Genomic DNA, 57471 nt, shown 5'->3' with positions numbered 1-57471 from the left:
GATGAACCGGTGTGTGGACGGACAGACGACGCGGCCTACATCGCCCCCACCACCCTCCCTGCCCTGCTCGCGGCCCGCGCCGCCCGGCCGCAGGCCCAGTTGGTCGCCGGCTGCACCGACGTCGGTCTGTGGGTGACCAAGCAGCACCGCCGGTTCGCCCAGGTGATCGACACCACCCGCGCGGCCGAACTGCGCCGCATCGCGCGCGCGGCCGACGGGGCCCTGCGCATCGGCGCCGCCGCCACGCTGCAGGCGGCCTACGCCGCCCTGTCGGCCGACCGCCCGGCGATCGCGCCCTTCGCCGCCCGCTTCGCCAGCCTGCCGGTGCGCAACGCCGGTACCCTGGGCGGCAACGTCGCCAACGGCTCGCCGATCGGCGACTCGATGCCGCTGCTGATCGCCCTGGGCGCGCAGGTGGTGCTGGCGAGCGTCCGCGGCCAGCGCAGCCTGGCGGTGGAAGACCTCTACACCGGCTACCGGCAGAACGTGATGGCGCCCGACGAGATCGTGGCGTACATCGACGTGCCCGCGCCGGACAAGGAGCATTCAGCCGGCGCAGCGCGCAGCGCAGCCGCCGCCCCTCAGGGCCCCGAGGATCCGGCTCCGCCGGTCCTCCAGGGCCGCCCCCCGAGGGGCTTGGCGGACCACGCGCAGCGGGGCAGCCTGGGGGGGCTGTATGTCTTCAAGATCAGCAAGCGGCAGGACGACGACATCTCCGCCGTCTGCCTGGCGATCCGTTTGGTGCTCGATGCCGACGGCACCGTCCGCCACGCCTCCATCGGCGCGGGCGGCGTAGCGGCAGTGCCGTCCCGCGCCCGCCAGGCCGAGGCCGCCCTGGTCGGCCGCCCCTGGAAGGCGCAGGCCGCCCGGGCCGCCGGTGTCGCGCTGCAGGCCGAGTTCCAGCCGATCTCCGACATGCGGGCCTCAGGCGGCTACCGCAGGGTGCTGCTCGCCAACCTGATGCAGCGCTGCTGGCGCGAGAGCCAGGGCCAGGCGGACGTGCGGCTCGAATCTCTGGCGCTGGAGGTGATCCGATGAACGCTCGCGACACCCCCGGCGCCCCGCCGATCCCCGTCAGCCGCGATGCCGGCGACGACCCGCGCGTTGCCGCGGCCGACGCGCACGCCGACACGGTCGATGCCGCCCAGCCGCACGACCCGGGCGCACTGCCCCGCACCGCCGCGCCGCCCACCCGCGCCCAGGGCCGCTCGCAGCCCCACGAGAGCGCCCGCGCCCAAGTGGCCGGCGGCGCCACCTACGTCGACGACATCCCGGAGGTGCGCGGTACCCTGCAGGCCGCGCCGATCCTCTCGACCGTGGCCCACGGCCGGCTGCGCGGCATCGACACCACGGCGGCGCTGGCCATGCCCGGCGTGCGCGAGGTGCTGCTGGCCGACGACATCCCCGGCGACAAGCTGCTGGCCGCCTTCGGCCACGACGAGCCGGTCTTCGCCTTCGGCACGGTGCAGCACATCGGCCAGGTGGTCGGCCTGGTGGTGGCCGACACGGTGATGCAGGCCCGCCGCGCGGCCCGCGCGGTGGTGCTCGACATCGAGCCGCTGCCCGCGGTGCTGGACCCGCGCACCGCCCACGCCGCGCAGCGCTACGTGCTGCCGCCGGTCACGGTGCATCGCGGCGACGCCCACGGCGCGATGCCGCGGGCCGCCCACCGGCTGCAGGGCACGCTGGAGGTCGGCGGCCAGGAGCACTTCTACCTGGAGGGCCAGGTGGCCTATGCCCTGCCGCTGGAGCAGAACCAGTGGTGGATCCACTCCAGCACCCAGCACCCGGGCGAGGTGCAGCACTGGGTGGCGCATGCGCTGGGCGTCGACAACCATGCGGTGCGGGTCGAATGCCGGCGCCTGGGCGGCGGCTTCGGCGGCAAGGAAACGCAGGCCGGGCACCTGGCCGTCTGGGCCGCGCTGGCGGCGAAGAAGACCGGCCATCCGGTCAAGCTGCGCCTGGACCGCGACGACGACTTCATGGTCACCGGCAAGCGTCACCCCTTCGCCTACGACTGGGAGGTGGGCTTCGACGCCACCGGCCGCATCACCGCGCTGGACCTGACGATGTTGGTCAACTGCGGCTTCTCGGCAGACCTGTCGGGCCCGGTGGCCGACCGCGCCGTCTTCCATGCCGACAACGGCTACTACCTGTCGGACGTCACCATCCGCAGCTACCGCTGCAAGACCAATACCCAGAGCCACACCGCCTTCCGCGGCTTCGGCGGCCCGCAGGGCGTGATCGTGATCGAGGCGATCCTGGGCGACATCGCCCGGCACCTGGGCCTCGACGCGCTCGATGTGCGCTACCGCAACCTCTACGGCACCGCCGAGCGCAACGTCACCCACTACCAGATGCAGGTGGAGGACAACATCCTCCAGCCCCTGCTATCGAAACTAGAGCAGGATGCCGGCTACCGGCGCCGGCAAGAGGCCATTTCCATCTGGAATGCAGCGCAGCCTGTGCTGAAGCGGGGGCTGGCCGTCACGCCGGTGAAGTTCGGCATCTCGTTCACCGCCACCCTGTTCAACCAGGCCGGCGCGCTGGTGCATGTGTATACCGACGGCAGCGTGCAGGTGAACCACGGCGGCACCGAGATGGGCCAGGGCCTCAACACCAAGGTGGCGCAGATCGTGGCCGACGAGCTGGGCGTGCCCTTCGCCCGGGTGCTGGTGACCGCCGCCGACACCGGCAAGGTGCCCCATGCCAGCGCCACCGCCGCCAGCAGCGGCACCGACCTGAACGGCCGGGCCGCCCAGTACGCCGCCCGCAACGTGCGCGACAACATCGCCAGCTTCGTCTGCGGCCTCGACGGCTGCGGCGCAGGCGAGATCTCGTTCGCCGACGGCGAGGTGGTCTCGCCCACCACCACCCGCCGCTTCGACGACGTGGTCGCCATGGCCTACGCCAACCGCATCCAGCTGTGGAGCGACGGCTTCTACCGCACGCCCAAGATCCACTACGACAAGACCACCCTCACCGGCCGGCCGTTCTACTACTTCGCCTACGGCGCGGCCGCGACCGAGGTGGCGATCGACACCCTGACCGGCGAGAGCCGGGTGCTGCGGGTCGACATCCTCCACGACGTGGGCCGCAGCATCAACCCGGCCCTCGACATCGGCCAGATCGAAGGCGGCTTCGTCCAGGGCATGGGCTGGCTCACCACCGAGCAGCTGGTTTGGAACGACAAGGGCCTGCTCACCACCCACGCCCCCAGCACCTACAAGATCCCGGCGACCGGCGACATCCCGGCGCACTTCAAGGTCGAGCTGTGGCACGAGCCCAATCGCGAGGACAACGTCTTCGGCAGCAAGGCCGTCGGCGAGCCGCCCTTCATGCTGGCGATCAGCGTGTACGAGGCGCTGCGCGACGCGGTGGCCGCGGCGCGGCCCGGCGGCGGCCCGGTGCGGCTGGAGGCGCCGGCCACGCCGGAGAACGTGCTGCGGGCGCTGGGCGGGTTGTAGCCGCGCTGATATTCCGCCGTGCGGCACCGTCTACGGCCCGTCGAGCCGGACCACCGCCACCATGCGCGCCAGCGGCCTGGCCACGGTGCTTTGCACTTTCTGACGCACTGGCCGGCGGTGACGAAAGGTCTTACTCGACCCGCGTCACCGCATGGGGCTTGAAGCCCAGGTCGGCCGCCTTGCCCTTGCGGCCCCGCAACGCGCGGGCGTTGTTGAGGCTGCGGAGTTCCAGCGTCTCGTCGCGCTCCTTGGCGCCGCGGCCGATGCCCTCGATCCGCACGCTGCGGGTGTAGGCGGCGGCACCGGCCAGGGTGTCCTTCGGCTCCAGGTCGATCAGCATCAGGCCGCGGCCGCCCTTCTCCATGAGCTTCAGTTCGCCGATCTCGAAGGTCAGGATGCGGCCGCCGGTCGAGGCGCAGCAGACATGCGTGGCCGGCAACACCGGCCTGGCGGCGCCCGCCTGGGCGGCGGTGGGCAGCATCGCCAGGCTGGGGCGGCAGAGCGTCTCGCCCTCGCCGAGGGCCACGAAGGTCTTGCCGCCGCGCTGGCGCGACACCAGGTTCTCGACGTTGGCGATGAAGCCGTAGCCGCCCGAACCGGCCAGCAGCAGCGCGGCGCCCGGCGGGCCGGCGAAGTAGTGGGCCAGCTGGGTGCCCGTTTCCAGCTCGATCAGCGTGGTGACCGGCTGGCCGTCGCCCCGCGCATTCGGCAGCACGGCCACCGGCAGCGTGTAGACCCGGCCGTTGCCGCCGAAGACCAGCAGCACGTCCACCGTGCGGCATTCGAAGGTGCCGTAGAGCCCGTCGCCCGCCTTGAAGGCGAAGCCGCCCGCATCGTGGCCGTGGCCGCCGCGCGCCCGCACCCAGCCCTTCTGCGAGACGACGACCGTGACCGGCTCGTCCACCACCCGCACCTCGGCCACGGCGCGCTTCTCGGCCTGGATCAGGGTGCGCCGCGGGTCGGCGAACTGCCTGGCGTCGGCCTCGATCTCCTTGACCATGAGCCGGCGCAGGGCCGCCGGGCTGCCCAGGATTTCTTCGAGCCTGGTCTGCTCGGTGCGCAGGCCCGCCAGTTCCTGCTCGATCTTGATCGCCTCCAGCCGGGCCAGTTGGCGCAGCCGGATTTCGAGGATGTCCTCGGCCTGCCGGTCGCTGAGCGAAAAGCGCGCGATCAGCGCGGCCTTCGGGTCGTCGGCCTGCCGGATGATCGCGATCACCTCGTCGATGTTGAGCAGCACGGTCTGCCGGCCTTCGAGGATGTGGATCCGGTCCAGCACCTTGTCGAGCCGGTGCTGCGAACGGCGCTGCACCGTCTGCTGGCGAAACTCGATCCACTCCAGCAGCATCTGCCGCAGCGATTTCTGCACCGGCCGGCCGTCCAGGCCCACCATGGTCATGTTGACCGGCGCCGAGGTCTCCAGCGAGGTCTGCGCCAGCAGCGTGCCGACCAGTTCGGCCTGCGGCGTCTTGCCGGTCTTGGGCTCGAAGACCAGGCGCACCGGCGCGTCCTTGCTGGATTCGTCGCGCACCCCGTCCAGCACGCCCAGCAGCACCGCCTTCAGCTGCACCTGGTCCTGGCTGAGCGCCTTCTTGCCGGCCTTGACCTTGGGGTTGGTCAGCTCCTCGATCTCTTCGAGCACCCTTTGCGAGCTGACGCCGGGCGGCAGCTCGTGGACCACCAATTGCCACTGGCCCCGGGCCAGTTCCTCGATCTTCCAGCGGGCCCGCACCTTCAGGCTGCCGCGGCCGCTGCGGTAGGCGTCGGCGATGTCGCCGGCGGCGCTGATGATCTGGCCGCCGCCGGGATAGTCGGGGCCGGGCACGAGGGCGAACAGTTCCTCGTCGGGCATCTCCGGCGTCTTGATCAAGGCGACGCAGGCGTCCGCGATCTCGCGCAGGTTGTGGCTGGGGATCTCGGTCGCCAGGCCCACCGCGATGCCCGAGGCGCCGTTGAGCAGGGTGAACGGCAGGCGGGCCGGCAGCTGGCGCGGCTCCTGGGTGCTGCCGTCGTAGTTGGGGATGAAGTCGACCGTGCCCTCGTCGATCTCCTCCAGCAGCAGCCGGGTGATCCTGGAGAGCCGCGCCTCGGTGTAGCGCATCGCCGCGGCGCCGTCGCCGTCGCGGCTGCCGAAGTTGCCCTGCCCGTCGATGAGCGGATAGCGCTGGCTGAAATCCTGCGCCATGCGCACCAGCGCGTCGTAGGCCGCCTGGTCACCGTGCGGATGGAAGCGACCCAGCACGTCGCCCACCACCCGGGCGCTCTTGACCGGCTTGGCGCCGTTGGCGGCGTTGGCACCGGAGAAGCCCAGGCCCATCCGCTCCATCGAATAGAGGATGCGGCGCTGCACCGGCTTCTGGCCGTCGCAAACGTCGGGCAGCGCCCGGCCCTTGACGACCGAGAGGGCGTATTCCAGGTAGGCGCGCTGGGCGTAGGTGCCCAGGTCGGGTTGCGAATCGCCGGCCGGGGGGGGCGCCGGACGGGCGGCCAAATCGAGGGGAAGGTTGTCGCTCATCAGGAAAAGAAAAGGCTCATTCGCCGGGGGCGGTCAGGGAATAGGAAGCGTTGCCGGCGAAAGCGTCCGCCGCGGCAAGGTACCGTCGGCGTCCGCCGGGAGCGCCCGTCGCACCGGATACGGCCGCCACGTCGAAACCGGCTGCCGCTCGGGGCTCGGCGCTGACCGGCATGCGTTCGGCCGGCGGCGGCGCCAGCTCCATCCGCACCCGGTGCGGGCCGCCGCCGTCGGCCGGCGCGCCGCCGCGGCCGGGCAGTTCGCCAACGGCGCGCGTGGACGATGCCTCGGCCGTGGGCCGCAGCAGGCGGTAGATCTGCATTACCGTCTTCACGTAGTTTTGCGTCTCGGGAAAGTCGGGCACCTTGCCGCCGGCGCGCTGCACCGCGCCTTCGCCGGCGTTGTAGGCGGCGATCGCCAGCTCCAGCCGGCCGGGGAACAGGTCGAGCAGGTAGCGCAGGTGCCGCGTGCCGGCGCCGATGTTGACCAGCGGATCGACCAGCTGCCGCACCACCGACTGGTGGGGCAGGGCGGCGATGCCGTATTGCCGGGCGGTGGCCGGCATCACCTGCATCAGGCCGACAGCGCCGCGCGGCGACACGGCCCCGGCGTCGAAGCCCGATTCGGTGACGATCAGCGCCTGCAGCAGCGCGTAGTCGATCTTGCGCAGGTCGGCCGCGGCCCTCAAGTGGCGCCGCACCGCCTTGTAGCCCGGCGAGATGTCGAAGAAGGTGCGCATCTGCGCCAGGCCGGTGCCGGCGGGCGCGGCGGCGGCCGCCATGTCGCGGGTGTCGAAGCTCTGGCCGGCCTGGAAGAACAGGCTGTAGCGCTCGTCGACCTTCTCGGCAGCGAAGTGGGCGGTGCCCAGGTCGTCCATGTAGCCCCAGACGTCGGCCCAGGCCGCCTGCTGCGAAATCGATAGCAGAAGGCCGGCGCACAACGCCGGCCAGCGGCCTGAAAGACCCGCAATCCGCGCTGCGGCACGGCCCACGACGACGCCGACGCCGACGCCGACGCCGACGATAAGGCCGACGCGGCTAGACATCGATCTCCACCGCGTCGCCGTGCAGCTCCATCAGCTCGCGGCGGGCTGCGGCCTCGCCCTTGCCCATCAGCTTGGTGATGAGCTGCTCGGTCTGGCCGAAGTCCATCACGCCCAGCTGCACCGGCAGCAGCCGGCGGGTGTCGGGGTTGAGCGTGGTCTCCCACAGCTGCTCGGCGTTCATCTCCCCCAGGCCCTTGAAGCGGCTGATGCTCCAGCCGTTTTCCTTCACCCCGTCCTTGCGCAGCTTGTCGAGCGTGGCGGTCAGTTCGCCTTCGTCGAGCGCGTAGACCTTGGCGGCCGGCTTCTTGCCGCGGGCCGGCGCGTCGATCCGGTAGAGCGGCGGCCGGGCGACGAAGACATGGCCGGTCTCGATCAGCTTGGGGAAATGCCGGAAGAAGAGCGTCAGCAGCAGCACCTGGATGTGGGAGCCGTCCACGTCGGCATCGCTCAGGATGCAGACCTTGCCGTAGCGCAGGCCCGACAGGTCGGGCGTGTCGTTCGGGCCGTGCGGATCGACGCCGATCGCGACCGAGATGTCGTGGATCTCGGTGTTGGCGAAGAGCCGGTCGCGGTCGACCTCCCAGGTGTTGAGGACCTTGCCGCGCAGCGGCAGGATCGCCTGGCTCTCCTTGTCGCGGCCCATCTTGGCGCTGCCGCCGGCGGAGTCGCCCTCGACCAGGAAGACCTCGTTGTGGGCCAGGTCACGGCTCTCGCAGTCGGTCAGCTTGCCGGGCAGCACCGCCACGCCCGAGCCCTTGCGCTTCTCGACCTTCTGGCCGGCCTTCTGGCGCACCTGGGCGGCCTTGATGGCGAGTTCGGCCAGCTTCTTGCCGTAGTCGACATGCTGGTGCAGCCACAGCTCCAGCGCCGGCCGTACGAAGGACGACACCAGCCGCACCGCGTCGCGGGAATTGAGCCGCTCCTTGACCTGGCCCTGGAACTGCGGGTCCAGCACCTTGGCGCTCAGCACGTAGCTGGCGCGGGCGAAGACGTCTTCGGGCAGGAGCTTCACGCCCTTGGGCAGCAGCGCATGCAGCTCGATGAAGCTCCTGACCGCGGTGAACAGGCCGTCGCGCAGGCCGCTTTCGTGGGTGCCGCCGGCGCTGGTCGGAATCAGGTTGACGTAGCTTTCGCGCACCGGCGCGCCGTCCTCGGTGAAAGCCACCGCCCAGCTGGCGCCCTCGCCTTCGGCGAAGCTCTCGTGCGACCGGTCGGCGAAGCCCTCGCCTTCGAAGAGCGGGATCACCGGGTCGCCATGGAGGGTCTGCGCCAGGTAGTCGCGCAGGCCGCCCTTGTACTGCCAGGTCTGGGTTTCGCGGGTCTTCTCGTTGACCAGCGAGACCGACACGCCGGGCATCAGCACCGCCTTGCTGCGCAGCAGATGGGTCAGCTCGCCCATCGGCAGCAGCGGCGATTCGAAATAGCCGGCGTCGGGCCAGACGCGCACCGAGGTGCCCTGCTTGCGGTCGCCCTCGCCCGCCTGGCGGGTGGCCAACGCCTCGATCACGTCGCCGCCGCCGAAGACCAGGCGCGCCGCCTTGCCTTCGCGGTACGAGGTGGCCTCCAGCCGGGTCGAGAGCGCGTTGGTCACCGACACGCCCACGCCGTGCAGGCCGCCCGAGAAGCTGTAGGCGCCGCCCGAACCCTTGTCGAACTTGCCGCCGGCATGCAGCCGGGTGAACACCAGCTCGATCACCGGCGCGTTTTCTTCCGGGTGCATGCCGAAGGGAATGCCTCGGCCGTCGTCCTCGATGCCGATGGAGCCGTCGGCGAACAGCGTCACCTTGATCTTCTTGCCGTGGCCGGCCAGGGCCTCGTCGGCGGCGTTGTCGATCACCTCCTGCACGATGTGCAACGGGTTGTCGGTGCGGGTGTACATGCCCGGCCGCTGCTTGACCGGCTCCAGGCCTTTCAGCACCCGGATCGAGCTTTCGGAATACGCGGGAGAAGTCTTGGGGGGAGTCGCCATGGGGCCGGATTGTAGTGAGAAGGCCCACGCTACTGGATATCCGTACAGATACAGCCCTGTCGGCGACGTGCCGAATGCGTCCTGCGGGGCACACGCGGCCGCCGCTCTGGCGGACAATCGCGGCGCACGGCGCCACCACCTCTCGCGTCCCCACCTCCGGCACCGTGCCAGCCCCCCCAGCCCCATGCCCCCTGCCCCGCACGCCTCCCTGCCCCTGCGGCGAGTCCTCCTCTGCGGCGCGATCATCGTGACGCTCTCGATGGGCATCCGCCACGGCTTCGGCCTGTGGCTGCAGCCGATCACGCAGGAAATGGGCTGGACGCGGCAGACCTTCTCCTTCGCGATCGCGGTGCAGAACCTGTCGTGGGGCATCTTCGGCATCTTCGCGGGCATGGCGGCAGACCGGTTCGGCGCCTTTCGGTTGCTGCTGGGCGGCTCGCTGCTGTACGCGGCGGGGCTGGCCGGCATGGCCTCGTCGCCCACGCCGCTGCTGTTCAACCTGAGCGCCGGCATCCTGATCGGCGCGGCGCAGGCCGGCAGCACCTACGCGGTGATCTACGGCATCCTGGGGCGGCAGATCCCGGTCGAGCGGCGCTCCTGGGCGATGGGCGTCACCGCGGCGGCGGGCTCTTTCGGCCAGTTCCTGATGGTGCCGGTCGAGGGTCGGCTGATCGCCCAGCTGGGCTGGCACCAGGCGTTGATGGTGCTGGCCGCCGCGGCGCTGCTGGTGGTGCCGCTGGCCTTCGGGCTGCGGGAGCCGGGCTTCGGCACCGGCGCGGCCCGGCCGGTGCGGGAGCAGACGATCCTGCAGGCACTGACCGAGGCCTTGCGCTACTCCAGCTTCCAGCTGCTGACGGCCGGCTACTTCGTCTGCGGCTTCCAGGTGGTCTTCATCGGGGTGCACATGCCCAGCTACCTCAAGGACAAGGGCCTGTCGCCCGAGGTGGCCAGCTACGCGCTGGCGCTGATCGGCCTGTTCAACATCTTCGGCACCTACACCGCCGGCGTGCTGGGGCAGCGGATGGCCAAGCGCAAGATCCTGGCCTTCATCTACTTCTCCCGCGCGGTGGCGATCACCGTGTTCCTGCTGGTGCCGATCAGCCCGGCCAGCGTGTACGTCTTCTCGGCGGTGATGGGGGCGCTGTGGCTCTCCACCGTGCCGGTCACCCACTCGGCGATCGCGCAGATCTTCGGTATCCAGCACCTGTCGATGCTCAGCGGCTTCGTCTTCATGGGGCACCAGGCGGGATCGTTCCTGGGTGTCTGGCTGGGCGGGCTGCTCTACGACCGCACCGGCAGCTACGACGTGGTCTGGTGGCTGTCGATCGCGCTCGGCGTCTTCGCCGCGCTGATCAACCTTCCGGTGCGCGAGGCGCCGATCCGCCGGCGGCGCAGCGCGGTGACGGCATGAACGCCGGCGCACCGCCGGACCTGCGCCGCGGCACGGCGCCGCGCGGAGGCCGCGGCCTGGCCCGCATCGCGGTGCGGGTCACCGGCGCCATGCTGGCCGCGGTGCTGCTGGCCGGCGTGTTCATGCTCTACCTGCAGCCGGAATTCCTGCGCGCGCTGGCCGACCAGGTATGGGCATGCTTTTGAGCGGCGCCGACGCGCCCTCGGCCGGGGTTCTCGCCGGCATCCACGCCGCGCTGGATGCAGCGCATCGCCGCCGTTCGCCCGCCGACCGAGGGCATCGCCGCGCCGCCACCGCCGATGCGGCCGGGGAACCCGGCGCGCTCGTCTGACTCAGACCCCCTGCCCGGCCCGCGACAGGCTTTGCAGGCCGTTTGCGATCGTCCCACCCCCGACTGGCTAAAATTCGATGCTTTGACCGACCGGCCTCCTCCACCGACATGACCTCGCACAACGGTTCCCTCACAGGCAGCATCGTGGCCCTCGTCACTCCGATGCACGACGATGCCAGCGTGGACTATCCCACCCTGCGCAAGCTCATCGACTGGCACATCGCCGAGGGCACCGACTGCATCGGCGTCGTGGGGACCACCGGCGAATCGCCCACCGTCGACGTCGAGGAGCACTGCGAGATCATCCGCGTGTCGGTCGAGCAGGCGGCGGGCCGGGTGCCGATCATGGCCGGATGCGGCGCCAACTCCACCAAGGAGGCGATCGAGCTGGCCCGCTTCGCCAAGGGCGTGGGCGCCGATTCGCAGTTGCAGGTGGTGCCCTACTACAACAAGCCGACGCAGGAAGGCCAGTACCGGCATTTCAAGGCCATCGCCGAAGCCGTCGGCGACCTGCCCACCGTCCTCTACAACGTGCCCGGCCGCACCGTCGCCGATATGCTGCACGACACGGTTCTGCGCCTGGCCCAGGTGCCGGGCATCGTCGGCATCAAAGAAGCCACCGGCAACATCGAGCGGGCGCAGTGGCTGATCCGCGACGTGCCCAAGGGTTTCGCCGTGTACTCCGGCGACGACCCGACCGCGGCGGCCCTGATGCTCTGCGGCGGCCAGGGCAACATCAGCGTGACGGCCAACGTCGCGCCGCGTCTGATGCACGCGCTGTGCGTGGCCGCCATCGCCGGCGACGCCCGCCGCGCGATGCAGATCCAGCAGCAGCTGATGCCGGTGCACAAGCACCTCTTCGTCGAGGCCAACCCGATCCCGGTCAAATGGGCGCTGGCGCGCATGGGCCTGTGCGGCGGCACGATGCGCCTGCCGATGACGCCGCTGGCCGACTCCAACGGTCCGGTCGTCGAACAGGCGCTGCGCGCCGCCGGCCTGCTGTGAGCGGTCCGCCGCCGCCTGCCGCCCGTCTCTCTCACTTCAAACGCAAGGGATTTTCCGTGACCCGAATCGCACCTGTCGCCCGCCGTTTCGGCCTGCTGGGCCTGGCCTTGGCCCTGTCGGCGTGTTCGGTATTCGACTCCGACAAGATCGACTACAAGAGCGCCGGCCGCGCACCCACCCTGGAGGTGCCACCCGACCTGACCCAGCTATCGCGCGACTCCCGCTACGTGGTGACCGGCGGCGTGGCCTCGGCCGCCGGCTTCCAGGCGGCGCAATCCGCCGCCGCACCCGGCACCGCCGGTGCCGCGCCCGCGAGCCTGGGCGACGTGCGCATCGAGCGCGACGGCAACACCCGCTGGCTGGTGGTCAACCGCCCGGCCGACAAGCTGTGGGACCCGGTCCGCGACTTCTGGCTGGAGAACGGCTTCCTGCTGACGATCGACCAGAACAACCTCGGCATCATCGAGACCGACTGGGCCGAGAACCGTGCCAAGCTGCCGCAGGACATCATCCGCAGCACCCTGGGCAAGCTGATCGACTCGGCCTACTCCACCGGCGAGCGCGACAAGTTCCGCACCCGCCTGGAGCGCACCGCCGACGGCAGGACCGAGATCTACATCAGCCACCGCGGCATGCAGGAGGTCTATGTCGACAAGGCGCAGAAGGACCAGACCGTCTGGCAGCCCCGCCCGACCGACCCCGAACTGGAAGCCGAGCTGCTGCGCCGCCTGATGGTCAAGTTGGGCGGCGCCTCCGAGGCGCATTCCAAGCAGATGATCGCGTCGGGCCCCACGGTGCGCAACACCGCGCGCGTCGCCAGCGTGGACGGCCTGCCGGCGGTGCAGATCGACGAGAACTTCGACCGCGCATGGCGCCGGGTGGGCCTGACGCTCGACCGCACCGGCTTCACCGTCGAGGACCGCGACCGCAGCCAGGGTATTTACTTCGTCCGCTACGTGGCACCCAATGCCGACAAGAAGGACCAGGGCTTCCTCGGCAAGATCTTCAACCGCAACCCCGATGCCTCGCCGCCGGTCAAGTACCGGATCGTCGTCAAGGGCCAGGGCGAGCAGAGCACGGTGACGGTGCGCAACACCGCCGGCGCGCCCGAGCGCTCGGCCGACGCGGGCCGCATCGTCCAAGTGGTCGCCGACGACCTGAAGTGATCCGGCGGCCCGCCCGGGCCGCAGCGTTTTCAACAGCACCGGCCGTCCCACAGGACGGCCGGCGTGCATTGCGGCCTTCCTTTTCCGGTTCCGCGCTCCACTTCTCCTCCATTCTTCGATTTCGCAACCTGGCCAGCGGCAGTACCGGCAACGCCACCGTGGTCGAGGGCCGCAGCGGCACCCGCACCACTCGCCTGCTGGTCGACTGCGGCCTGAACATCCGGCAGCTGGAACAGCGGCTGAGGCTGGCGGGCCTGGCGGCGGCCGACATCGGCGCGGTGTTCATCACCCACGAGCATTCGGACCACATCGGCTGCGTGCATGCCTTCGCGGCGCGTAACCGCGTCCCGGTGTGGATGAGCCAGGGCACCCACGCGGCGCTGGGCGCGCCCGATTTCGACGGCCTGCTGCACGTGGCGTACGACATGGCCCCGATCGACCTGGGGGGCTTCGAGGCGCGGCCGTTCACCGTGCCGCACGACGCCCGCGAACCGCTGCAGTTGCGCTGCTCCGACGGCGCGGCGCACCTCGGCCTGTTGACCGACCTGGGCCACGCCACCGCCCATGTGCTGGCGCAGCTCCAAGGCTGCCATGCGCTGATGCTGGAGAGCAACCACGACCCCGAGCTGCTGGCGCTCTCGCGCTATCCGGACTTTTTGAAGCGCCGGGTCGGCGGCCGCTATGGCCATCTGGCCAACGCCGCGGCCGCCGAGGTGGCATCCGCCGTGCGGCACGCCGGCTTGCGTCGGGTGGTGGCCGCCCACCTGAGCGAGCGCAACAACCGGCCAGACCTGGCCCGCGCCACCCTCTCCGCCGCCCTGGCGGCCACGGCGGCGCAGATCGACATCGCCGACCCGCTGACCGGCACCGACTGGTTCGAGGTGTAGGCCGCCCCCGCGGCAGGGACATGCCGTCGCGTCTCAGGGACGCGGTCGGACCGAACCGCGCGGGCTCGATCGTGTCAGGGCGTCGACCGCCGGCTGCAGGTCCTTGTCGGTCGGCGCGTGGAGGAAGGCGATCACGTCGCCGATCTCGACGTCCTTCAGGCGCGGCGGCGCGCCCGCCGCGGCGAAGAGCGGGCCGGCCGATCGGGAGGGAGGGCGTGGGCGGTCATGGGCAACGGCGCAAAAAAAACGCGGCGCACGGGCCTGCGCCTGCGATGCGTCTATCCGGTGACGGCCGACCGTCATCCGCCTGTCACGGAGGCGCACCCAGAATTCCGGCTGGCCGAAAATCTTCATGACAGAAAGCGCCCATGGAATCCTCCCATCGCCTTCTTGCCCTCGTCACCGCCACCGCAGCGACCGTGCTGCCGGCCGCCCGCCACGGCAGCGACGCCACATCCTGCGACGCCCTGCTGCAGCGGGACATCCGGACCGCAGTGGTGATCCACGCGGACAACGGCGGCTTCCCGGACCACAAGGCCGTGCCGGCGGGCGACGCCTGGGACCCCGGAATCCGCATCCCCACACTGATCGTGCCGCCCCGGGCCCGCCACGGCGGGGGCGACCACACGCAGTACGACACCGCGTCCGTGCTGCGCTTCATCACCCGCCGCTGGGGCGTGGAGACAATGCCCGGCCCGGCCCGGCCCGACGCGACGCGGCGCTGGTCAAGAACGGCGGCAGGCCGATGGGCGACCTGACCGCCGCGCTCGACCTGACGCACGTCGTCCAGTAGATGCAGGCGACACACGGCGGGTGCCACCGCATGAAGCTCCGGTTCGACCTGCTCTGCCGCGACATGGAGGCCCAGATGCGCTTCTACCAAACGCTGCTGGGCTGGCAGGAGGCCGAGACGGGTCGCTCGCCGATCTACCGCGCGCTGGAATACGAAGGCGTGCGGTTCGGCTTCAACGCCCAGCCGGCCTACGCGCTGCCGGCATTGGAAGACCGCGCAGCGGTCCGCCCGCTCGCCGCACCGGTCACCGCCTACGCCACCATCATGCTGCCCACGCCCGCGGCGGTGAACGACGTGGCCGACCGCGTCGGCGCGCTGGGCGGCCGGGTGATCAAGATGCCGTACGCGACCTGCTACGGCCAGTGGCGGGCGGTGCTGACCGACCCGGAGCAGCATGTCTTTCGAATCAGCGCGCGGACGCTGCCGCAGGGCACGGCGCCCGCGCCGCCGCCGCCGGGCTGATCCCGGCGGGCGGCCTGCGCGTCAGTATTTCTTGAAGTTGGCCGCGATCCGCTGGTTCAGGTAGTCGCCGGCCGTGATCGGCGGGTATTCGCCGCTGGGCGATTCGATCACCGCGTCGCGGTTGGCCTGGCAGAAAAAGGCCAGGCTGTAGCGCGGACCCCTGTATTCGCCTGCGGCAGGGTCACGCACTCGGTGGAAGTTGCTCGGCAGCCGGTCGTCGCTCCAGCGCATCAGCATGTCGCCGATGTTGCAGGTGATCAGGTCTTCCTGCGGCGCGATCGAGGTCCACTCCTGCGCGTCCATCTCCTTGCCCGGGCAGACCTGCAGGCCGCCCTGACCCTGGCGCTGGTAGAGCAGCGTCAGGCAGTCGAAATCGGTGTGCGCGCCGGCCCGCCAGAGGCCCGGCGAGCGCTGCTCTTGCGGTGGGATCGCGTAGTAGTGCAGCATCCGCAGGGTGCTCTGGTAACTGGGCCGGGACGGGTCGTGCGCGCGGGCGAAGAACGCCTCGTCGAAACCCAGCTTCAGCGCGAAGCACGACAGCAGGCGCATGCCCACCGCCCAGCTCTTTTCCTCGAAGGCCAGCATCGTCGCCCGGAAGCCGGCCAGTTCGTCCTCGGTCGGCCAGAGGCCGTCCATATGCGGCCGGGTGATCTGGTAGGACTCCTTCTGATCGGGCGTGCCGGTGGAGGGCCGCACCTGGGCGCGGCTTTCCCAGCCCGAGTTGAGCGCCTTCTTCAACGGATACTGCGCCTTGACGCTGTCGGGCAGCGCGAAGAAGCGCTCGGTCATCGCGAAGGCGGCGCGCATCTCGGCCAGGTCGATGCCGTGGTCGGCCACCTGGAAGAAGCCGACGTCGACCGACGCGTCCCAGAGCTGGTCGGCGATCTCGGCCTTGCGGCGGTCGAAATCGGCCAGGCCGATGCGGCGGATCTCGCGGGCGGGTGTCTCCGAACCCATCGCGCCCATGCGCGTTTCTTTCTGGAGTTCGGCCATGTCGTAGGGGGTGCTGCTCATGCGTTCGTGCTTCTCGAAGGAGGGGGCCGCGGGGGCCGGATGCACCGACGGTGCCGCTGCGGGTGTTCCCGGCGGGCGGGCCGACCAGGTCGATGCCGCGCTGTCGTGCCGCGACGTATTCGCCGCGTCGCCCCAGCCGATCGAATGCATCGGACCGGCGCTGGTCGAGGCAGCCAGCGCCTCGCACGTTGGGGCCTGGAAGTCCGAGGCGGTGTACGGGCCTGCTGCTCTCGCGGCAGGGCCTCTCGACCCCTGAAACCTCGTTTCTGAACAAATAGTAGCCGCAGCCGGCGCGGATCGCCGACCTCTAGCTATAAATTTAATAGCAGTTCCGACGATAGACGGTGCCGTGCCTCTGGCGATCAGGCAGCGACCTTGACGCCCTTCCAGAAGGCGACGCGGCCGCGGATCTCTTCGGCGCCCGGCTTCGGATCGGGGTAATACCAGGCGGCGTCGGTATTCATCTCGCCGTCGACCAGCAGCGAGTAATAGCTGGCCTTGCCTTTCCAGTGGCAATCGGTGTGGTGGTTGCTGAAGGTGACGAAGTCGCGGTTGAGCGAATCGGCGGGGAAGTAGTGGTTGCCCTCGACGAGCACGGTGTCGTCGCTCTCGGCGATGGTCTTGCCGTTCCAGGTGGCTTTCATGCGGTCTTGTTCCTTTGGGAGTGGGGCCCGGCCCCCGGGGCCGGGGCCGGCAGGCAACCAGCATAGCCCCACGCGGGATCGGCCGCAAAACGGACGACCGGGAAGCCGGGCAGGCTGCGCAGGGCAGCCGGCTCCGCGCGGTCCGCGGCAAAGACCCCGCACGGTCGGCGGCCGGCCGGGGCGGTCGGCGCAGCGCCCTATATCCTCGGGTGTTCAACTTCTTTTTGCACCGTGTGGTGCGCACTGCATGAAACGACGACGCTTCCTCGGCGCCGCCTGCGCCGGCACCGCCCTGGGGACCGGCCTGCCCGCCCCCGCCGCCTGGGCCGCCGCCCTCCAGCCGCTCGGCACGGCACGGCCCTTCGATGCCGCCTGGCTGCAGGCCCGCGCCCGCGCCCTCGCCGTCCGGCCCTGGACGGCCCCGGTGGCCGAGATGCCCCCGGCCGTCGCCGGCCTGGGCTACGACGCCTACCAGGCGATCCGCTTCAAGGACGACCACGCCCTGTGGGCCGACCTGGGCCTGCCGTTCCAGATCAAGCTGTTCCACCTGGGCACGTTCTTCAAGCGCCGAGTGCACATCCACGAGGTGGTCGACGGCCGGGCGCAGGAGCTGGGCTACGACCCGGCGATGTTCGACTACGGCCGGAGCGCGCTCGACGGCGACGCGCTGCCGCCCGACCTGGGTTTCGCCGGCTTCCGCCTGGCCACGCAGGCCGCGCCGCGACAGGACGTAGTCGCCTTCCTGGGGGCGAGCTACTTCCGGGCGGTGGGCGGCACGCTGCAGTACGGCCTGTCGGCGCGCGGCCTGGCGGTCGATACCGCGCTGGCCCGCGACGAGGAGTTTCCCCACTTCACCGATTTCTACATCGAGCGGCCCGCGGCCGGCGCCGCCACGGTGGTGGTGCATGCGCTGCTCGATTCACCCAGCATCGCAGGCGCCTACCGCTTCGCGCTCACGCCGGGCGAGCCGACCGCGATGGAGGTGCAGGCCGCCCTCTACCCGCGCAAGCCGATCGAGCGGCTGGGCCTGGCGCCGCTCACCAGCATGTACCAGACCGGCGAGAACGACCGCCGCATGGCCAACGACTGGCGCCCCGAGATCCACGATTCCGACGGCCTGTGGATGCACACCGGCGCCGGCGAATGGATCTGGCGTCCGCTGCGCAACCCGACGGCGTTGCGCTTCAACGCCTTCGCCGACAACAACCCGGGCGGCTTCGGCCTGATGCAGCGCGACCGCAACTTCGAGAACTACCAGGACGACGGCGTCTTCTACGAGAAGCGTCCCTCGGTCTGGGTGCAGCCCACCTCCGACTGGGGCGCGGGCTCGGTCGACCTGGTCGAGATCCCGACCGCGGACGAGACCTTCGACAACATCGTCGCCTTCTGGAACCCGCAGCAAAAGCCCGAGCCCGGCCAGGAACTGCTGCTGGGCTACCGTCTCTTCTGGGGCGACGAGCCGCCGGTGCGGATGCCGCTGGCCCGCTGCGTCGCCAGCCGCACCGGCCTGGGCGGCATCGTGGGCCGGGAGCGCAAGTACTACTCGTGGCGCTTCGCGGTCGACTTCGCCGGCGGCAACCTGGCGGCGCTGCCGCCGGGCACCGCGGTGGAGCTGGTGGTGAGCGCGTCGCGCGGCACGCTGGAGCTGACCTCGGCCCGGCCGCTGGCCTCGGTCAGCGGCTGGCGCGCGATGTTCGACGTGGTGCCCGACGACACGGTCGAGCCGGTCGCACTGCGGCTGTTCCTGCGCGCCGGCGGGCAGGCCCTGACCGAAACCTGGGTCTACGAATGGGTGCCGCCGCCGGTGCGGGAGCGGCAGGTGTAGGCGGCCGGGGCGCGAACCGCCGGCGCCGCGACCGGGCGCCGAGGGCGATGCAGGATCAGCGGCCGGTCCGCGACCGTGCCACGGCCCGCGACACCGCGAACACCGCCAGCCCGCCCAGCGCCAACAAGGCACCGACCCAGCCGGTCGAGACCCAGCCCAGGCCGCCGGCAATGGCCAGACCGCCCAGCCAAGCGCCCAGCGCGTTGGCCATGTTGAAGGCCGAGTGGTTCAGCGCCGCGGCCAGCGTCTGGGCGTCGCCGGCGACGTCCATCAGGCGGATCTGCAACGCCGGAGCCAGCGCCACGGTGGTGCCGATGAAGAAGATCGTGACCGTCGCGGCCACCGCGTCGGAAGCGGTGAAGCAGAAGGCACCCAGCACCAGCGCGCCCCAGATCAGCACGCCGCCGATCGTGCGCATCAGATGCCGGTCGGCCAGCCGTGCGCCGACCAGGTTGCCCGCCACCATGCCCAGGCCGAACACCGCCAGCACCAGCGGCACCCGCTCGGGCGACAGGCCCGCCACCGCGATCAGCGTCGGTTTCACATAGCTGAACACCGCGAACAGCCCGCCGAAGCCCACCGCGCCGATACCGAGCGTCAACCAGACCTGCAGGCGGCCCAGCGCACCCAGCTCCCGCAGCGGGCTGGCACGGGCATCGGCAGGCGTGTCGGGCACATGGCGACGCACCATCCACGCCGCGCCCAGGCCGATCAGACCGACAAAGACGAAAGCCGCCCGCCAGCCCAGGGCCGCGCCCAGCCATGCGGACAGCGGCACGCCCACCACGGTGGCGACGGTCAGGCCCAGCATCACCGTGGCGATGGCGCTGGCACGAAGTCCCGGCGGCGCGAGGCCGGCCGCCACCAGGGCCGCGACACCGAAATACGTGCCGTGCGGCAATCCGGCCATGAAGCGCAGCAGGTTGAGCGAGAGATAGCCCGGCGCCGCCGCGCTCGCGAAATTGCCCAGTGCGAACACCAGCATCAGCGCCACCAGCAGGCTGCGCCGCCGCCAGCGCGCCCCCAGCACGGCCAGCACCGGTGCGCCCACCACCACGCCGAGCGCATAGGCACTGATGACATGGCCGGCGGCCGGGATCGAGACGTCCAGGTCGCGCGCCACCTCGGGCAGCAGGCCCATGATCGCGAACTCGCCGGTCCCGATGCCGAAGCCGCCGACCGCCAGAGCCCACAGCGCCGGCCCGTGTCCGGCGCGCGTACGGTCCGGCGGTGGGTGCAGCATGGCGGTGTCGGTTGGGGGGATGTGCATGGGCGGTCCAGGAATCGTGGCAACGGCGAAGGCGGGAAGCGGCCTAGGAAATACCCGCGATTGTGCAGCGCCGCACAGGGACGCGCCCGGCGCCCGCGTTTGTCCCCTGGGTCGTGGAGGGCGGGCTTGCGGCGGTGCCCGAAGCCGCACCCGCTTTGTAGGACAGGCCAAGCGGTTCGCCGGAACCGTCCTATCCGGATGTAGGTGATGGGAGCGCAGGCGGAGATTGCGTTCTCCTGCAGGGCGGCTGGACCGGCTGCATAGAATTTCGCCATCGAACTTCCGAAAGGACACCTTCCGATGAACGTATCCATCGTCTCTTTTCGCGCCGGCCTCCGTGTCGCGGCCCTGGGCGGCCTCCTGTCCGTGGGCTCCGGTGCCGCCCTGGCCCAGCCCGCCCTGCCGGCGCCGGGCATCGACAACAGCGGCAGCTTCCAGCACGAGCGCAGCGCCTGCATGAACGGGATGACGCCGCAGAGCCCGGCCACCTGTTTGGAAGAGGCCCGCAACGCAGCGGCCGACAAGCGCAGGGGCCGCCTGGAACAGGGCGGTGTCGACTATGCCGCCAATGCCGCCAAACGCTGCGAGGTGTTCCGCAACCGGGAGGACGCCGCGGCCTGCACGGCCCGCGTGACAGGCCGGGGCGAATGGGCCGGCACCGTGTCCGATGGCGGCATGATCCGCGCCGTCGAGACGATCAGGCTGCCCCGCGACAACGCGAACGTCTCGATCGAACCCCGCTCGGCCGATCCGGTGATCCTGCCCGCGGCACGCGGCACGACACGCTGAGCCTCGTCGCTCGCAACCGCGGCGCCTTCGGGCGCCGTTTGCGTTTCCGGCCCGCCGTACGGGACAGGCGAATGAATCCAAACCCGCCACGCAAGCGTAGTGTGTCTGTCGCCCGGCCGCACCCGCCGTCCTCCTTCCGCACCTCGTCTGCTCCGGCTAGCCTGCCCTGGCTCCCTAGACCGCCGCCGTGTCCGCAACCGTTTTCGCGCAGTCCATGACCCTGGCCCGGCTCTCCGTCGTTATCACCTCGCTGATCGCCGTCCTGGTCACGGCGCTCTTCACCCGCATCCTTCTGGACGAATGGCGACGCTACCGGTCGCTCGGTGACGGCCTCGTTTCGATGCAGGCGGCCAGCCACGCCCTGGTGGCGGCAGAAAAAATCGCTTTCGAGCGGGGCCCGATGAACGCTGTTCTGGGAGACGGCGACACCCCTGTTCCCGAGCACCTCGCGCAGTTGGCCACGGCGCGCGCGCACAGCGATGAGATGATGGACAGGCTTGTCGACTACATTCGACTCGCCGGACGCGATGCCGACCTCGATACGCTGCCGCAGCTGGCCGACACCGCGCGCGCCCTCGCCCGGGCCCGCGGCGAGGTCGACCGGCTGGCCGGCCTGCCCCGCGCCCGGCGCGACCCGGCCGCGGTGCGGCAGACGCAGCAAGACATGTTCGCGGTGGTTCCGCCCCTGATGGCCGCGCACACCACCCTGTCGCGCAACGCCACCGACGCCTACCAGCCGATGTCCGAAGGCATGACAGGCGCCCGCATGTGCGCCGAACTGCGCGAGTACGCGGGGCAGCTCGGCTCCCAGTTCACCGTGGCGCTCACCGGCCGCCAGCCGCTGACCTCCGCCGAACAGCAAAGCATCGGCTTCCTGCAAGGCCGGCTGGCGCAGTTGCAGACCCTGGTGCAGCGGCCGCTGATGCGGTTGCCGCCCGACGCACCGGCACGCGTGGCCCTGGACACAATGGACCGGCACTATTTCGGCTCGGGCCTGCAACTCGTAGCCCTGATGCAGGAGCGCAGCCGCCGGGGCGAGCCCTACGGCTACGATGCCGCAGGCTTCGCCCGGCGCTACGTGCCCGACATGCAGCCGATCGTGGGCTTGCGCGACGTGCTGGTGCGGGAAGCCTTCGCCGAGAAGCGCGAAGCCCGCAGCACCGCGCGGCGCCGGCTGGTCATCGCAGGCGGCCTCAGCGGCCTGATCCTGGCGGCGCTCGCGGTCAGCGTGTGGGCGCTGCAGCGCCGCGTCGTCCGCCCGCTGCTGGCGGCCGCCCAGACGCTGCGCGACATCGCCGACGGCCAGCTCGACAAGCCGGTGCCCGTCTCGGACCGTACCGACGAGGTCGGCGCGGTGCAAAAGGCGCTCCACCGGCTACGCACCGTCGCGGTCGAGAATCGGCGGCTGGAGCGCGAGCAGATTCACCTGATCGAGGACCTGGAGAGGTTGTCGCTCACCGATCCGCTGACCGGCATCCTCAACCGACGTGCCTTCACCGAAGCGCTGCGCACTTCCGCCACCCGCGCCGATGCGCGGCATCTGCCGATCGCGGTGATGCTGTTCGACATCGACCATTTCAAGCAGGTGAACGACCGCCACGGGCACGAGGCCGGCGACCGGGTGCTGATGCGGGTGGCCGCCGTCGCGCAAAACATGCTGCGCACCGGCGAGACGGTAGCGCGCTACGGCGGGGAGGAGTTCATCGTGCTGCTGGTACACCCCGCCCCATCGGGCGCGATGCGCGCGGCCGAGCGGCTGCGCAGCGGCATCGAGGCGGCCTGCATCGACCTGCAGAACGGCCAGACGGTGCGCGTCACCGCCAGCTTCGGCGTCGCCACCGCCCCCAACGCGCTCTGCAACCTGGAAGATCTGCTGCGGGCCGCCGACACCGCGCTCTACGCCGCCAAGGCCCAGGGCCGCAACCGGGTGGTGCTGGCGCCGGAGCCCGCGGCATCGCACGAAGGCCCCGTCGCCGTCCGCGCCGATCGAGAATCGCCCGCAGGGCACCCCATGCTACAGAATCGATAGCTTTCGATCGGCGTCTCGGATGCGGTGAAGCCCGGCCCGCCGCGCGGTCAGGCGGCCGTGGCGCTGCCGCCGAGCCAGACGATCACGCTCTCGCCCGCCGCCACGCCGCTGGCCATGCAGGCCGTCATCAGGTAGCCGCCGGTGGGCGCCTCCCAATCCACCATCTCGCCCGCGCAGAAGACGCCGGGCAGCGCCGCGACCATGCCGTTGGCGTCCATCGCCTCGAACGGTACGCCCCCGGCACTGCTGATCGCCTCGTCGAGGGGACGCGGCGCGGTCAGGGTCACCGGCAGCGCCTTGATCGCGGTGGCCAGCACCGCCGGCCGGTCCATCGCCTCCTTGCCGAGCAGTTCGTACAGGATGCCGGCCTTGATGCCGTCGATGCCCAGGCGGCTCTTCAGGTGGCTGGTAAGCGAGCGCGATCCGCGCGGATGCCGCACCTCGGCCAGCACCTGCTCGGGCGTACGGTCGGGCAGCAGGTCCAGGTGGAAGGTGGCGCTGCCGTGCGCCGCGATCTCGTCGCGCAGCAGGGCCGATGCGGCATAGACCAGGCTGCCTTCGACACCGGTGGCGGTGGCGACGAACTCGCCCCGCCGCGCGAAACGGCGGCCGTCCTGCGTCTCGACGCGGATCGCGACCGACTTGAACGGCTGGCCGGCGAAGCGCTCGGCGAAGACCGGCGTCCAGCCGGTGGCGGGCGCGTCGCCCCGGCCGACCAGCGCCTTCAGGAAGCCGCGCCGGCTCTCGACCTCGTCGTCGCCGCCCACGGGCCGACCGGCCACGTCGAAGCCGCAGTTGGCCGGCGCCAGCGGCACCACCGGTACACCGCGCGCCTCCAGCAGCGGCACCCAGGCCCCGTCGGAGCCGAGCCGCCTCCAGCTGCCGCCGCCGAGCGCCAGAACCACCGCGCCGGCTTCCACCGTGGTCTCGCCGGCGGGAGACGAGAAGCGCAGCGCGCCGTCTTCGGCCCAACCCAGCCAGCGGTGGCGCATGTGGAACTGCACCGGCACGCCGCTGGCCGGATGCCGCAGCCGGTGCAGCCAGGCGCGCAGCAGCGGCGCGGCCTTCATGTCGGTCGGAAACACCCGGTCGGAGCTGCCGACGAAGGTGCCGATGCCCAGGCCCTCGGACCAAGCGCGCACCGCATCGGCACCGAAGCGCTCCAGCCACGGCACCACCGCGGTCTGGCGCGCGCCGTAACGGGTGGCGAAGCGACCGGCCGGCTCGGCATGGGTCAGGTTGAGGCCGCCCTTGCCGGCCAGCATGAACTTGCGGCCCACCGACGCCATGGCGTCGTACACATGGACCTGCAGCCCCGCCGCCGACAGCCGCTCCGCCGCCATCAGGCCGGCCGGGCCGGCCCCGACGACGACGACGACCGGCGCGTGGGGTGCGAGGGAAACGGGGGCGAGGGATTCAGCGTCGGACATCGGGGCATTCAGGAAAAGAGGTCGCCCTGCGCCGAAGGCGGCGCGGGCGGCGGTGGCGTCGGCTCGCGCCGAGGAAGCGGCGGGGCGGGCTGCGTCGGTGTCGGTGTCGGTGTCGGTGTCGGTGTCGGTACAGCGTCCGGGCCTGCCGGCGCATCCAGCACCGCCACCGTACCCCGCCCCGTCAGGAAGGCGGCCAGTACCGGCTCGTCTGGAAACGCCGCCTGCACCGCCGCCCGGTAGGTCCGCAGCTGCGCGACCAGCTCGGGCTGTCGTTCGGGCATGCCGGCGGATTTGTAGTCGAGCACCCACCATTCGCCGCTGTCCTTGCGGCGCACCAGGCGGTCGATGCGCAGGGGCTCGCCCGCATGGCTGATCGGCACTTCGTCGCCCTGCCAGCCGAGCAGCGCATCGTCCCAGACCCAGCGGCCGTCGCCGTGGCGCACCGCCTGGGCCAGGGCGGCGGCGCGCGCGGCCTCGGTGTCGTCCAGGCCCCATTCGCGGGCCGCGGCGTCGCGCTGTATGCAGGTGATGGAGGTGTCGCCTGCCTGCGCCCATTCGAGCATGCGGTGCATCGCCTGGCCGATGGCGGCTTCGATCTTTCTCTGCTCCGGTGGGGCGATTGCTACTGAATCTATAGCAGGAAGTCGATATCCTTCAACGGCCGGCTGCAGATAAGGCATGGAAAATATTTCGGTGGCGGGCAGCGGGACCGGTGCGGGACGGGCGCGGCCCTCGCCCCCGCCCTCTCCCAGGGGGAGAGGGCGCCGGTCCGGCGGGTGCGGACGAAATTGAGCGGACTCGTGCCTATCACTTCCGCCAGCACGGGCAGTAGAAGAGGACGCGGCTGCGGAAGCCTGGAAAGAGACGACATCGTCGATGTCGATGTCGGCAGATGGGGACGTCGACGAGGCAGCGGCGGGCGCAGGCGCCGCCTCCACCGGCTCGGCCAGCGCCTCCATCCGGCGCCACCAGCTGCCCACCGGCGCGCGGTGCGGCTCGACGCAGGACAGCACCAGCCGGCCGCGCGCGCGCGTGGTGGCGACGTAGAGGCCGTTCAGTTCCTCCCGGCGCCGCTCGACCTGCTCGGCGGCGATGGCGGCGGCGGCGCCCGGCGGCGGCTTGCTTTCGCTGGCGAAGAAGAGCAGCGATTGCGGGACCGGCGCCTCGCCGGGCCAGTCGACCAGCACGCCCATCGTCTCGCCGCGCGCGGGGGCGGCGTCGGTGTCCAACAGCAGCACCAGCTCGGCTTCCAGACCCTTGGCGCCGTGCACCGTCAGCAGCCGCACCGCGTCTGCATCGGCGCGCACCGGCGCCTTGACGCCGCCGGCGCGCAGCTTGCGCACGAAGCCGTAGGGGGTGGAGAAGCGGCCCGCGTCGATCTGCAATGCCGCGCCGGGCACCGCGCGCAGCCGCGCGACGACGGTGCTGCGCAGCGCGGCCGGCGCGGCGGCGGCGAAGCGGGCCAGCAGGTCGCCGTCGTGGTAGATCGCGTCGATCGCGTCGTGCGGCGGCAGCCGGTCGAGCCAGCCGCGCCAGCGCAGCAGGGTGGCGCCCGTGGCCTGCAGCCGGGGCAGCAGATCGGCCGGCACCTGCGCGTCGGGCGCGTGCAGCAGCTGCCACCAGGTGACGCCGGTGTTGTCGGCATGGGGGGCTCTGCCCTTCCCGGCGCGAGATCCGGCGCGACCGTCGTTCGATACGGCACCACCGCCGCCTGATGCGTCGCCATCGCCATCGCGATTGCCAACATCGGCATCGGCACCACCACCCCCGAAATCGCGGGTGACACCAGCACCAGCACCAGCACCGGCATCCCCGACAGCAGCCGCGCGCAGCCGCTGGCGGGCCAGCGCGAGCTGCACCAGGTCGTCGTCGGAGAAACCGAAGATCGGCGACTTGAGCGCGCGGGCCAGCGACAGGTCGTGGCCGTCGGAGAGCAGTGCGTCCAGCAGCGCGACGACGTCCTGCACCTCGGGCGCGTCGCGCAGGTCGGTCTTCTCGGGCTGCTGGGCGGGGATGTGCAGAGCCCGCAGCGCCTCGTCCATCGCGGAGAGCGCGACGCGGCGGCGCGCCAGCACCATCACGTCGCGCGGATGCAGGCCGCGCGCCCGCATCTGGGCCACCAGCCAGTCGGCGGCCTGGCGGCATTCGCGGTGGCGCAGCGTGTCCTCGGGTAGCACCCGCGGGGTGGTGAGGCTGTCGCGCCAAGCGGGCGCGTCGTCTTCCGCCTCGGCGTTGTCCTCGCGCGGCACCACCGGCAGGCGCAGCACCGCGCCGGCGGCGTGCGACTCGGTGGTGTGCGGCCGGAAACCGTCGTACTCGCCCGCCTCCTGCGCGGCGCCCATCGCGGCATTGACCGCGTCGATCACCGCCGGGACATTGCGCCGGGTGTGGTCGCAGGCCAGCCGGTCGCCGCCCAGGCCCTCGACGACGAAGCGCTGCGCCGCGCGGAACACCTGCGGCTCGGCGCGGCGGAAGCGGTAGATGCTCTGCTTCGGGTCGCCCACCAAAAACACGCTGGGCGCATCGCCGGCACCGGCGCCGACATAACCTGAGAGCCACGCCTGCAGCGCCTGCCACTGCAACGGGTTGGTGTCCTGGAACTCGTCGACCAGCAGGTGCCGCACCCGTGCATCGAGCCGCTGCTGCACCCAACCGGCCAGCACCGGGTCGGAGAGCATCGCCTGCGCGGCGCGCTCGACGTCGTTCATGTCGACCCAGCCGCGCTCGCGCTTCAAGGCGGCGTATTCGGCCACCAGCACCCGCACAAGCCGCGCCATGCGGTGGTGGTGCAGCCAGGCGGCGTGCTGCGATTCGGCCTCGGCGCAGCGCTGCACCAGCTCCTGCGCGGCGCGGACCGCGTCGATCCCGTCGAGCTTGTCGTTGAACTTGCGCGGCTCGCCGGCCTGGGTGAGCAGCGCGGTGCGAACGCCGGCGGCGTCGCCGGCGGTGGCGGCCTGCTCCAGCGCGGCGCCGGCGGCGGAAAAAGTCTTGGCGCTGGCCCGGCCGAGCGCACGAGAGGCGGCGTAGAACGCGTCGCGTTGCGACAGCAGCCAGTCGACCGGGCGGGCGGACGAATCCCCGGAGTCTGCGTCGTCGTCCGTCGGCGACCCGGTCGCCATGTCGGGCCAGAGCGTTTCCCACCGCGCGATCGCCCCGTCCACCACGCCGGCGCGGTCGGCCAGGGTGAACTCGATCCGCCGCTGCAACGCCGCCGCCAGTGCCTTGTGGGTCTGCGAGCGGCCGTGCACCGCGACCAGCGCATCGAAGTCGGCATGCAGCGCCGCATCCTCCAGCACCACGGAATAGAAGCGGCGCCAGACGCGGGCGACGGCCTCGGCATCGTCCTGCAGCAGGTCGTAGCGGGTCGGCAGGCCGAGTTGCTCCAGCACCGCCAGCGGCGCGGTACGCAGCAGTGCGGCGAACCAGCCGTGGAAGGTGCGCACCTGCACCGACCGTCCGGCGGCGAACACGTCCTGCTGCAGTTTCGATAGCAACACGCCGAGGTCTACCGCCGGCTGCAGGCCTTTCGGATCCACGACCTGTGCTTCGGGCACGCCCCGGGCGCTCAGTTCGGCCACCCGCTCGTCGTACGGCATGGCGGCGAAGTCGGCCAGCCATTCCTGCAGTCGCTCCCGCATCTCCCCGGCCGCCTTCTTGGTGAAGGTGATCGCCAGGATTTCGTGCGGCGGGCAACCCTCCAGCAAGGCCCGGACGATGCGCGACACCAGCATCCACGTCTTGCCGGCGCCCGCGCACGCCTCCACCGCCACGCTGCGCCGCGGGTCGCACGCGATTGCATAGAAGCGCTCGCGCGACACCCGCCGGCCGTTGTGTTCGTAGGCCAGGTTTTGGTCTGTCATGCGGGGTGGGCCTTGCCTGGGCGCGACCGCGAAGGTCGGCACCCGGATTTGAATGGAAAGGGGCTGTAGCCGGCTTCGAGTGCCGGCTTATAGCTATTTAATTGATAGCAATCACAGTTTTGGAGGGTTGTCGGGATGGTCCGGGACCGCGCCGACGGCGTACTCTGCTCCGCGAATGTCCCCCGGCCTGCGGCCTCCTCCTTAATTTCGCTGCGCAGAGCACGCCGTCGACGCGATCCCTGCGGCAGCGCCTGATCGGAGATTGCGGAAAACAGCGGCCACGTCCCGCCACTGCGAGCCCATGTACCTCTCGACAGCGGAACACGGCGCCCCGCCATACGACCCGCGACGGCCGATCCGCCCCGCACGACGCGACGCGTCCTGGGCCGGGAGCGTCGGGTGCCCCCCGCAGCGAAATAAAGGAGGAGGCCGCAGGCCGGGGGACATTCGCGCAGGGGGGTACCCGGCGATCCAGGCCCCCGCACCCGCCCCTGCCCGAGCTTCCCGACCGGCCCAACCTGCAAGACCTGCACCACCTCCACGCCCGCCCCGACCCTCGCTTCCACAGCCCCCACGCCACCACCCGAAGCAACATCCACCCTCATACCCAGAAATCCTTCCGGCACAACCCGCGCGCCGCACAGTAGTCGCACACCGCCCCCTCCCCCAGCGCCGGCAGCGCCACCCCTTCGGCGATGCGCGACAGGTCGTCCAGGATCCCCTCGACCAGCATGTCCCGCGCCTGCACCACGTCCTCCTGCTCGACGAAGGTGGTCGGCCCCTTCTCGCCGATGTTGAGGTAGGCCGCATGCAGCGCGTCGTCTTCGAGCAGGGCGGCGTAGAAGGCGAGCTGCGTGTCCTCGCCCTGGCGCCGCAAGCGCTCGCGGGTGGTCTGCAGGCTCTCGGTCTTGTAGTCGATCACCAGGGGCAGCAACGCGCCGTCGGGGCCGCCCGGCAACCGGTCCATCCGGTCGATCTGGCCGACCAGCAGCACGTCGCCCAGCGGCTGCGCGCGCCAGCCCTCGGCCCAGCCGAACCGGGCGCCGGTGGCGTCGTGCCCGGCCAGCCACGCCAGATAGCCGTCGCGCGCCTGCGGCCAGGTCGCGGCGAAGGGCAGGAAGTCTTCGGCCGGCAGACGGCGGGCGCGGGTGGCCTGCGCGGCGGCCGCATCGAGCATCGCCAGGCGCGCAGCGGGATCGTCGGTCGGCGCCTGGGCCAGCGCTTCGTGAAAGCCGCGCAGCGTGTCGTGCAGCCACAGGCCGAAGTCGCGCTTGTCCACCTCGGCATCCAGCTCGTCGGCCTCCTGCAGGCCGAGCTGGCGCAGCGCGAAGAAGCGGTACGGGCACTTGCGCAGGTCTTCGTAGGCACTGGCGGACAGTCGCTCGACCGGCAGCGCATCGCCCGTCGGCCGCGGCCGCGGCGTGGGCAGCGCCGCGATGCTGCGCGAGGGGCGCGGATCGGCGGCCTCTGCCGCCGCGCCGGGAACCGACTGCAGCGCCTGCACCAGCGGGCTGGGCAGCAGCGGCTCGCCGCCTTCGTCGCCGCGGCGCCAGAGGATGTCGACCCGCGGTGCGCAGAGCGCGATCTCCCAGGCGGCGGCGGTCTCGGCCTGCAGGGCTTCGCGGGTGGTCAGGCCGAGCGCGATGCGTTCCGCAGCCGACCAGGCGCCGGCGGGCTCGGGCGCCGCGGGCAGGCGGATTTCGTCGCAGCCGGGCATCACCACCGCGCCGAACGGGCGGGCCAGCAGTTGCTGCATCGGCAGCACGACCACCTCGACATCGGCCGTCTGCCAGTCGGCCTCGGGCTGGAAGTTGGCGGCTTCCAGGGCTTGCCGCGCCCAGGTGCCGAAGGCCGACAGGCCCACGCGGCGAGTGGCCCAGGGAGAGTCCTCGAGCTGCTGCGCGAAGCGGGCCTGCGCCAGGGTGTCGAGCCGCAGCACCGCCACCACCTTCTCGCCGGCGGCATCGGCGCGCAGGCCGTCCCACAGGCCGCTGGCCTGCAGCAACCCGCGCAACGCGGCCAGCCACTGCGGCAGCGAGCGGGGACGCTGCATCGCCTCGCGCAGCGCGTCGATGTCGGTCGACAGGTCGCGCAGCAACGGGGCCGGCGCCTTCTCGCCCGGCGGCGGCTGCCAGCCGTTCCAGTCGCGCACGCCTTCGCGCCGCAGCGCGGCCTCCAGCGGGCGCAGCCGGGCGGTCTCGAAGGTGGGGGATTGCTTCAACCAGTCGAGCACCTCGTCGGCCGCGGCCTGGCGGGCGCAGGCGCGCAGCGCGGCCATGACCTGGGCGGCGGCGCGGGTGGTCGAGAGCTTCCAGCCGCTCTCGTCGCGCAATGTCAGGCCCCGGGCATGCAGCATCGCGCCGATGCGACGGGTCAGGGCCCGGTCGTTCGCGACCAGGGCGACCGGCGTGGCGCCTTCGCGCACCCGCGCCAGCACGCAGCCGGCGGCACGCTCGGCCTCGTCCTCGGCGTCGGGCGCGGCATGCAGGCGCACGCCGGCGCAGCGCGCGGCCGGCTGGCGCAGACCGATGCGCAGGGCGGGCAGGCCGTTCGCCTCCCACCGGCGGCAGACGGCGTCCGCCAGCGGCTCGGGCTGCAGGCCGTCCAGCACCACCAGGCAGCGGATGCCGCCGGCCGTCGCGCCGGGTCCGAGCAGCACGTCTGTGGCGCAGGCGGAGGTCAAGGCCCAGACCAGCGCTACCCGCGCCGTGGCGGCCTCCAACTGAAGCACCGCGGCCTCGGCGCCCTGCCCCATCGCTTCGGCGGCTGCCTCGCCCCAGGCGGGCCGGGCATCGGGCACGACCGCGGCGAGTGCGCGGTGCAGCTGGCAGGCCGATTCGACCAGCGGCTCGGCCAGGGTGTCGGCATGGCGCTTCAAGGTCGGCACCTGCTCCAGCAGGGCCAGGGCGCGCAGAAGATCGCGTGCGGCGTCGCCGGTCACGCCCCCGGTATCGGTCGCATCCGGCACGCCCAGGCTGCGGGCCCAGCTGGAGAGGGTCTCGAACCGCGGGGCGAAGCCCTGAGGCCGCGCCGCGGCCCAGTAGCGGCGCGCCACCGGCAGCAACTGGGCGTGAGGCAACACCACCACCGCGTGGGCCGGATGCACGCCGTGCGTGTCGAACGCTTCGGTCAGCCGCGCGACGACGCCCGTCGCCGGGTCTCGCCAGAGGGCATCGACCGGGTGGGCGAAAGAGACCGTCCCAGCATCGGCGCAAGGGGCTTTCGCTATGGCGTCGATAGCAGAAGGAGGCCCTTCCCTACACTTGGGTTCTGTCACAATGGCCGCCACTTCAGCGGCTCCATATCCCACACTAGGAAGACTCCATGGCCAGCGATCTCATCATACATATTTCGGATGCGTCCTTCGACGCCGACGTGCTGCAGGCCGACAAGCCGGTGCTGGTGGATTACTGGGCCGAATGGTGCGGCCCCTGCAAGATGATTGCACCGATCCTCGACGAAGTCTCGGCCATCTACAAGGACAAGCTGCAGATCGCCAAGATGAACGTCGACGAGAACCGCGACATTCCCGCCAAGTTCGGCATCCGTGGCATTCCGACGCTGATGCTGTTCAAGGGCGGGCAACTGGCCGCCACCCGGGTCGGCGCCCTGAGCAAGGCGCAACTGACCGAGTTCGTCGACCAGCTGCTGGCCTGATCGAACAGTGCCGGGGCGCCCGCCGTCCCGGTCGCCGCAGACCCCGTGCGCAGTGCGCAACGCGCGGGCCGCCTGCAGAGGCTGCTATCGTTTCCTGTCATAATTCGCGCATTCGCCGGCCCGCGCCATTCGCATGCGTCGCCGGTTCGAGTCCCCCCGGCTCGCGAGGTCTCCTCGCCCCGCCACCCTCCCCCTGAATTTCCTGAACTCCGCCAAGGAGTAGCTCCATGCACCTAAACGAACTCAAGGCACTGCACGTGTCCGAAGTCCTCAAGCAGGCGGAAGAACTCGAGATCGAGAACACCGGCCGCATGCGCAAGCAGGAACTGATGTTCGCGATCATCAAGAAGCGTGCGCGCGCCGGCGAGCAGGTCTTCGCCGACGGCGTGCTGGAAATCCTGCCCGACGGCTTCGGTTTCCTGCGCAGCCCCGACACCAGCTTCACCGCCAGCACCGACGACATCTACATCTCGCCGAGCCAGGTGCGACGCTTCAACCTGCACACCGGCGACATGGTCGAAGGCGAAGTGCGCACGCCGAAAGACGGCGAGCGCTACTTCGCGCTGACCAAGCTCGACGCGGTCAACGGCGGACCGCCCGAGCAGAACAAGCACAAGGTGATGTTCGAGAATCTGACGCCGCTGTTCCCCAAGGAACAGATGAAGCTCGAGCGCGAACTCAAGACCGAAGAGAACATCACCGGCCGCATCGTCGACATCATCGCGCCCATCGGACGCGGCCAACGCGCGCTGATCGTCGCCCCGCCCAAGAGCGGCAAGACGGTGATGATGCAGCACATCGCCCACGCGATCACCGCCAACAACCCCGACGTGCATCTGATGGTGCTGCTGGTGGACGAGCGGCCCGAGGAAGTGACCGAGATGCAGCGCACGGTCAAGGGCGAGATCATCGCCTCGACCTTCGACGAGCCGGCCGCCCGCCATGTGCACGTGGCCGAGATGGTGATCGAGCGCGCCAAGCGTCTGGTCGAACTGAAGAAGGACGTGGTGATCCTGCTGGACTCGATCACCCGCCTGGCCCGCGCCTACAACAACGTCGTGCCGTCCTCCGGCAAGGTGCTGTCGGGCGGCGTGGACGCCGCGGCACTGCAGCGGCCCAAGCGCTTCTTCGGCGCGGCACGCAAGGTCGAGGAAGGTGGCTCGCTCACCATCATCGCCACCGCGCTGGTCGACACCGGCAGCCGCATGGACGAAGTGATCTTCGAAGAGTTCAAGGGCACCGGCAACTGCGAAATCCACCTGAACCGCCGCCTCTACGAGAAGCGCGTGTTCCCGGCGATCGAGCTAAACAAGAGCGGCACCCGCCGCGAAGAGCTGCTGCTGGCCCCGGAAATCCTGCAGAAGACCCGCATCCTGCGCCAGTTCCTCTACAACATGGACGAGATCGAATCCATGGAGCTGATGATCAAGAACATGAAGGCGACCAAGACCAACGTCGACTTCTTCGACATGATGCGCCGGGGCGGGTAGCGGGAGCACACCCCCAGGCACAGGAAAAGAGAGCGGCGGAATGCGTCTGTGCGATAATCGTAAACTTTTCCGCGGAAAGTGCTGGGCAATGGGTGCGCAGTGGCTCTCGCAACAGAACATTGAGGAAACCAGGCCATGAAAGAAGGCATTCACCCCAACTACCGCGAAGTGCTCTTCGTGGACCTCTCCAACGGTTTCAAGTTCGTGACGCGCTCTTGCGCCAACACGAAGGAAACCGCCAAGGCCGACGACGGCCGTGAGTTGCCCCTGTACAAGCTGGACACGTCGAGCGAATCGCATCCGTTCTACACCGGCACGCAGAAGTCGGTCGACAACATGGGCGGCCGCGTCGAGAAATTCCGCAATCGCTTCGGCAAGCCGTCGGCTGCCAAGTAAGCGATCCAGACCGCGACGTAGCTGCTGTCTGGCAGGTGCGATTCCGCTGAGAAGGCAGCCCGGGTTTCCCGCGCTGCCTTTTTTATCGATCCGGCGTTCGATGCGCGCTCCAGTAACCTGGCCCTCCTCCCTCACCCGTGATCCAGCCCACTCCCGCCATCGTTGCCCAGCGCGCCGTGCGCCGATTGCCGCGCTGGGCGCTGCTGCTGTTATGCATCGCGTACGTGCTGCCTGGCTTCGTGGGTCGCGGGCCCTGGAAGAACGCCGACATCGCCGCCTTCGGCTACATGCAGGAGCTGGCCCAGGGCCACACCAGCTGGCTGCATCCGCTACTGGGAGGCATGGCGCCCGAGTCCGACGGCCTGCTCCCCTACTGGCTGGGTGCCTGGGCGATCCATCTCGCGCCCGCCGGCTTTTCCCTCGACCTGACCGCGCGCGTTCCGTTCGGCCTGTTGCTGGCGCTGACGCTGGCGGCGACCTGGTACGGTGTCTACTATCTGGCGCTCGACCGCCGGGCGCAACCGGTGGCCTTCGCCTTCGGAGGCGAGGCCCAGCCCAAGGACTATGCGCGGGCGGTGGCCGACGGCGGCCTGTTGGCGCTGATCGCCTGTCTGGGCCTGGCGCGGCTGTCGCACGAAGCCACGGCGCACCTCACCCAGCTGGCGTTCGGCTCCCTCGCTTTTTTCGCGATTGCTGCCTCGCCCTACCGGGTGCGGTGGGCGGCGGGCAGCCTGGCGGTCGGGCTGGTCGGACTGGTGCTGTCCGGAGCACCCGCGCTGGCCGTGTTCTTCGGGTTGGGCGCGGCACTGCTCGCCATGCTGGAGTTGCGGCAGGCCGAGTCGGATGCGCCGGCGCTGCGGGCCTGGGCCGGCATCGCGCTGGGCGTCGCCGGGCTCGCGGCCCTGGTCGGCTGGCTGCTGGACGTCTGGGGGTGGCGCATGGTGGCGCACTCGGCCGTCGACCGCAGCTGGCAGAGCCTCGGCCGGCTGCTGCTCTGGTTCACCTGGCCGACATGGCCTCTGGCGCTTTGGACCCTCTGGCGCTGGCGGCGGCAACTGGCATCGCCCGAGGTGCACCGGCACCTGGCGGTCCCGGCCTGGTTCGCAGTGGTCGCGATCGGCGCAACGCTCTGCACCCTGCCGTCCGACCGGGCGCTGCTGCTGGGCCTGCCGGCACTGGCCGCGCTGGCGGCGTTCGCACTGCCGACGCTCAGCCGCAGCCTCTCGGCGTTGGTGGACTGGTTCACCCTGCTTTTCTTCTCCGGCTCGGCCATCGTCATCTGGGTCATCTGGCTGGCGATGCAGACCGGCTTTCCGCGCCAGCCCGCGGCCAACGTGGCGAAGCTCGCACCCGGCTTCACCGCGAGTTTCTCGATCGGCGCACTGGTCCTGGCGCTGGCGGCGACGCTGGCATGGGCCTGGCTGGTGCGCTGGCGCATCGGCCGGCACCAGGCGGCGCTGTGGAAAAGCGTCGTGCTGCCGGCCGGCGGTGCGGCGCTGTGCTGGCTGCTGCTGATGACGCTGTGGCTGCCGCTGCTCGACTATGCCCGCAGCTACGCCCCGCAGGTCGACCAGTCGATCGCCGCGATGGGACGGCCGGCCTGCGTGAGCTTCCACGGCTTCAGCCGCGCCCAGGTGGCGGCCTTCCAGTACCACGGCCAGCTGCGGCTGGAGCCTGCGACCCGTGACGGGCGGTGCGGCTGGCTGGCGGTGGACACCGACGCGGTGTCGACCTTGGCCACCGTGACCGATCCAGCCCGGTGGCGCCTGGTGGCCACGGTGGCCCGCCCGGCCGACCGGAAGGACACGATTCAGATCTACCGCTACCAGGGGGGCTGAGCAAGTGGCGGCAGTCCTGCATTGGCGGTCCCGGGCCGCGGCGGTTTGGGGGGAATTCCCGGCGATCGCGCGGCATGCCGGCACGGTGCTGGCCGGCCAGTGGGCGGTCATGGCCTTCGGCGTGACAGACACCGTGGTCGCGGGCCGGCATTCGGATGCGGCGCTGGCCGCACTGGCGGTGGGCAGCGCGATTTTCGTGAGCGTCTACGTAGCGTTGATGGGCGTGGTGCAGGCGCTGCTGCCGGTCTGGGCGGAGCTGCGCGGCGCCCACCGCTATCCGGCGATCGGCCGATCGGTGCGCCAGGCGCTCTACATCTGCGGTGGCACCAGCGTCGCCGGCATGGCCCTGCTGCTGTCTCCGACGCCGCTGCTGCAGTGGGCAGACGTGCCGGTGGCCCTGCGGGGCGACGTGGTGCGCTATCTGGGTGTGCTGGCCCTCGGTCTTCCGGCCGCCTTGCTGTTCCGCCTCTACAGCACCCTCAACCAGAGTCTGGGCCGGCCTCTGCTGGTCACCTGGCTGCAAATGGGCTCGCTGGTACTGAAGGTGCCGCTGACGATCTGGCTGACGCTGGGCGGTGCCGGCATGCCGGCCCTGGGGGTCACCGGCTGTGCCTGGGCCACGATCGTCGTCCACCTCCTGCTGCTGGCGATCGGCCTGTGGCTGCTGCGGACCCGGCCGCTCTACCGGCCCTACATGTTCTGGAAACGCATGGAAGCGCCCGATCCCGTCCAGCTGAAGGCGTTCGCGCGCCTGGGCGTTCCGGCCGGCCTGGCGATCCTCGTGGAGATCACCTCGTTTACGCTGATGGCCCTCCTCATCGCCCGCCAGGGCACGGTGGCGGCGGCCGCGCACCAGGTCGCCAGTAACCTGGCCGCCGTGCTCTACATGGTGCCGCTGTCGATCGCGATCGCGACCAGCGCCCGGGTGGGCTACTGGCTGGGCGCCGGCCAGGCCCAGCGCGCGAGCGCGGCCGTCACCGCCGGGCTGGGCACGGCCAGCGTCTCGGCGATGTTGCTGGCCGGCATCCTGTGGAGCGCCCGCACCACCGTAGCCGGGCTCTACACCAGCGTGCCGGCCGTGGCCCAGCTGGCGGCGGTGCTGCTCGGCTGGGTCGCGCTCTACCACTGTGCCGACGCGCTGCAGAGCGTCAGCGTCTTCGTGCTGCGCTGCTACCGGATCACCGTCAAGCCACTGCTGGTGTACTGCGTACTGCTCTGGGGGGTGGGCACCGGCGGCGGTTATGTGCTGGCCTACCGCGGCTGGCACGGCCTGGAGCCATGGCCGTCGCCCGAAACGTTCTGGATCACCAGTGCCGCGGCCCTGGCCGTCACGGCGGCCTTGTTCTTGCTGATCGTGCGCCGCGCGGTGCGCATCGCCATCAGTCTTCCGGCAACGTAAGTGCCGGGCACAGCCGGTCGCCCGGAAGCACCAGCGCGAAGGTGGAACCCTGGCCAGGCTGGCTGTCGATCCGCAGCCTGCCGCCGTGGCGCTGCATCACATGCTTGACGATGGCCAAGCCCAGGCCGGTACCGCCGGTTTCGCGGGAGCGGCTGCGATCGACCCGGTAGAAGCGCTCGGTCAGCCGGGGAATATGTTCCGACGCGATGCCCGGCCCGGTATCGCGCACCGCGAACTCGGCGTCCCCCACCGGGCCCCGCGCCGAGTCCGCTTCCTGCAGCACCGTCCAGCTGACGGTGATCGTGCCGCCGGCCGGGGTGTAGCGCACCGCGTTGCCCAGCAGGTTGGACATCGCGCTCTGCAGCTCGGTCTGCGCGCCCAGGATGCCGCCCATGGCCGCCACCTCATGCGCCGACGGGAACACGATCGTGTGATCCCGGCCCAGCACGCTGCTGAGCGCCGTGGCCTCCTGCTGGCAATGCGCCAGCAGGGCCTGCACCGGCACCTGCCCGCCCCGCCCGGGCAGCGGGCTGCCTTCCAGCCGCGACAGCGTGAGCAGATCGCTCACCACCGACTGCATGCGGGCTGCCTGCTGCGCCATCAGACCGAGGTAATGGGTACGCTCCTGCTCGTCGAGCTGCAGAGTCTGCAGGGTTTCGACGAAGCCGATCAGCACGGTGAGCGGTGTGCGCACCTCGTGCGATACGTTGGCGACGAAATCGCGGCGCATCGCGTCGGCCTGCTCCACCGCGGTGATGTCGCGCGAGAGCAGGAGCAAGCGGCCCCTGCCGTAGAGATGCAGCTGCACCGACAGCCGGGCCGCCCGACCACTGCCACCCAACCGGGCATGCATGACGACTTCGGTGGCGTAATTGCCGGCAGCGACGTAGGCGGCGAAGGCCGGGTCGCGTACCAGGTTGCCGATCGACTGCAGCATGTCGCGCTTGACGTCGATGCCGAAATGGTCGGCGGCGGTCTGGTTGCACCACTCGATGTGCATCGCCTCGTCGAGCAGGATCACGCCGTTGGGCGAGGCCTGGAGCGCGGCCAGGATTTCATCCAGCCGGTCGCGGCTCTCGGCCAGCCGGCGTTCCGATTCGCGGATGCGGCGGCGCATCCTGTCGGCGGCCTCGCCCCACAGTCCGCGCAGCGACGGCGCAGCCGAGGCGGTGGTGTCTTCGTCGCGCAGCCAGACCAGCACCCGGCGGGCCCGGTAGGTGTCGACCGCCACCGCGCTCCAGGTAGCGATCGCGAAGCCCGACAGCACGCCGGCCAGCACCCAGCCTTCATGGGTGCCCAGGCCGAGGGCATGCGACAGGCCGACATGCAGACCCATCGCCAGCCAACCGCCCAAAGTCGCCCCAGCGCCCTGCCACACGAGCAGGGCCAGCAACCGCCTCACCAGAAATGCCACCTGCTGCGGTCCTGCGCCGATCAGGGCGAGTTGGCAGGCGCGCCCGCAGCCTCGGGCAGCGCCAGGGTGACCTGGGCGGTGGCCCGGTACCCGGCGCCGCGCACCGTCTCGATCATCACGCCTGCGGCGCCCAGCGATTCGCGCAGCCGCTTCACATGGACATCCACCGTGCGCTCCTCGATGAACACATGGTCCCCCCAGACCTTGTCGAGTAACTGTGCCCGGCTGTGGACCCGCTCGGCATGCCGCATCAGGTAGTGCAGCAGCTTGAATTCTGTCGGGCCGACCTTGAGCATCCGACCCTGCAGGCTGACCCGGTGGGTGGCCGCGTCGAGCCGCAGCAGGCCCAGTTCGACCGCCTCGCCGGCCTGCTCCGGCGCCCGGCGGCGCAGCACGGCGCGGATGCGGGCCAGCAGTTCCTGGGTGGAGAAAGGCTTGGTGATGTAGTCGTCGGCACCGGCATCAAGGCCGGCGACCTTGTCGGGCTCGTCGCCCCGAGCGGTCAGCATCAGGATGGGCACCGCCTTGGTACGCGCATCGGCACGCCATTTGCGCGCCAGGATCAGGCCGCTTTGACCCGGCAGCATCCAGTCGAGCAGGATCACGTCGGGCAGCACCGCATCCAGCTCGCGCTGCGCGGTGATGCCGTCCTCGGCCCAGACGGGCTGGAACCCGTTGTGCCGAAGGTTGACGGCGATCAGCTCGGCGATCGAGGCTTCGTCTTCGACGATCAAAACCTGTGGCAGTTTTTTCATGGAACCCTGTCTCCTGTCCGGCATGGATGAGACGCCAGGCAACGTCGTCACCGCAGAGCAGACTCAATCTGATCCATCGAGGTGTGGCGCACGTCGGTGCCCTTGACGATGTAGATGATGAACTCGGCGATGTTCTTGGCGTGGTCGCCGATCCGCTCGATCGCCTTCGCCAGGAACAGCAGGTCGAGACTGGCCGAGATGGTGCGCGGGTCTTCCATCATGTAGGTGATCAACTTGCGCACGAAGCCGTCGAACTCGCGATCGATCAGGTCGTCCTCCTTCAGGATCGCCAGGGCCGCGGCGGTGTCGAGCCGTGCGAAAGCATCCAGCGCGCGGCGCATCAGGGCCGATGCCAGCTCCGCCGCCACGCGCAGGTCGGACGAGGGCAGCGCGCGGGCCGAGCCGCTCTCGACGATCGACTTGACCATTCGGGCGATCTTGTTGGCCTCGTCGCCGACGCGCTCCAGGTTGGCGGTGGTCTTCGAGATGGCGATCAGCAGACGCAGGTCGCGCGCGGTCGGCTGGCGGCGGGCGATGATCGACGACAGGTCGCGGTCGATCTCGATCTCCATCGCATTGACCCGCGGCTCGGTCTCGATGACCTCGTCGGCCGCTTCGCCGCTGAACTGGGAAAGGGCGTAGACCGCCTGACGGATCTGCGATTCGACCAGGCCGCCGAGCTCCATCACGCGGGTGGAGACGGAATTCAGCTCGCTGTCGAACTGCGATGAAAGGTGCTTGTCGGGCATGTCGGCTCCTGGATCAGCCGAACCGGCCGGTGATGTAGTCTTCGGTTTCCTTGCGCTGCGGCTTGAAGAACATCTGCTCCGTCTTGCCGAACTCCATCAGGTCGCCCAGGTACATGTAGGCGGTGTAGTCGCTGCAGCGGGCGGCCTGCTGCATGTTGTGGGTCACGATGACCACCGTATAGTCGCTCTTCAGCTCGGCGATCAGCTCTTCGACCTTGGCGGTCGAGATCGGGTCGAGGGCGGAGCACGGCTCGTCGAGCAGCAGCACCTCGGGCTTGATCGCGATGCCGCGTGCGATGCACAGCCGCTGCTGCTGTCCGCCCGACAGGCCCGAGCCGCTCTGCTGCAGCTTGTCCTTCACCTCGCTCCAGAGCGCGGCCTTGCGCAGCGCCCACTCGACGCGCTCGTCCATGTCGGTGGCGTTGAGCCGCTCGAACAGCTTCACGCCGAACGCGATGTTGTCGTAGATCGACATCGGGAAGGGCGTAGGCTTCTGGAAGACCATGCCGATCTTGGCGCGGATCAGCGCCACGTCCTGCTTGGAGGCCAGCAGGTCCTCGTCGTCGAGCATGATGCGGCCTTCGGCGCGTTGCTCGGGATATAGCTCGAACATGCGGTTGAAGGTGCGCAGCAGTGTCGACTTGCCACAGCCCGAGGGGCCGATGAAGGCGGTGACCTTGTTCGACGGGATTTCCAGGTTGATGTTCTTCAGCGCGTGGAACTTGCCGTAGTAAAAGTTCAGGTCGTGCACGGCCAGCTTGGCGCGGCCGGAGGCAGGGGCCTGGATCGTCGTCATGGAGGCGGATCTTTCGGTTTCATTTCTGGCGGGTCAGGGCCCGCGCCAGGATGTTGAGGCCGAGCACGGCGGCCGTGATCAGGAACACGCCGGCCCAGGCCAGCTGTTGCCAGTTCTCGTACGGGCTCATCGCGAACTTGAAGATCGTGACCGGCAGGCTGGCCATCGGCTTGGAAAGGTCGGCGTTCCAGAACTGGTTGGAGAGCGCGGTGAAGAGCAGCGGCGCGGTTTCGCCTGCGATCCGCGCCACCGCCAGCAGCACGCCGGTGATGACGCCGGCCCGGGCTGCCTGCAGCGTGACCATGGTGATCACCTTCCACTTGGGCGTGCCCAGTGCGTAGGCGGCTTCCCGCAGGCCCGAGGGCACCAGCAGCAGCATGTTCTCGGTGGTGCGGATGACCACCGGAATCACGATCAGCGCCAAGGCCACGATGCCGGCATAGGCCGAGTAGCTGCGCAACCGTGCCACGACCACCGCGTAGACGAAGAGGCCGATCACGATCGACGGCGCCGACAGCAGGATGTCGTTGACGAAACGTGTGAGCGATGCCAGCCAGCCGCGGGTGTCGTACTCGGCCAGGTACACGCCGGCCATGATGCCGATCGGCGTACCGACGAAGGTCGCCAGTAACACCATGGTGGCCGAGCCGAAAATCGCATTGGCCAAGCCGCCGATCTCGTTGGGCGCCGGGGTGGATTCGGTGAAGAGCGCGATGCTGAGGCCCCCTAAGCCGAGGCGTACGGTTTCCCACAGGATCCAGACCAGCCAGAACACGCCGAAGGCCATGGCCGCCAGCGAGAGCGCCAGCGCGATGCCGTTGACCCGCTTGCGTGCGGCGTAGCGTAACCGGCGCGTTTGGGCGAGGGTAGCCGCGTCGACCAGGCGCTGGCTGGTGGAGCCGGACGCGGTCGTGCTCATGATTTCGTGCCCTCGCTCTTTTGCAGGCGTAGCAGCAGCAGCTTGGACAGGGTCAGCACGACGAAGGTGATGAAGAACAGCACCAGGCCCAGGTAGATCAGCGACGCCTGGTGCAGTCCCTCCCCGGCCTCGGCGAATTCGTTGGCGAGCGCCGAGGTGATGCTGTTGGCCGCCTCGAAGATCGAGAGCGAGTTGAGCTGGTTCATGTTGCCGATCACGAAGGTGACGGCCATCGTCTCGCCCAGCGCCCGGCCCAGGCCGAGCATGATGCCGCCGAGCACGCCGGTCTTGGTGTAGGGCAGCACGACGGTGGAAACGACCTCCCAGGTCGTGGCGCCCAGGCCGTAGGCCGATTCCTTGAGGAGCGGCGGCGTGACCTCGAACACGTCCCGCATCACCGAGGCGATGAACGGGACGATCATGATCGCGAGGATGATGCCGGCCGACAGGATACCGATGCCCACCGGTGGGCCGGAGACGAATGCGCCGAGGAACGGCACGCCGCTCAGCAGCTTCTGCAGCGGCCGTTGCACGTAGGTCGCAAGGATCGGGCCGAAGACCATCAGACCCCACATGCCGTAGACGATGGAGGGCACCGCCGCCAGCAACTCGATGGCCGTGCCCAGCGGGCGCTTGAGCCATGCCGGCGACAGCTCGGTCAGGAACAGCGCGATGCCGAAGCTCACCGGAACCGCGATCGCCAGGGCGATGACCGAGGTGGTCAGCGTGCCGTAGATCATCACCAACCCGCCGTAGTCGTTCTTCACCGGGTCCCACACGCTGCGGGTCAGGAAAGTCAGGCCGTACTTCTCGATCGAGAGCCAGGCCCCCGCGAACAGCGAGCCGAGAATGCCGACCAGCAGTGCCAGGGTCAGCAGCGCCGCGCCCTTGGCGAGCCAGCCGAACAGCCGGTCGGCCAGGGTGCAGGACAGCAGGGGCCGGCGGACGGGGGGTAGGGTCATGGGGGCGCCACGCGCGCCTGCATGTGGCGACGCATGGGTGACCGGCAGTGTAGAGGACACGGTGGCGGGGTCTCGGCGCGGTGGTGCCGTCGGTGGATCAGCGGAGGGCGACGGTCTTGCCCGACGTGTCCTTGATCGCATCCCACGACTTCAGGATCGTCGCCTTCACCGCGTCGGGCATCGGCACGTAGTCCAGGTCGGATGCGGTCTTGTCGCCACCCTTGTAGGCCCAGTCGAAGAACTTCAAGGCGGTGGCGGCCTGGACCGGCTTGTCCTGGCTCTTGTGCATCAGGATGAAGGTGGCGCCGGTGATCGGCCATGCATCCTTGCCGGGCTGGTTGGTGAGGATCTGGTAGAAGCTCTTGCTCCAGTCCGCGCCGGCGGCGGCGGCCTTGAAGGAACTGTCGTCGGGCGACACCGTGCCGCCGTCGGCGTTCTGCAGTTGGACGTAGTTCATCTTGTTCTGCTTGACGTAGGCGTACTCGACGTAACCGATCGAGTTGGGCAGGCGGCCCACGAAGGCGGCGACGCCTTCGTTGCCCTTGCCGCCGGCACCGGTCGGCCAGTTGACCGCGGTGCCTTCACCGACCTTGCTCTTCCACTCGGCGTTCACCTTGCTCAGGTAGTTGGTGAAGATGAAGCTGGTCCCCGAACCGTCGGCACGGCGCACAGGGGCGATGGCCGCATCGGGCAGCTTCACGCCGGGGTTCAGGGCCTTGATGGCGACGTCGGTCCAATTGGTGATCTTGCCGAGGTAGATGTCGCCCAGGATCTGGCCGTTGAGCTTGATCTCGCCCGGCTTGATGCCGGCGATGTTCACGACCGGCACCACGCCGCCGATCACGGTGGGGAACTGTACCAGCCCCTTGGACTGCAGTTCCTCGTCTTTCAGCGGCGCGTCGGATGCGCCGAAATCGACCGTCTTGGCCTCGATCTGCTTGATGCCGGCGCCTGAGCCGACCGACTGGTAGTTGATCTTGACGCCAGTCGCCTTGTGGTAGTCGGCGGCCCACTTTGCATAGAGCGGTGCGGGGAAGCTGGCACCGGCACCGGTGGCTTCGGACTGGGCCCAGGCAGCGGAGAAACCGGTGGCGGCTACGGTGACGGCGAGCATGCGGATCATCGAATTCTTCATGGATTTCCTCGTTGGAACGAACATTGACAGAGCACTGACGAGGCGGACTTTAGAAAGCGTATATGACATCCGCATGACAGAATCCCGACCAATCGGCGAACCCTCTTCCAGAGCCCGATCTCCTTCTGTCACGGTCCTGTCATACGGCTTGCATAGCCTGCCCCGGCCCATGGGCGCTGCTATGCTGCGCCGCACACTGTACCCCGTGGCCGCCACCCCCTCCCCCATCTCCTCATGCACGACGGAACCCTCCTTGCCGCCCTAGACCTGGGCTCCAACAGCTTTCGCCTGGAAATCGGCCGCCTGCACCACGGGCAGATCCAGCGCATCGAATACCTGAAGGAGACGGTGCGCCAGGGCAGCGGCCTGGACGAGAACGGCATGCTGTCGCCCGCGGCGATGCAGCGCGGCTGGGACTGCCTGGCCCGCTTCGGAGAGCGGCTGCGCGGCTTCGCGCCCCACCAGGTGCGGGCGGTGACCACCCAGACGCTGCGGGTCGCACGCAACCGGGAAGTGTTCCTCGCCAAGGGCCGGCAGGTGCTGGGCTTTCCGATCGACGTAGTGTCGGGCCCCGAGGAAGCCCGGCTGATCTACGCCGGCGTTGCGCGGATGCTGCCACCTTCGGACGAGCGCCGCCTGGTGGTGGACATCGGCGGCCGTTCGACCGAGCTGGTCCTGGGCCGTGGCCTGGGCTCCCAGGTCGTCGGCTCGTATCCGCTCGGCAGCGTCGCCTGGTCGATGGCCTATTTCCCCGAGGGCCATTTCACCGTGCAGGCCTTCGACGCAGCCCATGCCGCCATCGAAGACCTGCTGGCCGACACGCCCGGCCGTTATCCGCGGGAGAGCTGGGACGTGGCCTACGGATCGTCCGGCACGGTCGGTGCGATCGGCGACCTGCTGGCCGGTCTGGGCGAGCCGAAGGGGCTGATCACCCGCAAATCTTTGGTCGAACTGCGCGCCCGCCTGCTGCAGGCCCAGAGCGCCGACCGGCTGAAGCTCGACGGCCTGAAGGAAGACCGCCGACCGGTGATCGGCGGCGGAGTGGCGGTGCTGGGCGCGGTGTTCGACCTGCTGGGCATCGAGCAGATGCAGGTGGCGCAGGGCGCCCTGCGCCAGGGCGTGCTGTACGACCTGGTACAACGCGAGGCCCCGGCCACCGACATCCGCACCGCGACCGTCCAGGCGCTGTCGACCCGGTTCGGCACCGACGCGGCCCAGGCGGCCCGCGTCGGCCGCACTGCCCGCGCCCTCTTCGACCAGGTACTGCCCAGGGCCGAGCCCGAGGCCGCCCACCTGCTCGACCGCGCGGCCCGGCTCCACGAGATCGGCACCGGCATCGCCCACGCCGACCATCCGCGCCACGGCGCCTACATCCTTCACCACACCGACGCCCCCGGCTTCGGCATGCAGGAGCTGCGCTGCCTGGCCGAGCTGCTGCTGGGCCAGCGCGGCAAGCTGCGCAAGCTCTCGCTCGACCTGGAAGATACGCGCTTCGTGGTGCAGCTGCTGTGCCTGCGGCTGGCGATCCTGCTGTGCCACGCCCGGCGCGATCCGGTGCCGCCGCTGCCGCAGCTGGCGCTGGTGGGCAGCAGCTTCAGCCTGCGCATCGGCGCGGCGTGGGCAGCCGGCTTTCCGCAGTCGGCCCACCTGCTGCGCGGCGAGGCCGAGGCCTGGAAGAAGACGCCCTGGGACGTCAACGTCGTCCTGGGCTGAAATTCGGGGAAATAAGGGCTGTAGCCGGCGCTATACGCCGACCACCAGCTATCATTTTAATAGCGCATGGCCTACGACGGCGGCGCGGCCATCGCAGGCCCCGCTACAGCACCTCGGGCGACTGCACGGTGACGATCACCGTCTGCGCGTCTTCGCCCCGCTGGCGCTGGCGCAGCCACCACACCGCTCCCTTGCGGATCGCGCAATCGCCGGCCGACAGACCGATCAGCTGCGCGATCGTCTGGCCGAGCATCGGCTGGTGGCCCACCACCAGCACCGCGCCCTTGGCCCGCGGCCATTGCACCAGTTCCAACAGGTCGGCGGGCGAGCCCTCGGGCAGCAGCTCGGCCCGCAGTTTGTAGCGACGGCCCAGCGCGATCACCGTTTGCTCGGTGCGGCGGGCGGGGCTCGCGATGACGCGCAGGCCGTCGGGCAGCTGCCGGTCGAGCCAGCCGGCCATGCGGGCGGCCTGCTTCTCGCCGCGGGGCGTGAGCCGGCGGTCCCCGTCGGCCTGCTCTTCGCGGGCCTCTTCGGCTTCGGCATGGCGCCAGAGGATCAGGTCCATCACGCAATGCCCCTTCGGGAGGCGGGCGGCGCCGGATAGCGCTGCATCAAGGCAGCCTGCGCGCCGATGCAGTCGGCCTGCACCGGGGCACGCCGGTAGCGGCCGTCGGCGCCCAGCGTCCAGGCGTCGCAGTCGTCGTGCAGGTAGGCGACCAGGCATTCGTCGATCAGGTGCTGGCGCAGGTGCGGGTCGGTCACCGGCCAGGCCAGTTCCACCCGGCGCAGCATGTTACGACTCATCCAGTCGGCGCTCGACAGGTACAGCTCGTCGTCGTCGCCGGTGCGGAAGTAGAAGACGCGCGAATGCTCCAGGAAGCGGCCGATGATCGAGCGGACCCGGATGTTGTCGGTCACGCCCGGCAGGCCGGCCGGCAGCATGCAAGCGCCCCGCACGATCAGGTCGATCTGCACGCCGGCGCGGCCGGCGTCGATCAGGGCGTGGATCAGGCGCTCGTCGGTCAGCGCGTTCATCTTGGCGACGATGCGGGTACTCCGGCCCTCGCGCGCAGCGGCGGCGGTGGCGGCGATCCGCTCGGCCAGCCGGTCCTGCAGGTGGAACGGCGCGACCCACAGCCGCTTCAGGCGCGGCAGCTGGCTCTGGCTGGCCAGGTGGGCGAAGAGCGCGTCCATGTCGGCGGTCAGCGCCGGGTCGGAGGTGAGGTAGCTGATGTCGGTGTAGAGCCGGGCGGTGCGCGGGTTGTAGTTGCCGGTGGAGAGGTGCCCGTAGCGGCGCAGCCGGGCGCCTTCGCGCCGGGTGACCAGCAGCATCTTGGCGTGGGTCTTCAGGCCCACCACGCCGTAGACCACCTGGGCGCCGATCGATTCCAGCGCCTCGGCCCAGTTGATGTTGGCCTCTTCGTCGAAGCGCGCCTTCAGCTCCACCACCGCGGTGACCTCCTTGCCGCGGCGCACCGCCTCGCGCAGCAGGTCCATCAGTTCGGAATCGGCCCCGGTGCGATAGATCGTCTGCTTGATCGCCAGCACCTGCGGATCCTGAACCGCCTCGCGCAGGAAGGCCAGCACGCCGTCGAAGCTCTCGAACGGCTGGTGGATCACCACGTCGCGTCGACGCAGCTGCTGGAAGATCGGCAGGCTGCCGCGCAGGCCCACCGGACGCGCCGGCTTCCAAGGCGAGAACAGCAGCGACGGGTCGTCGACCAGATCGAGCAGCTGCACCAGCCGCACCAGATTGACCGGCCCGTGCACCCGGTAGAGCGCGTTGGTCGGCAGATCGAACTGCCGCTGCAGGAAATCGAGCAGGTGCTGCGAGCAGCCGGACGAGACCTCGAGCCGCACCGCCTTGCCGTAGTGGCGCATCTGCAGCCCCTGCCGCAGCGCGGTGCGCAGGTTGCTCACCTCTTCCTCGTCCACCGCCAGGTCGGAGTGCCGGGTGACCCGGAACTGCGAGAACTCGGTCACCTCGCGGCCCGGGAACAACTCCGACAGGTGCGCCCGCACCACGCTCGACAGCGCCACCACCGACACGCCCTCGGGCGCCACCGACGCCGGCAGCTTGATCAGACGCGGCAGCACCCGCGGCACCTTGACGATCGCGATCTCGTTGTCGCGGCCGAAGGCGTCCAGGCCCTTCAGCCGCACGATGAAGTTGAGCGACTTGTTGGCCACCTGCGGGAACGGATGCGACGGATCGAGCCCGACCGGCACCAGCAGGGGCGATACCTCGCGCCGGAAATACTCGCGCACCCAGCGGCGCTGCGGATGGTTGCGCTCGCCGTGCGAGAGCAGCCGGATGCCGCGCTCGGCGAAGGCCGGCATCAGCGCGTCGTTATAGAGCTTGTACTGGCGCGCCACCAGCTTGTGCGCCGACTCCGACAGCGTCTCGAACGACGCCACGGTGTAGGTGCCCTGCATGTCACCCGCCTGCGCCGCGGCCAGATGGGGCGCGACCCGCACCTCGAAGAATTCGTCGAGATTCGACGACACGATGCACAGATAGCGCAGTCTCTCCAGCAGGGGTGCGTCCTCGCGGCAGGCCCAATCGAAGACACGTTCGTTGAAGGCCAGGATGCTGTGGTCGCGGTCGAGCAGGGGCGGCATGCCCGCGCCCGAGGCGAGGGGCTGCGCCGCGGTGTCGTGGGCCACGTCGTCCAGCGGCGCGGTCGACAGGGTGACAGCCGCGACGACCGGGGCCGGCGGCCATGCGAGCGCCGCGTCGTGCGCCGCGGCGCGCTCAGGGGCCTCTACGCCGGGAGCGACCGCATCGCCCTCGTGGTGGGCCGAAACGGGCGGGGATGCGTGGTCGAAATGGGGTTTCACGAACGTAGGAAATCCTGTATGGCCGGCCAGCGGCATCGGGCCGAGTGTCCCTCCGACACATGACAGTCATGTGACGGCCCGCGCCGTCAGGCCCATAGCAGTCAACGGCACCGGCGTCCGGAAAACGATGCGGCATGGCTGTCATGTGTCGGCCATGTGTCAGGCCCGCCGTCCGCCCTCCGGCGCTTCAGCCGCCGGGCAGCAGGTGGCGGCGGTACCGCGCCGGCATGTCGTCCAGGCGCATCAGCATCGGCAAATCGGCGGTGTTGAAGTCCGGATCCCAGGCGGGCACGCCGAGTATTTTGGCACCCAGGCGCAGGTAGCCCTGGATCAGCGGCGGCGGCTCAGGCAGCGGATCGGCCGGCTCGCCGGCATGGAGCGCGTCGACCGGGAGAGCCAGCCGGGGCCACACCTGCAGCTCGACCGGGGCCAGGTGCGTCTCGCGCAGCCGATGCCAGATACCTGCCGCCGTGCGAGCGCTGGGCACCCCGTGGTGCAGCATCGGGATGCTGGCGCAGCCGAGCATGATGTCGAGCCGGTTGCGGGCCATGAACTGCGCCAGCGCGACCCACAGCGCGAGGATGACGCCGCCCTGGCGGTGGTCGGGATGCACGCAGCTGCGACCCAGCTCCACCATCCGGTCACGCAGGCCGCGCAGCCGGACCAGGTCGAACTCGGTATCGCTGTAGGTGCCGCCGATACGTCGGGCCTGAGCAGGCGTCAGCACCCGATAGGTGCCGACCACCGGGCCGGCTTCGAACTCGCGGACCAGCAGGTGCTCGCAGTACGCATCGAACAGGTCGATGTCGTGGCCGGCCAGCTTCGGATCGGCCGGCACCGGCAGCCGCGCGCCCATTTCGTCGGCGAAAACATGGTGCCGCAGGCGTTGGGCTTCGCGCACCTCGTCCTGATGGCATGCCCAGGTGACATGCAGTGGCCCCGCCTTACCGGCACCACGGCCGGCGGCATCAGCAGGGCCGCAGGCTTGCGCATCGCGCGAAAACCCCGCAGGGGCGACAGGGGCAGGGTCGGAACCGGCAGTTCATTCATCGCACGCATCCTTTCATTCAGTCAGGCGGATGCAGCGGAGTGTGGCCAGCGGCCATGACGGTGCAGTGGCAGAAACGTGAAGAATTCTTGAACGGAATAGCCGGAGCCGTTGCTGTGCGCCGACCTCCAGCTATTACTTCTATAGCAATCCAGCCTTCGCATGGCTGCGGTGTTGCAGGCGTGCCTCCGTGCTATCGCCGCCCGACACCCGCCCTATCCCAGGGTGGCCGCGATCCGCTCCGCCGCACGTTGCGCCTGCTGCGCATCGCGTGCCTCCACCATCACCCGCAACAGCGGCTCGGTGCCGCTGGCGCGGATCAGGACCCGGCCATCCGCGCCCAGCTCGTTCTCGACCGCCCGCGTTTCCTCGTCCAGCCGCACATGGGTGCGCCAGTCCTGACCGGGCTGCAGGCGCACGTTGATCAGCGTCTGCGGGAACAGGGTCAGGCGCGACAGCAGTTCCGCGATCGACCGGCCGCTGCGCACGCAGGCCTGCAACACCTGCAGCGCGCTCACGATCCCGTCACCTGTGGTGTGCTTGTCGAGCGCCAACAGATGACCCGATCCTTCGCCGCCCAGCAGCCAGCCCTGGCGCTCCAGGAGTTCAAGCACGTAACGGTCGCCGACCTTGGCCCGCTCGAACCGCACGCCGCGCAACCGCAGCGCCTCTTCCACCGCCATGTTGGTCATCAGCGTGCCGACGGCGCCGTCGACCTTGTCGCCCCGCGCCAGCCGGTCCTGCACCAGCAGGTACAGCAGCTCGTCGCCGTTGTAGAGCCGGCCGGAGGCATCGACCAGCTGCAGCCGGTCGGCATCGCCGTCCAGCGCGATGCCGTAGTCGGCACGGTGCTCGGCCACCGCGGCGATCAGGGCGGCCGGGTGGGTGGCGCCGACGTCGCGGTTGATGTTCAGGCCGTCGGGCTGGCAGCCGATGGCGACGACCTCGGCGCCCAGCTCGTGGAACACCTTGGGCGCGACCTGGTAGGCAGCGCCGTGGGCACCGTCGACCACGATCTTCAGGCCCTTCAGTGTCAGGTCGTTGCCGAAAGTGCTTTTGCAGAATTCGATGTAGCGTCCGGTGGCGTCGTCGAGCCGGCGGGCACGGCCGAGCGATGCCGAATCGGCCCAAACGGGCGCCTCTTGCAAACAGGCCTCCACATCGGCCTGCCACGCGTCGGGCAGCTTGGTGCCGTGCGCGCTGAAGAACTTGATGCCGTTGTCGGCGAAAGGGTTGTGGCTGGCGCTGATCACCACGCCCAGGCTGGCCCGCAGCGTCCGGGTGAGGTAGGCGACGCCCGGTGTCGGCAGCGGGCCGAGCAGCACGACGTCGACGCCGGCCGAGTTGAAGCCAGACTCCAGTGCGCTTTCGAGCATGTAGCCGGAGATGCGGGTGTCCTTGCCGACCAGCACGCTGGGCCGCTTCTCGGTGCGGCGCAATACGCGACCGACCGCATGGCCCAGGCGCAGCACGAAATCGGGTGTGATCGGCGCGACGCCCACCGTCCCGCGGATGCCATCGGTGCCGAAATAGGCGAGCGTCATGCGAAATCTCCTCGTTGTTCTGTCGATGCGTCCTGCATCGCCTGCCAGACCGCCAGCGCGGCCACCGTGTCGGCCACGTCGTGCACCCGCACGATACGCGCGCCACGGTCCACGGCCAACACCGCGGCGACCACGCTCGGCACCATCCGGTGCGCCACCGCCCTGCCGGTGACCGCGCCGAGCGACGACTTCCGCGACCAGCCCGAGAGTATCGGATATCCGGACGGCACCGCGGCGACTTGGCGGCCGAGCAGGCCGAAATTCTGCGCGACCGTCTTGCCGAAACCGATGCCCGGGTCCAGCACGATCCGCCGCGGCGACACGCCCCGGACCTTGAGCGCTTCGACCTGCTCGGCCAGGAACACGTGAACCGGCGCAACCGGATCGCCCTCCATCGGCGAGGCCTGCATGCTCAGCGGCTCGCGATGCATGTGCATCAGGCAGACGCCGCAGCTGCCATGGTCCGCGACCACGTCTTTCGCGCCGTCGAGCCGCAGGGCCCAGATGTCGTTGACGATGTCGGCACCCAGGTCGAGCACCGCTCGCATCACCTGCGGTTTGAAGGTATCCACCGACACCGGCACGCCGAGCGTGACCGCCTCCCGCACCACCGGCAGCACCCGGGCCAGTTCCTCTTTCAGCGGCACCGGCTGGCTGCCCGGACGGGTCGATTCGCCGCCGATGTCGAGGATATCGGCGCCGTCCCCGATCAGCCGTTCGCAGTGCGCCAGCGCCGATCGGGCCTGGCCGTGCCGGCCACCGTCGGAGAAGGAATCGGGCGTGACGTTGACGATGCCCATGATCCGGGGCCGCTGCAGGTCGATCCGAAACCGGGTGGTGTGCCAGTGCATGGTATGAGAAGGCCAGCTGTCATGCGAACGCAAAAACGGGGCACCGAGCCCCGTTTCGTATTGTCGGGCAGCTTCTCTGCTGCCTGCGGCCGGACCGCTCAGGCCGCCGTCGGCGCCGGATCGACCACCGGTGCGCTGCCGCCGCCCGGCTTGTCGCCGCCACCCGATGCGGGCGGCACGCGCGGCACCCAATCCTTCGGCGGACGCGGTTCGCGGCCGGCCATGATGTCGTCGATCTGATCGGCATCGATGGTTTCCCAATCGAGCAGGGCCTTGGCCATGACGTGCATCTTGTCGCGGTTCTCTTCGATGAGCTTGCGCGCCAGGTTGTACTGCTCGTCGATGATCCGGCGCACTTCGCCATCGACCATCTGCATCGTCGACTCGCTCATGTTGGTGGTTTTGGTGACCGAACGGCCCAGGAACACTTCGCCTTCGTTTTCGGCATACACCATCGGGCCGAGCGCCTCGCTCATGCCGTAGCGCATCACCATGTCGCGGGCCAGCGAGGTGGCGCGTTCGAAGTCGTTGCTGGCGCCGGTGGTCATCTGGTTCATGAACACCTCTTCGGCGATGCGGCCACCGAACAGCATGCTGATCTGGTTGAGCATGTACTCGCGGTCGTAGCTGTAGCGGTCGTGCGCCGGCAGACTCATCGTCACGCCCAGGGCGCGGCCCCGCGGAATGATCGTGACCTTGTGCACCGGGTCGCACTTGGGCAGCATCTTGCCGATCAGCGCGTGGCCCGACTCGTGGTAGGCCGTGTTGCGGCGCTCTTCCTCGGGCATCACCATGCTCTTGCGCTCGGGACCCATGAAAATCTTGTCCTTGGCCTTCTCGAAATCCTGCATCTCGACGGTGCGCGCGTTGCGGCGTGCGGCCATCAGCGCGGCCTCGTTGCACAGGTTGGCCAGGTCGGCGCCGCTCATTCCGGGGGTGCCCCGGGCGATGATCGACGGGTTCACATCCTGCGAGATCGGGATCTTGCGCATGTGGACGTTGAGAATCTGCTCCCGGCCCCGGATGTCGGGCAGCGTCACATACACCTGGCGGTCGAAACGGCCGGGACGCAGCAAAGCAGCATCCAGGATGTCAGGACGGTTGGTGGCCGCCACCACAATCACGCCGAGGTTGGTCTCGAAGCCATCCATCTCGACCAGCATCTGGTTGAGCGTCTGCTCGCGCTCGTCGTTGCCGCCGCCGACACCGGCGCCCCGCTGACGACCCACCGCGTCGATTTCGTCGATGAAAATGATGCAGGGTGCGTTCTTCTTGGCGTTCTCGAACATGTCGCGGACACGGGCCGCGCCCACTCCGACGAACATTTCCACGAAATCGGAACCCGAAATACTGAAGAACGGCACCTTGGCTTCGCCGGCGATCGACTTGGCCAGCAAGGTCTTGCCGGTGCCGGGCGGGCCGACCAGCAACAGACCGCGGGGAATGCGTCCCCCCAGCTTCTGGAATTTCTGCGGGTCCTTCAGGAAGTCGACCACCTCCTTGACTTCCTCCTTGGCCTCGTCGCAACCCGCCACGTCCGCGAAGGTGACGGTGTTGTTGTTCTCGTCGAGCATGCGCGCCTTGCTCTTGCCGAAGCTGAAGGCCCCGCCTTTGCCGCCGCCCTGCATCTGTCGCATGAAGTACACCCATACCCCGATCAACAGCAGCATCGGGCCCCAACTGACCAGCAGGGTCATGAGCAGGGAGCCTTCTTCGCGCGGCTTGACGTCGAACTTGACGTTGTTGGCGATCAGGTCGCCCACCAGGCCGCGGTCCAGGTAAGTGGCGGTGGTGCGTACCTTGCGGTCGTCGGTGGTGGTGGCGAGGATCTCGGTACCGCCCTGCCCCTCCTGGATCGTGGCCGCCTTGATGCGGTTGCCGCGCACTTCCTCCAGGAAGTCGGAATACGCCACGTACCCGCTGCCGGAGGCGCCGCGCGAGTCGAACTGTTTGAACACCGTGAACAGCACCATGGCGATCACGAGCCATACGGCGACTTTGGAAAACCACTGATTGTTCAAGCAAGGCTCCGATAGCGTTTGTCGTGGAGGGTCGTCGAGGACCTATGTGGGCAGCATTTTAGGTGTTTCAATCCGCAGGCCGCTCTAAAAGCCGGCTCCCGTCCATTCGCGCGAAGCGGGCTTTAGCTCCGAAAGGCGTTCAATGGGCGGTGCCGGGAAGGGTAAGCCCCATTCCGACGATGAATGTTTCAGACGATTTGTCCCGCGAGGATTTCGGCTTCATCGGCTTGACGGTGCGAAAATTCTGCTTGAACAGTTTCACCAGGTCGGTATAGCCGCTGCCGTGGAACGCCTTGACGACCAGGGCGCCCTCGGGCTTGAGGTGGCTCTGGGCGAACCCGATCGCCAGCTCGATCAGGTGGGCGATCCGGGCCGCGTCCGCCGATTCGATGCCCGACAGGTTGGGCGCCATGTCGGACACCACCAGGTCGACCCGCGCGCCGCGCAGCTCGACTTCGAGCTTCTCCAGCATCTCCTGCTCGCGGAAATCGCCCTGGAGGAACGTGACGCCTTCGATCGGCAACATCGGCAGCAGGTCCAGCGCGACGATGGTGCCGTCCAATTGGCCGACCGCCGCCCCGTGTGGCGACAGGCGTCTGCGCAGGTACTGGCTCCAGGCTCCGGGCGTGGAGCCCAGGTCGACCACGACCTGTCCGGGCTTGACGAGCCCCAGCGCCTCGTCGATCTCCTTCAGTTTGTAGGCCGCGCGCGCGCGGTAGCCGTCCTTCGCGGCCATCTTCACGTAGGGATCGTTGACGTGGTCGTTCAACCACGCCTTGTTCACTTTCTTGCTTTTGGTTTTGACTTTGATAAGGCCTCCTTCGGTGGTGGAAAAGCATCCAGCATGGCGCGTATGCCGGCCTTTGCATGGGCTTCGTGGGGTAGGTCGTCCCGCATCCCTGCGGCGATTCCTTCTAAGAGGATTCTCGTTGCTTCCTCTTCCAGCCCAGCGATAGCTGCAATTTCCGCGTGACGTTGGTAGCTGTAGGGCCGGCCCTTCTTGTAGCCGCTGATGTGAGTCTCTGGAATGCCAAGAATTGCGGCTAGCTCCCGTTGGCTTCCGACCACGGCCGTCGCCGCCTTGATGGTTTCTTCGATAGACATTCGTTCTCCAGTTGTAAAAACATACTTTATTGGGTAAGCTTCGATCACTTACCTAATTTTGTAATCTGCCCTCTACGGGTAATTTTTACACGGAGTCCCCCATGCCCGCCCTTCAATGCGCCGGTTCTGACATTTGTACTCTGCCCCTTCCCGGGGTGCCCCCCGCGCCGATCCGGTGGGTGGAGGTTGCGTTAACGGGGGCTAAAGATCCCGTCAAAGTCGGCGAGTTCGTCTCCTCGCTCCAGTTCATCTTCAGCTCCGACATCGTCCAGTTCATCGACGAAGTTGCTGCGGTCCAGAAGGGCGACAAGGTTCGATTCCTCCGCCTGCACGTGGCATTCGATGCGCAAACGAAGTTGCCCGTCGCTGTTCTTCAGGGCGGCGGTGTAGAGGGTCGGCGTGTCGTTCCGCTTATGCAAGGCCTGGATACGTTCCAGCAGTTTTGCCTCGCCCTCGATAGGCGCCGCGTGCGGGTTCGCATGAATTCGCATGTGTGTCCTCAGTGGATCAAAGCGTCCATTCTGTGGGCTGCACGGCGCATTGCTCTGTTTTGACCCTTCCCCCCGTTGCCTCACGTGTGGGGCAACCGAGGGAAACGTCTCCCTGCTCTGTCCGGCCTTAGGAGGCTCGCACTATGTTTACCGCACTCATTCAGATCATCAAAGTTAACGACGCCCGCAGCGGCTCTAAAGACGGCCGCGCCTGGGAAATGCAGGACGCCGAATGCCTGCTGCTGGCCGAAGACGGCTCCCCTCAGCAAGTGGGCGTGCTGATGCTGCCTAAGGACCTGCGTAACAAGACCGCGCCCGGTACGTACACCGGCAGCTTTGCGCTCTCCGCTGGCCTCCGTGACCGCCGCATCGAAGCCATCCTGACCGGCCTTACGCCTCTCGATATCAAGGCCATCCGCAAGACGGCTCCAGCCGCCTCCTAATGGTCCGCCCCGATGCTCCAGCGAATCCTTGTCCGAATTGCCGTAGGTGTGGGCATTGCCTCGGTCATGGCGCGGTTTCGGTGGCTGATGTAACGGACGCTGAGTGGGCTGAGCACCGCCGTGACAGGTTGAGCTTGTGCATCTTTTGGATGCTGGTTCTGAACATGTTCTTGACGGTCGTGGCTGCATTTACATGCACCTTGTGAGTTTGTACCCCGTAGCCCTTCAACGCAGTGATGCGCCGAGGGCTACCGAGTGCAATCCCGCACTTCTTGAAGGACCTGTTCCATGTTCGCATCTTCCCGCTCCCGCATCGCAGCTATCGCAGCTGCTCCCCTCGCCCTCGTCGGCACCGCGCAAGCCGCAGTCCCTGCTGGCGTTACCACCGCAATGACGGACCTGCAGACCGATGGCCTCGCTATCGTCAGCGCCATCATGGGCGCAATGATCGCCATCTGGGGCCTGAAGAAGCTGGCCAGCAAGTTCGGCTGGGCGTAAGTCACCGTGGCCGAACCCAACACCGCGACGGCCACGGCCAGCGACGGCACAACCGTTACGGTGTTGGTCGCCCCGGCCCCTCCCTCCGAAGAACACATCGCAGACATGGCGTGGTTGTTCCTCGCCTTCGTCGCCGTCGCAGTTCCGATCTACTGTATCCGGTACCTGACCGGGCTTTTCCGGGCAGACCCAAGTGACACCTAAAAATGCCCTCCGCATTAGAAATTCAATTTGGCTTGGGCTTGGCCTTTGTGCTCTGGCTCATGTTCAAGTAGTCCACGCCGGCACCGTCGTAGACAAGACCGCCTTCGGCGGCTTCATGGCCACCATCACCGGTAATAGCACTAGCGTCGGCATTGGTAGTGGGGGTATCCCTGTTGCGACCCGCGCCCCTACTGCTTTGGGCGGTACTGGCGGCTGGAGCTATGCCGGCAATTTCGGGGTGGGCGCTAACGCGTCTGGAGGTGTTATTGGCGGCACCGCCACCATTCCGGTCGGTGGCGTCAAGGTCCCCATTTCGGGGACGGCTAAGGTGGCCTCTCTGTCAATGGGAAAAGCGGTTGGCAAATTTGCCGCCAAGGTCGTTCCTGGCCTTGCGCTGTTCGGTGCCACTGTTGAGTTGTTGGCTGATATCGGCATTTTCATGAAGGCCGGCGTCGGCGGTCAGGACAATACCTTTTCTACGGACGACGAAGGTACCGCCAATTTGAGGCGCGCGTTTTATGGCGGTAAGTGGTATTCAGACCCTCTTGCGGCTTGCAAGGCTTACATCGGCGATGCCACCAGCTATGTGATTCGCGGGGACGCGGCGTATTGCAAGCGAGGCGCCAGTGAGGTCGTCCCGGTGGATATTCGGCACACTTGTCCTGACAGCACTGATCCATCCGGCTATGTCGTTGTCGAGCCGAAAACGGTGTGTCCTGGTGGTACAACAAGGCCCGTGGATCAGGAAGAACTAGAGCAGCGTATCGCTCGTGAGTCCGGTTGGCCTGACCCGAAAAAGCTCGGTAATATTCTGGCTGAGACTATCAAGAGTGGTCAGCCTGTCGAGCTTGAAAAGCCTGTTATTACTGGTCCCGCTAAGCTGCCCGACACCACCGACACCAAGATCACCACAGCACCAGACGGAACTAAAACGACCACCACCACCAAGGTCGAAAGTCCTATCAGCTACGACGGCGATAAGGTCACCGTCAAGCCAAAAACCACCACGACCGACACGACGGTTAAACCAGACGGCAGCACCAAGACCGACACCACCACTACCGAAGAGCCCACCAAGGAAAGCGACGATCAGAAAGCCGACCTCTGCAAGCTGCATCCTGAAATTTTGGCTTGCAAAGAAATCGATGTGCCCGACCAGGATGTGCCGAAGTCCAAACGCACGGTCACGTACAGCGAAGACAGCTTCCTGAGTGGCGGCGGCTCCTGCCCCGCCGACAAGTACGCCAGCATCCACGGCGTCAGCACCATGGTGTGGGACTGGCAAAGGGCCTGCGGC

47 protein-coding genes and 2 pseudogenes (1 of these 49 only partly in view) are annotated in these 57471 nt (G+C 69.2%); 23 read left to right on the top strand and 26 right to left on the bottom strand.

The genetic code is table 11. The features are described 5' to 3' along the window. Together DFQ15_RS00240 and xdhB are read left to right on the top strand one after the other, a co-directional pair. Nucleotides 1-1038: the 3' portion of a xanthine dehydrogenase small subunit gene (locus tag DFQ15_RS00240; protein WP_110464033.1), read on the top strand. Its footprint begins 606 nt before the window's first position; the window shows 1038 of its 1644 coding nt (coding positions 607-1644); its start codon lies beyond the left edge, outside the window; the stop codon is at nt 1036-1038. Continuing rightward, a complete protein-coding gene (gene xdhB, locus DFQ15_RS00235; protein ID WP_110464032.1) occupies nt 1035-3467 on the top strand; it encodes a xanthine dehydrogenase molybdopterin binding subunit in 2433 nt (810 codons plus the stop codon). The genes DFQ15_RS00240 and xdhB overlap by 4 nt, the downstream gene beginning before the upstream one ends. Nucleotides 3468-3597: 130 nt before the next feature. Here xdhB and parC read toward each other — a convergent pair whose 3' ends face one another. Genes parC through DFQ15_RS00220 form a run of 3 tightly spaced genes read right to left on the bottom strand, consistent with a single transcriptional unit; the run spans nt 3598 to nt 8990 of the window. Next, nucleotides 3598-5979: a DNA topoisomerase IV subunit A gene (parC, locus tag DFQ15_RS00230; protein ID WP_110464031.1), complete on the bottom strand. Its 2382-nt coding sequence runs from the start codon at nt 5977-5979 to the stop codon at nt 3598-3600. Between the two features lie 16 nt (nt 5980-5995). After that, entirely contained in the window at nt 5996-7021 is a 1026-nt protein-coding gene (locus tag DFQ15_RS00225) for a lytic transglycosylase domain-containing protein (RefSeq protein ID WP_110464030.1), read from the bottom strand. Continuing rightward, nucleotides 7014-8990 (bottom strand): DNA topoisomerase IV subunit B, encoded by a 1977-nt coding sequence (locus DFQ15_RS00220; protein WP_110464029.1) that lies wholly within the window; start codon nt 8988-8990, stop codon nt 7014-7016. Before DFQ15_RS00220 ends, DFQ15_RS00225 begins: the two co-directional genes overlap by 8 nt. Before the next feature lie 184 nt (nt 8991-9174). On the opposite strand from DFQ15_RS00220, the gene DFQ15_RS00215 reads away from it, so the two are divergent. From DFQ15_RS00215 to DFQ15_RS00195, 6 genes are all read left to right on the top strand, one after another. Further along, nucleotides 9175-10401 (top strand): MFS transporter, encoded by a 1227-nt coding sequence (locus tag DFQ15_RS00215; protein WP_110464028.1) that lies wholly within the window; start codon nt 9175-9177, stop codon nt 10399-10401. Then, entirely contained in the window at nt 10398-10586 is a 189-nt protein-coding gene (locus DFQ15_RS00210) for a hypothetical protein (RefSeq protein ID WP_110464027.1), read from the top strand. Before DFQ15_RS00215 ends, DFQ15_RS00210 begins: the two co-directional genes overlap by 4 nt. After that, nucleotides 10577-10732, top strand: coding sequence for a hypothetical protein (locus DFQ15_RS17315; RefSeq protein WP_158528977.1), 156 nt, complete (start codon nt 10577-10579; stop codon nt 10730-10732). Before DFQ15_RS00210 ends, DFQ15_RS17315 begins: the two co-directional genes overlap by 10 nt. 108 nt (nt 10733-10840) lie before the next feature. Beyond that, complete coding sequence (gene dapA / locus DFQ15_RS00205) at nt 10841-11737, top strand: 4-hydroxy-tetrahydrodipicolinate synthase (RefSeq protein ID WP_110464026.1); 897 nt, start codon at nt 10841-10843, stop codon at nt 11735-11737. Nucleotides 11738-11802: 65 nt separating this feature from the next. Next, nucleotides 11803-12903, top strand: coding sequence for an outer membrane protein assembly factor BamC (gene bamC, locus DFQ15_RS00200; protein WP_110464247.1), 1101 nt, complete (start codon nt 11803-11805; stop codon nt 12901-12903). 110 nt (nt 12904-13013) lie between these two features. Continuing rightward, nucleotides 13014-13790 carry an MBL fold metallo-hydrolase gene (locus tag DFQ15_RS00195; protein WP_110464246.1) on the top strand — a complete coding sequence of 259 codons (777 nt, stop codon included), beginning with the start codon at nt 13014-13016 and terminating at the stop codon, nt 13788-13790. A 33-nt stretch (nt 13791-13823) separates the two neighbouring features. On the opposite strand, the gene DFQ15_RS00190 is transcribed toward DFQ15_RS00195, so the two are convergent. Next, entirely contained in the window at nt 13824-14144 is a 321-nt protein-coding gene (locus tag DFQ15_RS00190; protein ID WP_110464025.1) for a hypothetical protein, read from the bottom strand. A gap of 140 nt (nt 14145-14284) precedes the next feature. Between DFQ15_RS00190 and DFQ15_RS00185 the strand changes: the two are divergent. Beyond that, nucleotides 14285-14583 (top strand): annotated as a pseudogene (locus DFQ15_RS00185) (alkaline phosphatase family protein); the annotation flags it as partial. 30 nt (nt 14584-14613) lie between these two features. Then, nucleotides 14614-15045: a VOC family protein gene (locus tag DFQ15_RS00180; protein WP_110464024.1), complete on the top strand. Its 432-nt coding sequence runs from the start codon at nt 14614-14616 to the stop codon at nt 15043-15045. A gap of 21 nt (nt 15046-15066) precedes the next feature. Here the strand turns inward: DFQ15_RS00180 and DFQ15_RS00175 are convergent, their stop codons facing one another. Continuing rightward, nucleotides 15067-16059, bottom strand: coding sequence for an isopenicillin N synthase family dioxygenase (locus DFQ15_RS00175; protein ID WP_110464023.1), 993 nt, complete (start codon nt 16057-16059; stop codon nt 15067-15069). 70 nt (nt 16060-16129) lie between these two features. Here DFQ15_RS00175 and DFQ15_RS00170 point away from each other — a divergent pair. Then, nucleotides 16130-16315: pseudogene (locus DFQ15_RS00170) on the top strand (hypothetical protein); the annotation flags it as partial. A 106-nt stretch (nt 16316-16421) separates the two neighbouring features. Here the strand turns inward: DFQ15_RS00170 and DFQ15_RS00165 are convergent. Continuing rightward, the gene (locus tag DFQ15_RS00165; RefSeq protein ID WP_110464022.1) at nt 16422-16703 is read right to left on the bottom strand and encodes a DUF427 domain-containing protein; all 282 of its coding nucleotides are present in this window, start codon (nt 16701-16703) and stop codon (nt 16422-16424) included. A gap of 247 nt (nt 16704-16950) precedes the next feature. On the opposite strand from DFQ15_RS00165, the gene DFQ15_RS00160 reads away from it, so the two are divergent. After that, nucleotides 16951-18528, top strand: a complete 1578-nt coding sequence (locus DFQ15_RS00160) for a glucan biosynthesis protein (RefSeq protein ID WP_110464021.1) — start codon at nt 16951-16953, stop codon at nt 18526-18528. A gap of 55 nt (nt 18529-18583) precedes the next feature. Here the strand turns inward: DFQ15_RS00160 and DFQ15_RS00155 are convergent, their stop codons facing one another. Next, nucleotides 18584-19771, bottom strand: coding sequence for an MFS transporter (locus DFQ15_RS00155; protein WP_233504214.1), 1188 nt, complete (start codon nt 19769-19771; stop codon nt 18584-18586). A gap of 327 nt (nt 19772-20098) precedes the next feature. Between DFQ15_RS00155 and DFQ15_RS00150 the strand changes: the two genes are divergently transcribed. Both DFQ15_RS00150 and DFQ15_RS00145 read left to right on the top strand, forming a co-directional pair. Beyond that, nucleotides 20099-20587: a hypothetical protein gene (locus tag DFQ15_RS00150; protein WP_110464019.1), complete on the top strand. Its 489-nt coding sequence runs from the start codon at nt 20099-20101 to the stop codon at nt 20585-20587. Nucleotides 20588-20774: 187 nt separating this feature from the next. Next, a complete protein-coding gene (locus DFQ15_RS00145) occupies nt 20775-22616 on the top strand; it encodes a GGDEF domain-containing protein (RefSeq protein WP_146228600.1) in 1842 nt (613 codons plus the stop codon). Nucleotides 22617-22663: 47 nt separating this feature from the next. On the opposite strand, the gene DFQ15_RS00140 is transcribed toward DFQ15_RS00145, so the two are convergent. From DFQ15_RS00140 to DFQ15_RS00130, 3 genes are all read right to left on the bottom strand, one after another. Further along, nucleotides 22664-24046 (bottom strand): TIGR03862 family flavoprotein, encoded by a 1383-nt coding sequence (locus DFQ15_RS00140; protein ID WP_110464017.1) that lies wholly within the window; start codon nt 24044-24046, stop codon nt 22664-22666. An 8-nt stretch (nt 24047-24054) separates the two neighbouring features. Then, entirely contained in the window at nt 24055-27906 is a 3852-nt protein-coding gene (locus tag DFQ15_RS17620; protein ID WP_233504197.1) for a UvrD-helicase domain-containing protein, read from the bottom strand. A 601-nt stretch (nt 27907-28507) separates the two neighbouring features. Next, the gene (locus DFQ15_RS00130; protein WP_233504196.1) at nt 28508-31183 is read right to left on the bottom strand and encodes a PD-(D/E)XK nuclease family protein; all 2676 of its coding nucleotides are present in this window, start codon (nt 31181-31183) and stop codon (nt 28508-28510) included. A gap of 47 nt (nt 31184-31230) precedes the next feature. Here DFQ15_RS00130 and trxA point away from each other — a divergent pair, with 47 nt between their 5' ends. From trxA to DFQ15_RS00105, 5 genes are all read left to right on the top strand, one after another. Continuing rightward, nucleotides 31231-31563, top strand: coding sequence for a thioredoxin TrxA (gene trxA / locus DFQ15_RS00125; protein ID WP_110464016.1), 333 nt, complete (start codon nt 31231-31233; stop codon nt 31561-31563). 227 nt (nt 31564-31790) lie between these two features. Then, on the top strand, nt 31791-33053 hold the full coding sequence (gene rho, locus DFQ15_RS00120; protein WP_055842764.1) for a transcription termination factor Rho: 1263 nt from the start codon (nt 31791-31793) through the stop codon (nt 33051-33053). 135 nt (nt 33054-33188) lie between these two features. Continuing rightward, entirely contained in the window at nt 33189-33449 is a 261-nt protein-coding gene (locus DFQ15_RS00115) for a type B 50S ribosomal protein L31 (RefSeq protein WP_110464015.1), read from the top strand. A gap of 137 nt (nt 33450-33586) precedes the next feature. Further along, complete coding sequence (locus DFQ15_RS00110; protein WP_110464014.1) at nt 33587-35287, top strand: hypothetical protein; 1701 nt, start codon at nt 33587-33589, stop codon at nt 35285-35287. Between the two features lie 4 nt (nt 35288-35291). Then, complete coding sequence (locus tag DFQ15_RS00105) at nt 35292-36686, top strand: MATE family efflux transporter (RefSeq protein WP_233504195.1); 1395 nt, start codon at nt 35292-35294, stop codon at nt 36684-36686. On the opposite strand, the gene phoR is transcribed toward DFQ15_RS00105, so the two are convergent. The 7 genes from phoR to pstS form a co-directional block, all read right to left on the bottom strand. Beyond that, nucleotides 36667-38091, bottom strand: coding sequence for a phosphate regulon sensor histidine kinase PhoR (gene phoR / locus DFQ15_RS00100; protein ID WP_374940996.1), 1425 nt, complete (start codon nt 38089-38091; stop codon nt 36667-36669). The two genes, DFQ15_RS00105 and phoR, sit on opposite strands and share 20 nt — an antisense overlap. Before the next feature lie 29 nt (nt 38092-38120). Next, complete coding sequence (gene phoB, locus DFQ15_RS00095; protein ID WP_110464013.1) at nt 38121-38855, bottom strand: phosphate regulon transcriptional regulator PhoB; 735 nt, start codon at nt 38853-38855, stop codon at nt 38121-38123. 47 nt (nt 38856-38902) lie between these two features. After that, the gene (phoU, locus tag DFQ15_RS00090) at nt 38903-39604 is read right to left on the bottom strand and encodes a phosphate signaling complex protein PhoU (protein WP_110464012.1); all 702 of its coding nucleotides are present in this window, start codon (nt 39602-39604) and stop codon (nt 38903-38905) included. 13 nt (nt 39605-39617) lie between these two features. Then, nucleotides 39618-40400 carry a phosphate ABC transporter ATP-binding protein PstB gene (gene pstB, locus DFQ15_RS00085; RefSeq protein WP_110464011.1) on the bottom strand — a complete coding sequence of 261 codons (783 nt, stop codon included), beginning with the start codon at nt 40398-40400 and terminating at the stop codon, nt 39618-39620. Nucleotides 40401-40419: 19 nt separating this feature from the next. Then, nucleotides 40420-41319: a phosphate ABC transporter permease PstA gene (pstA, locus tag DFQ15_RS00080; RefSeq protein WP_110464010.1), complete on the bottom strand. Its 900-nt coding sequence runs from the start codon at nt 41317-41319 to the stop codon at nt 40420-40422. Next, nucleotides 41316-42281: a phosphate ABC transporter permease subunit PstC gene (gene pstC / locus DFQ15_RS00075; RefSeq protein ID WP_110464009.1), complete on the bottom strand. Its 966-nt coding sequence runs from the start codon at nt 42279-42281 to the stop codon at nt 41316-41318. Before pstC ends, pstA begins: the two co-directional genes overlap by 4 nt. A gap of 97 nt (nt 42282-42378) precedes the next feature. Continuing rightward, a complete protein-coding gene (gene pstS / locus DFQ15_RS00070) occupies nt 42379-43416 on the bottom strand; it encodes a phosphate ABC transporter substrate-binding protein PstS (RefSeq protein ID WP_110464008.1) in 1038 nt (345 codons plus the stop codon). Nucleotides 43417-43650: 234 nt separating this feature from the next. Here pstS and DFQ15_RS00065 point away from each other — a divergent pair, with 234 nt between their 5' ends. Continuing rightward, a complete protein-coding gene (locus DFQ15_RS00065) occupies nt 43651-45129 on the top strand; it encodes a Ppx/GppA phosphatase family protein (protein WP_110464007.1) in 1479 nt (492 codons plus the stop codon). 103 nt (nt 45130-45232) lie between these two features. Here DFQ15_RS00065 and DFQ15_RS00060 read toward each other — a convergent pair whose 3' ends face one another. From DFQ15_RS00060 to DFQ15_RS16860, 9 genes are all read right to left on the bottom strand, one after another. After that, nucleotides 45233-45694, bottom strand: coding sequence for a SixA phosphatase family protein (locus tag DFQ15_RS00060; RefSeq protein WP_110464006.1), 462 nt, complete (start codon nt 45692-45694; stop codon nt 45233-45235). Continuing rightward, the gene (gene ppk1, locus DFQ15_RS00055) at nt 45694-47751 is read right to left on the bottom strand and encodes a polyphosphate kinase 1 (RefSeq protein ID WP_233504213.1); all 2058 of its coding nucleotides are present in this window, start codon (nt 47749-47751) and stop codon (nt 45694-45696) included. The genes DFQ15_RS00060 and ppk1 overlap by 1 nt, the downstream gene beginning before the upstream one ends. Before the next feature lie 406 nt (nt 47752-48157). Then, a complete protein-coding gene (locus DFQ15_RS00050) occupies nt 48158-48871 on the bottom strand; it encodes a GNAT family N-acetyltransferase (protein ID WP_310593098.1) in 714 nt (237 codons plus the stop codon). 362 nt (nt 48872-49233) lie between these two features. Continuing rightward, on the bottom strand, nt 49234-50562 hold the full coding sequence (gene glmM / locus DFQ15_RS00045; protein ID WP_110464003.1) for a phosphoglucosamine mutase: 1329 nt from the start codon (nt 50560-50562) through the stop codon (nt 49234-49236). Beyond that, the gene (folP, locus tag DFQ15_RS00040) at nt 50559-51413 is read right to left on the bottom strand and encodes a dihydropteroate synthase (protein ID WP_110464002.1); all 855 of its coding nucleotides are present in this window, start codon (nt 51411-51413) and stop codon (nt 50559-50561) included. Before folP ends, glmM begins: the two co-directional genes overlap by 4 nt. Nucleotides 51414-51511: 98 nt before the next feature. Further along, on the bottom strand, nt 51512-53434 hold the full coding sequence (ftsH, locus tag DFQ15_RS00035; protein WP_110464001.1) for an ATP-dependent zinc metalloprotease FtsH: 1923 nt from the start codon (nt 53432-53434) through the stop codon (nt 51512-51514). Nucleotides 53435-53573: 139 nt separating this feature from the next. Next, nucleotides 53574-54245 carry an RlmE family RNA methyltransferase gene (locus tag DFQ15_RS00030; protein WP_110464000.1) on the bottom strand — a complete coding sequence of 224 codons (672 nt, stop codon included), beginning with the start codon at nt 54243-54245 and terminating at the stop codon, nt 53574-53576. Next, on the bottom strand, nt 54215-54586 hold the full coding sequence (locus DFQ15_RS16865) for a hypothetical protein (protein ID WP_146228599.1): 372 nt from the start codon (nt 54584-54586) through the stop codon (nt 54215-54217). Before DFQ15_RS16865 ends, DFQ15_RS00030 begins: the two co-directional genes overlap by 31 nt. Nucleotides 54587-54729: 143 nt before the next feature. Beyond that, nucleotides 54730-55029 carry a hypothetical protein gene (locus tag DFQ15_RS16860; protein ID WP_146228598.1) on the bottom strand — a complete coding sequence of 100 codons (300 nt, stop codon included), beginning with the start codon at nt 55027-55029 and terminating at the stop codon, nt 54730-54732. Between the two features lie 143 nt (nt 55030-55172). On the opposite strand from DFQ15_RS16860, the gene DFQ15_RS00020 reads away from it, so the two are divergent. The 3 genes from DFQ15_RS00020 to DFQ15_RS00005 all read left to right on the top strand — a co-directional run. Continuing rightward, on the top strand, nt 55173-55472 hold the full coding sequence (locus tag DFQ15_RS00020; RefSeq protein WP_110463998.1) for a hypothetical protein: 300 nt from the start codon (nt 55173-55175) through the stop codon (nt 55470-55472). Nucleotides 55473-55760: 288 nt separating this feature from the next. Beyond that, entirely contained in the window at nt 55761-55970 is a 210-nt protein-coding gene (locus DFQ15_RS00015) for a major capsid protein (RefSeq protein ID WP_110463997.1), read from the top strand. Nucleotides 55971-56289: 319 nt separating this feature from the next. Next, the coding region (locus tag DFQ15_RS00005) for an IgG-binding virulence factor TspB family protein (protein ID WP_199399784.1) at nt 56290-57471 on the top strand (1182 nt) is incomplete at its 3' end.

The organism is Xylophilus ampelinus, assembly GCF_003217575.1.
In the GTDB taxonomy this organism is placed as follows: Bacteria; Pseudomonadota; Gammaproteobacteria; order Burkholderiales; family Burkholderiaceae_C; genus Xylophilus; species Xylophilus ampelinus.
The sequence above is the reverse complement of the archived record's forward strand: the minus strand, read 5'-3'. Positions and strand labels throughout refer to the sequence as shown.

Bases quoted from the DNA above. Each gene is read 5' to 3' on its own strand.
- xdhB (WP_110464032.1), top strand. From the start codon at position 1,035: ATGAACGCTCGCGACACCCCCGGCGCCCCGCCGATCCCCGTCAGCCGC.
- parC (WP_110464031.1), bottom strand. From the start codon at position 5,979: ATGAGCGACAACCTTCCCCTCGATTTGGCCGCCCGTCCGGCGCCCCCC.
- DFQ15_RS00225 (WP_110464030.1), bottom strand. From the start codon at position 7,021: ATGTCTAGCCGCGTCGGCCTTATCGTCGGCGTCGGCGTCGGCGTCGGC.
- DFQ15_RS00220 (WP_110464029.1), bottom strand. From the start codon at position 8,990: ATGGCGACTCCCCCCAAGACTTCTCCCGCGTATTCCGAAAGCTCGATC.
- DFQ15_RS00215 (WP_110464028.1), top strand. From the start codon at position 9,175: ATGCCCCCTGCCCCGCACGCCTCCCTGCCCCTGCGGCGAGTCCTCCTC.
- DFQ15_RS00210 (WP_110464027.1), top strand. From the start codon at position 10,398: ATGAACGCCGGCGCACCGCCGGACCTGCGCCGCGGCACGGCGCCGCGC.
- DFQ15_RS17315 (WP_158528977.1), top strand. From the start codon at position 10,577: ATGCTTTTGAGCGGCGCCGACGCGCCCTCGGCCGGGGTTCTCGCCGGC.
- dapA (WP_110464026.1), top strand. From the start codon at position 10,841: ATGACCTCGCACAACGGTTCCCTCACAGGCAGCATCGTGGCCCTCGTC.
- DFQ15_RS00190 (WP_110464025.1), bottom strand. From the start codon at position 14,144: ATGAAGATTTTCGGCCAGCCGGAATTCTGGGTGCGCCTCCGTGACAGG.
- DFQ15_RS00180 (WP_110464024.1), top strand. From the start codon at position 14,614: ATGAAGCTCCGGTTCGACCTGCTCTGCCGCGACATGGAGGCCCAGATG.
- DFQ15_RS00175 (WP_110464023.1), bottom strand. From the start codon at position 16,059: ATGAGCAGCACCCCCTACGACATGGCCGAACTCCAGAAAGAAACGCGC.
- DFQ15_RS00165 (WP_110464022.1), bottom strand. From the start codon at position 16,703: ATGAAAGCCACCTGGAACGGCAAGACCATCGCCGAGAGCGACGACACC.
- DFQ15_RS00160 (WP_110464021.1), top strand. From the start codon at position 16,951: ATGAAACGACGACGCTTCCTCGGCGCCGCCTGCGCCGGCACCGCCCTG.
- DFQ15_RS00155 (WP_233504214.1), bottom strand. From the start codon at position 19,771: ATGCTGCACCCACCGCCGGACCGTACGCGCGCCGGACACGGGCCGGCG.
- DFQ15_RS00150 (WP_110464019.1), top strand. From the start codon at position 20,099: ATGAACGTATCCATCGTCTCTTTTCGCGCCGGCCTCCGTGTCGCGGCC.
- DFQ15_RS00140 (WP_110464017.1), bottom strand. From the start codon at position 24,046: ATGTCCGACGCTGAATCCCTCGCCCCCGTTTCCCTCGCACCCCACGCG.
- DFQ15_RS17620 (WP_233504197.1), bottom strand. From the start codon at position 27,906: ATGACAGACCAAAACCTGGCCTACGAACACAACGGCCGGCGGGTGTCG.
- trxA (WP_110464016.1), top strand. From the start codon at position 31,231: ATGGCCAGCGATCTCATCATACATATTTCGGATGCGTCCTTCGACGCC.
- rho (WP_055842764.1), top strand. From the start codon at position 31,791: ATGCACCTAAACGAACTCAAGGCACTGCACGTGTCCGAAGTCCTCAAG.
- DFQ15_RS00115 (WP_110464015.1), top strand. From the start codon at position 33,189: ATGAAAGAAGGCATTCACCCCAACTACCGCGAAGTGCTCTTCGTGGAC.
- phoB (WP_110464013.1), bottom strand. From the start codon at position 38,855: ATGAAAAAACTGCCACAGGTTTTGATCGTCGAAGACGAAGCCTCGATC.
- phoU (WP_110464012.1), bottom strand. From the start codon at position 39,604: ATGCCCGACAAGCACCTTTCATCGCAGTTCGACAGCGAGCTGAATTCC.
- pstB (WP_110464011.1), bottom strand. From the start codon at position 40,400: ATGACGACGATCCAGGCCCCTGCCTCCGGCCGCGCCAAGCTGGCCGTG.
- pstA (WP_110464010.1), bottom strand. From the start codon at position 41,319: ATGAGCACGACCGCGTCCGGCTCCACCAGCCAGCGCCTGGTCGACGCG.
- pstC (WP_110464009.1), bottom strand. From the start codon at position 42,281: ATGACCCTACCCCCCGTCCGCCGGCCCCTGCTGTCCTGCACCCTGGCC.
- pstS (WP_110464008.1), bottom strand. From the start codon at position 43,416: ATGAAGAATTCGATGATCCGCATGCTCGCCGTCACCGTAGCCGCCACC.
- DFQ15_RS00065 (WP_110464007.1), top strand. From the start codon at position 43,651: ATGCACGACGGAACCCTCCTTGCCGCCCTAGACCTGGGCTCCAACAGC.
- DFQ15_RS00060 (WP_110464006.1), bottom strand. From the start codon at position 45,694: ATGGACCTGATCCTCTGGCGCCATGCCGAAGCCGAAGAGGCCCGCGAA.
- ppk1 (WP_233504213.1), bottom strand. From the start codon at position 47,751: ATGCCGCCCCTGCTCGACCGCGACCACAGCATCCTGGCCTTCAACGAA.
- glmM (WP_110464003.1), bottom strand. From the start codon at position 50,562: ATGACGCTCGCCTATTTCGGCACCGATGGCATCCGCGGGACGGTGGGC.
- folP (WP_110464002.1), bottom strand. From the start codon at position 51,413: ATGCACTGGCACACCACCCGGTTTCGGATCGACCTGCAGCGGCCCCGG.
- DFQ15_RS16860 (WP_146228598.1), bottom strand. From the start codon at position 55,029: ATGCGAATTCATGCGAACCCGCACGCGGCGCCTATCGAGGGCGAGGCA.
- DFQ15_RS00020 (WP_110463998.1), top strand. From the start codon at position 55,173: ATGTTTACCGCACTCATTCAGATCATCAAAGTTAACGACGCCCGCAGC.
- DFQ15_RS00015 (WP_110463997.1), top strand. From the start codon at position 55,761: ATGTTCGCATCTTCCCGCTCCCGCATCGCAGCTATCGCAGCTGCTCCC.